At 60.8% G+C, this 57,105-nt stretch carries 52 protein-coding genes (1 of these 52 only partly in view); 11 read left to right on the top strand and 41 right to left on the bottom strand.

Features of this window, described 5'->3' with window-relative positions:
- The 27 genes from rfbD to DM872_RS19570 form a co-directional block, all read right to left on the bottom strand.
- On the bottom strand, positions 1–687 hold a 687-nt coding region (gene rfbD, locus DM872_RS19440; RefSeq protein WP_179058986.1), incomplete at its 3' end, for a dTDP-4-dehydrorhamnose reductase.
- A complete protein-coding gene (gene rfbC, locus DM872_RS19445) occupies positions 684–1,229 on the bottom strand; it encodes a dTDP-4-dehydrorhamnose 3,5-epimerase (protein WP_179058985.1) in 546 nt (181 codons plus the stop codon). The genes rfbD and rfbC, both read right to left, overlap by 4 nt.
- Positions 1,226–2,098, bottom strand: coding sequence for a glucose-1-phosphate thymidylyltransferase RfbA (rfbA, locus tag DM872_RS19450; RefSeq protein ID WP_179058984.1), 873 nt, complete (start codon positions 2,096–2,098; stop codon positions 1,226–1,228). Before rfbA ends, rfbC begins: the two co-directional genes overlap by 4 nt.
- Entirely contained in the window at positions 2,095–3,159 is a 1,065-nt protein-coding gene (gene rfbB, locus DM872_RS19455; RefSeq protein WP_179061011.1) for a dTDP-glucose 4,6-dehydratase, read from the bottom strand. Before rfbB ends, rfbA begins: the two co-directional genes overlap by 4 nt.
- 89 nt (positions 3,160–3,248) lie before the next feature.
- On the bottom strand, positions 3,249–3,614 hold the full coding sequence (locus DM872_RS19460) for a VanZ family protein (RefSeq protein ID WP_179061012.1): 366 nt from the start codon (positions 3,612–3,614) through the stop codon (positions 3,249–3,251).
- Entirely contained in the window at positions 3,611–5,713 is a 2,103-nt protein-coding gene (locus DM872_RS19465; RefSeq protein ID WP_179061013.1) for a YjbH domain-containing protein, read from the bottom strand. Before DM872_RS19465 ends, DM872_RS19460 begins: the two co-directional genes overlap by 4 nt.
- On the bottom strand, positions 5,710–6,483 hold the full coding sequence (locus tag DM872_RS19470; RefSeq protein WP_179061014.1) for a capsule biosynthesis GfcC family protein: 774 nt from the start codon (positions 6,481–6,483) through the stop codon (positions 5,710–5,712). Before DM872_RS19470 ends, DM872_RS19465 begins: the two co-directional genes overlap by 4 nt.
- A 105-nt stretch (positions 6,484–6,588) precedes the next feature.
- A complete protein-coding gene (locus tag DM872_RS19475; RefSeq protein ID WP_179061015.1) occupies positions 6,589–7,254 on the bottom strand; it encodes a YjbF family lipoprotein in 666 nt (221 codons plus the stop codon).
- 11 nt (positions 7,255–7,265) lie between these two features.
- Positions 7,266–8,375, bottom strand: a complete 1,110-nt coding sequence (locus tag DM872_RS19480) for a polysaccharide biosynthesis/export family protein (RefSeq protein WP_179061016.1) — start codon at positions 8,373–8,375, stop codon at positions 7,266–7,268.
- 239 nt (positions 8,376–8,614) lie between these two features.
- Positions 8,615–8,926, bottom strand: coding sequence for a hypothetical protein (locus DM872_RS19485; protein WP_179061017.1), 312 nt, complete (start codon positions 8,924–8,926; stop codon positions 8,615–8,617).
- A gap of 133 nt (positions 8,927–9,059) precedes the next feature.
- Positions 9,060–10,469, bottom strand: coding sequence for a mannose-1-phosphate guanylyltransferase/mannose-6-phosphate isomerase (locus tag DM872_RS19490; protein WP_179061018.1), 1,410 nt, complete (start codon positions 10,467–10,469; stop codon positions 9,060–9,062).
- A 51-nt stretch (positions 10,470–10,520) separates the two neighbouring features.
- Positions 10,521–11,627, bottom strand: coding sequence for a DUF1972 domain-containing protein (locus DM872_RS19495; RefSeq protein ID WP_179061019.1), 1,107 nt, complete (start codon positions 11,625–11,627; stop codon positions 10,521–10,523).
- Complete coding sequence (locus DM872_RS19500) at positions 11,620–12,714, bottom strand: glycosyltransferase family 4 protein (RefSeq protein ID WP_256873438.1); 1,095 nt, start codon at positions 12,712–12,714, stop codon at positions 11,620–11,622. Before DM872_RS19500 ends, DM872_RS19495 begins: the two co-directional genes overlap by 8 nt.
- Before the next feature lie 312 nt (positions 12,715–13,026).
- On the bottom strand, positions 13,027–14,124 hold the full coding sequence (locus DM872_RS19505; protein WP_179061021.1) for a glycoside hydrolase family 5 protein: 1,098 nt from the start codon (positions 14,122–14,124) through the stop codon (positions 13,027–13,029).
- Entirely contained in the window at positions 14,057–15,415 is a 1,359-nt protein-coding gene (locus DM872_RS19510) for an O-antigen ligase family protein (RefSeq protein ID WP_179061022.1), read from the bottom strand. The genes DM872_RS19505 and DM872_RS19510 overlap by 68 nt, the downstream gene beginning before the upstream one ends.
- A 70-nt stretch (positions 15,416–15,485) precedes the next feature.
- Entirely contained in the window at positions 15,486–16,574 is a 1,089-nt protein-coding gene (locus DM872_RS19515) for a polysaccharide pyruvyl transferase family protein (RefSeq protein ID WP_179061023.1), read from the bottom strand.
- Positions 16,571–17,761 carry an oligosaccharide flippase family protein gene (locus DM872_RS19520; RefSeq protein WP_179061024.1) on the bottom strand — a complete coding sequence of 397 codons (1,191 nt, stop codon included), beginning with the start codon at positions 17,759–17,761 and terminating at the stop codon, positions 16,571–16,573. The genes DM872_RS19515 and DM872_RS19520 overlap by 4 nt, the downstream gene beginning before the upstream one ends.
- 65 nt (positions 17,762–17,826) lie before the next feature.
- Positions 17,827–19,365: an MBL fold metallo-hydrolase gene (locus DM872_RS19525; protein ID WP_179061025.1), complete on the bottom strand. Its 1,539-nt coding sequence runs from the start codon at positions 19,363–19,365 to the stop codon at positions 17,827–17,829.
- Between the two features lie 304 nt (positions 19,366–19,669).
- On the bottom strand, positions 19,670–21,061 hold the full coding sequence (locus DM872_RS19530) for an undecaprenyl-phosphate glucose phosphotransferase (RefSeq protein ID WP_256873445.1): 1,392 nt from the start codon (positions 21,059–21,061) through the stop codon (positions 19,670–19,672).
- 779 nt (positions 21,062–21,840) lie between these two features.
- Entirely contained in the window at positions 21,841–22,347 is a 507-nt protein-coding gene (gene rfaH, locus DM872_RS19535) for a transcription/translation regulatory transformer protein RfaH (protein ID WP_179061026.1), read from the bottom strand.
- Between the two features lie 93 nt (positions 22,348–22,440).
- Positions 22,441–24,687 (bottom strand): polysaccharide biosynthesis tyrosine autokinase, encoded by a 2,247-nt coding sequence (locus DM872_RS19540; RefSeq protein WP_179061027.1) that lies wholly within the window; start codon positions 24,685–24,687, stop codon positions 22,441–22,443.
- A 24-nt stretch (positions 24,688–24,711) separates the two neighbouring features.
- On the bottom strand, positions 24,712–25,146 hold the full coding sequence (locus DM872_RS19545) for a low molecular weight protein-tyrosine-phosphatase (protein WP_179061028.1): 435 nt from the start codon (positions 25,144–25,146) through the stop codon (positions 24,712–24,714).
- Between the two features lie 225 nt (positions 25,147–25,371).
- Entirely contained in the window at positions 25,372–26,031 is a 660-nt protein-coding gene (locus DM872_RS19550) for a S1C family serine protease (protein ID WP_218649446.1), read from the bottom strand.
- Between the two features lie 358 nt (positions 26,032–26,389).
- Positions 26,390–26,917: an inorganic diphosphatase gene (ppa, locus tag DM872_RS19555; protein WP_016490694.1), complete on the bottom strand. Its 528-nt coding sequence runs from the start codon at positions 26,915–26,917 to the stop codon at positions 26,390–26,392.
- Between the two features lie 75 nt (positions 26,918–26,992).
- Positions 26,993–27,811 (bottom strand): M90 family metallopeptidase, encoded by an 819-nt coding sequence (locus DM872_RS19560; protein WP_179061029.1) that lies wholly within the window; start codon positions 27,809–27,811, stop codon positions 26,993–26,995.
- Positions 27,812–27,821: 10 nt separating this feature from the next.
- Positions 27,822–28,481 carry a DedA family protein gene (locus DM872_RS19565; RefSeq protein ID WP_179061030.1) on the bottom strand — a complete coding sequence of 220 codons (660 nt, stop codon included), beginning with the start codon at positions 28,479–28,481 and terminating at the stop codon, positions 27,822–27,824.
- Positions 28,482–28,731: 250 nt separating this feature from the next.
- Entirely contained in the window at positions 28,732–29,190 is a 459-nt protein-coding gene (locus DM872_RS19570) for a GNAT family N-acetyltransferase (RefSeq protein WP_077522183.1), read from the bottom strand.
- A 187-nt stretch (positions 29,191–29,377) separates the two neighbouring features.
- On the opposite strand from DM872_RS19570, the gene DM872_RS19575 reads away from it, so the two are divergent.
- Positions 29,378–31,501: an acetyl-CoA hydrolase/transferase family protein gene (locus tag DM872_RS19575; protein WP_179061031.1), complete on the top strand. Its 2,124-nt coding sequence runs from the start codon at positions 29,378–29,380 to the stop codon at positions 31,499–31,501.
- A 42-nt stretch (positions 31,502–31,543) separates the two neighbouring features.
- On the opposite strand, the gene eutC is transcribed toward DM872_RS19575, so the two are convergent.
- From eutC to eat, 3 genes are read right to left on the bottom strand one after another with little or no spacing between them, the layout of a single operon-like run.
- Positions 31,544–32,377, bottom strand: coding sequence for an ethanolamine ammonia-lyase subunit EutC (eutC, locus tag DM872_RS19580; RefSeq protein ID WP_179061032.1), 834 nt, complete (start codon positions 32,375–32,377; stop codon positions 31,544–31,546).
- Between the two features lie 16 nt (positions 32,378–32,393).
- Positions 32,394–33,788: an ethanolamine ammonia-lyase subunit EutB gene (locus tag DM872_RS19585; protein ID WP_179061033.1), complete on the bottom strand. Its 1,395-nt coding sequence runs from the start codon at positions 33,786–33,788 to the stop codon at positions 32,394–32,396.
- Between the two features lie 55 nt (positions 33,789–33,843).
- Complete coding sequence (gene eat, locus DM872_RS19590) at positions 33,844–35,214, bottom strand: ethanolamine permease (RefSeq protein WP_179061211.1); 1,371 nt, start codon at positions 35,212–35,214, stop codon at positions 33,844–33,846.
- Positions 35,215–35,507: 293 nt separating this feature from the next.
- Here eat and qhpR point away from each other — a divergent pair, with 293 nt between their 5' ends.
- Positions 35,508–36,560 (top strand): AraC-like transcriptional regulator QhpR, encoded by a 1,053-nt coding sequence (gene qhpR, locus DM872_RS19595; RefSeq protein WP_179061034.1) that lies wholly within the window; start codon positions 35,508–35,510, stop codon positions 36,558–36,560.
- Between the two features lie 190 nt (positions 36,561–36,750).
- Here qhpR and exaC read toward each other — a convergent pair whose 3' ends face one another.
- Positions 36,751–38,271: an acetaldehyde dehydrogenase ExaC gene (exaC, locus tag DM872_RS19600; protein WP_179061035.1), complete on the bottom strand. Its 1,521-nt coding sequence runs from the start codon at positions 38,269–38,271 to the stop codon at positions 36,751–36,753.
- A 315-nt stretch (positions 38,272–38,586) separates the two neighbouring features.
- Between exaC and DM872_RS19605 the strand changes: the two genes are divergently transcribed.
- Positions 38,587–40,488: a sigma-54-dependent Fis family transcriptional regulator gene (locus DM872_RS19605; RefSeq protein ID WP_179061036.1), complete on the top strand. Its 1,902-nt coding sequence runs from the start codon at positions 38,587–38,589 to the stop codon at positions 40,486–40,488.
- Positions 40,489–41,013: 525 nt separating this feature from the next.
- On the opposite strand, the gene phnX is transcribed toward DM872_RS19605, so the two are convergent.
- The 3 genes from phnX to DM872_RS19620 form a co-directional block, all read right to left on the bottom strand.
- A complete protein-coding gene (gene phnX / locus DM872_RS19610) occupies positions 41,014–41,841 on the bottom strand; it encodes a phosphonoacetaldehyde hydrolase (RefSeq protein ID WP_179061037.1) in 828 nt (275 codons plus the stop codon).
- Positions 41,842–41,881: 40 nt separating this feature from the next.
- Entirely contained in the window at positions 41,882–43,210 is a 1,329-nt protein-coding gene (locus DM872_RS19615) for an MFS transporter (RefSeq protein ID WP_179061038.1), read from the bottom strand.
- A gap of 439 nt (positions 43,211–43,649) precedes the next feature.
- Positions 43,650–44,807, bottom strand: coding sequence for a 2-aminoethylphosphonate--pyruvate transaminase (locus DM872_RS19620; RefSeq protein WP_179061039.1), 1,158 nt, complete (start codon positions 44,805–44,807; stop codon positions 43,650–43,652).
- Positions 44,808–44,937: 130 nt separating this feature from the next.
- On the opposite strand from DM872_RS19620, the gene DM872_RS19625 reads away from it, so the two are divergent.
- From DM872_RS19625 to DM872_RS19640, 4 genes are all read left to right on the top strand, one after another.
- Positions 44,938–45,810: a LysR substrate-binding domain-containing protein gene (locus tag DM872_RS19625; protein WP_179061040.1), complete on the top strand. Its 873-nt coding sequence runs from the start codon at positions 44,938–44,940 to the stop codon at positions 45,808–45,810.
- A gap of 201 nt (positions 45,811–46,011) precedes the next feature.
- Positions 46,012–47,364 (top strand): UDP-N-acetylmuramate:L-alanyl-gamma-D-glutamyl-meso-diaminopimelate ligase, encoded by a 1,353-nt coding sequence (gene mpl, locus DM872_RS19630; protein WP_179061041.1) that lies wholly within the window; start codon positions 46,012–46,014, stop codon positions 47,362–47,364.
- 4 nt (positions 47,365–47,368) lie between these two features.
- Positions 47,369–47,998, top strand: a complete 630-nt coding sequence (ubiX, locus tag DM872_RS19635) for a flavin prenyltransferase UbiX (protein WP_016490716.1) — start codon at positions 47,369–47,371, stop codon at positions 47,996–47,998.
- A complete protein-coding gene (locus tag DM872_RS19640; RefSeq protein WP_179061042.1) occupies positions 47,991–48,281 on the top strand; it encodes a YceK/YidQ family lipoprotein in 291 nt (96 codons plus the stop codon). Before ubiX ends, DM872_RS19640 begins: the two co-directional genes overlap by 8 nt.
- A gap of 359 nt (positions 48,282–48,640) precedes the next feature.
- Here DM872_RS19640 and DM872_RS19645 read toward each other — a convergent pair whose 3' ends face one another.
- From DM872_RS19645 to DM872_RS19665, 5 genes are all read right to left on the bottom strand, one after another.
- Positions 48,641–49,123, bottom strand: coding sequence for a YbaK/EbsC family protein (locus DM872_RS19645; protein WP_179061043.1), 483 nt, complete (start codon positions 49,121–49,123; stop codon positions 48,641–48,643).
- 52 nt (positions 49,124–49,175) lie between these two features.
- Positions 49,176–49,787: a class I SAM-dependent methyltransferase gene (locus DM872_RS19650; RefSeq protein ID WP_179061044.1), complete on the bottom strand. Its 612-nt coding sequence runs from the start codon at positions 49,785–49,787 to the stop codon at positions 49,176–49,178.
- A gap of 97 nt (positions 49,788–49,884) precedes the next feature.
- Positions 49,885–50,526 carry an oxidoreductase gene (locus DM872_RS19655; protein WP_179061045.1) on the bottom strand — a complete coding sequence of 214 codons (642 nt, stop codon included), beginning with the start codon at positions 50,524–50,526 and terminating at the stop codon, positions 49,885–49,887.
- Positions 50,527–50,554: 28 nt separating this feature from the next.
- Positions 50,555–52,282, bottom strand: a complete 1,728-nt coding sequence (locus DM872_RS19660) for a C13 family peptidase (RefSeq protein ID WP_179061046.1) — start codon at positions 52,280–52,282, stop codon at positions 50,555–50,557.
- Between the two features lie 87 nt (positions 52,283–52,369).
- Positions 52,370–52,825 (bottom strand): MaoC family dehydratase, encoded by a 456-nt coding sequence (locus tag DM872_RS19665; protein ID WP_077525225.1) that lies wholly within the window; start codon positions 52,823–52,825, stop codon positions 52,370–52,372.
- A gap of 215 nt (positions 52,826–53,040) precedes the next feature.
- Between DM872_RS19665 and DM872_RS19670 the strand changes: the two genes are divergently transcribed.
- Genes DM872_RS19670 through DM872_RS19680 form a run of 3 tightly spaced genes read left to right on the top strand, consistent with a single transcriptional unit; the run spans position 53,041 to position 54,722 of the window.
- On the top strand, positions 53,041–53,403 hold the full coding sequence (locus DM872_RS19670) for a CidA/LrgA family protein (RefSeq protein ID WP_179061047.1): 363 nt from the start codon (positions 53,041–53,043) through the stop codon (positions 53,401–53,403).
- Positions 53,400–54,116: an LrgB family protein gene (locus DM872_RS19675; RefSeq protein WP_179061048.1), complete on the top strand. Its 717-nt coding sequence runs from the start codon at positions 53,400–53,402 to the stop codon at positions 54,114–54,116. Before DM872_RS19670 ends, DM872_RS19675 begins: the two co-directional genes overlap by 4 nt.
- Before the next feature lie 9 nt (positions 54,117–54,125).
- Positions 54,126–54,722, top strand: coding sequence for an LON peptidase substrate-binding domain-containing protein (locus DM872_RS19680; RefSeq protein ID WP_179061049.1), 597 nt, complete (start codon positions 54,126–54,128; stop codon positions 54,720–54,722).
- A gap of 27 nt (positions 54,723–54,749) precedes the next feature.
- Here DM872_RS19680 and DM872_RS19685 read toward each other — a convergent pair whose 3' ends face one another.
- On the bottom strand, positions 54,750–56,066 hold the full coding sequence (locus tag DM872_RS19685; protein WP_179061050.1) for a bifunctional DedA family/phosphatase PAP2 family protein: 1,317 nt from the start codon (positions 56,064–56,066) through the stop codon (positions 54,750–54,752).
- Positions 56,063–56,773, bottom strand: coding sequence for a DNA-3-methyladenine glycosylase (locus DM872_RS19690; protein ID WP_179061051.1), 711 nt, complete (start codon positions 56,771–56,773; stop codon positions 56,063–56,065). Before DM872_RS19690 ends, DM872_RS19685 begins: the two co-directional genes overlap by 4 nt.
- Before the next feature lie 115 nt (positions 56,774–56,888).
- Between DM872_RS19690 and DM872_RS19695 the strand changes: the two genes are divergently transcribed.
- A protein-coding gene (locus DM872_RS19695) for a class I SAM-dependent methyltransferase (RefSeq protein ID WP_179061052.1) crosses the window boundary here: on the top strand, positions 56,889–57,105 show its 5' end (the start). Its footprint extends 629 nt past the window's final position; the window shows 217 of its 846 coding nt (coding positions 1–217); its start codon is at positions 56,889–56,891; its stop codon lies beyond the right edge, outside the window.

Here is a 57,105-nt window from a genome sequence, read left to right on the forward strand (position 1 = left end):
CTGGTCAGCGATGGCACTGGCAAAGCCGAACCAGGAGGTTTCGCCCCGGTTGGTCAGGTGATAGACGCCCCAATGGCGGTTGCCCGCCTGCCACTGATCGATCAACTGCGCCGTGGCCTGGGCGATGCTGCCCGCCCAGGTCGGCGCGCCTACCTGGTCATCCACCACGCGCAGCTCTTCGCGCTCCTGCAGCAGACGCTGCATGGTGAGCAGGAAGTTGCGCCCGTGCAGCGAATAAACCCAGCTGGTACGGAGGATCAGGTACTGCCCACCAACGGCCTGGATCGCCTGTTCGCCGGCCAGTTTGCTGGTGCCGTAGACGCCCAGCGGCTGGGTCGGGTCGTCCTCGACGTAGCGGCCGTGCTTGGCACCGTCAAAGACGTAGTCGGTGGAGTAGTGGAACAGCGGAATACCGAGGGCGGCGGCCTCTTCAGCGAGTACGCCGGGGGCCGTGGCATTGATCGCGACGGCGGCGTCCGCATCGGTCTCGGCCTGGTCCACCGCGGTGTAGGCGGCGGCGTTGATCAGCAGGTCGGGGGCCAGGGCACGGACCTGCTGGCGGATCTGCTCGGGATGGGCGAGATCGAGCCGGTCGCGCCCCAGGGACACGACCGCGGCCTTGCCGGCGAGGGCGAGCTGGAGTTCCCGCGCCACCTGGCCGCTATTGCCGGTGATGAGAATCTTCATGCGAACAGGTCCGCGTCCTTGAAGTTGACCCCGGCCTGGTCCTTGGCGGACAGCTGCGGCGCCTCGGCCAGCGGCCAGTCGATGGCGAGATCGGGATCGTCCCAGCGAATGCAGCGCTCATGCTCGGGGGCGTAGTAGTCGGTGGTCTTGTAGAGGAACTCGGCGTAATCGCTGAGGACCACGAAGCCGTGCGCGAAACCCTCGGGGACCCAGAGCTGGCGTTTGTTTTCGGCGGAGAGGTGTACGCCGACCCAGCGCCCGAAGGTGGGCGAGTTGCGGCGGAGGTCCACCGCGACGTCGAACACTTCGCCCGCGACGACCCGCACCAGTTTCCCCTGGGCTTGCTGCAGCTGGTAGTGAAGCCCGCGCAGGACGCCGCGCTGGGAGCGCGAGTGGTTGTCCTGGACGAAGTGGCGTTCGACGCCGGTCGCCTCGGCGAAGGTGCGGGCGTTGAAGCTTTCGTAGAAGAAGCCGCGCTCGTCGCCGAATACGCGAGGTTCGAGAATGAGGACGTCAGGGATAGCGGTTGGAATCGCGTTCACGCACCTTCTCCGGCGATGTCGAACAGGTATTGGCCATAACCGGTCTTGCCGAATGCCTTGGCCCGGGTCAGCAATTGCGTCTTGTCGATCCAGCCGTTCTGGTAGGCGATCTCCTCCAGGCAGGCCACTTTCAAGCCCTGACGGTGCTCGATGGTCTGCACATACTGGGAGGCATCCAGAAGGCTGTCGTGGGTGCCGGTGTCCAGCCAGGCGAAGCCGCGACCGAAGCGCTCGACGCGCAGATCACCGCGGCGCAGATAGGCGTTGTTGACGTCGGTGATTTCCAGCTCGCCACGCGGAGAAGGCGTCACCGCCTTGGCGATGCGGATCACATCGTTGTCGTAGAAGTACAGGCCGGTGACGGCATAGCTCGACTTCGGCTGAGCCGGCTTCTCCTCGATGGAAACGGCGCGACCCGCCTCATCGAATTCCACCACGCCAAAGCGCTCGGGATCTCTCACCCAATAGCCGAAGACGGTGGCGCCACTGGGCGATTGCGCGGCGCGCTTGAGCTTCTCGGTGAAGTGCTGGCCGTGGAAGATGTTGTCCCCCAGGATCAGGCATACCGGGTCGTTGCCGATGAACGCCTCGCCGATCAGGAACGCCTGGGCCAGGCCATCCGGCGACGGTTGTTCGGCATAGCTGAAGTGCACGCCGAACTGACTGCCATCGCCCAGCAGGTTGCGGTACTGCGGCAGGTCCTGGGGGGTGGAGATGATCAGGATTTCGCGGATGCCGGCGAGCATCAGCACCGAGATCGGGTAATAGATCATCGGCTTGTCATAGATCGGCAGGAGTTGCTTGGACACCCCCAGGGTGATGGGGTGGAGGCGGGTGCCGGAACCGCCCGCGAGGACTATCCCTTTCATACTGCTGCTCCCAGGCGTTCACGTTGATAGCTGCCGTCCTGCACGCGCTGGCACCACGGGAGGTTATCCAGGTACCACTGGACCGTCTTGCGCAGCCCGGTCTCGAAGGTTTCCTGCGGCACCCAGCCCAGTTCACGCTCGATCTTGCTGGCGTCGATGGCATAGCGCAGGTCGTGGCCCGGGCGGTCCTTGACGTAGGTGATCAGGTCTTCGAAGCGGGCCACGCCGGCGGGCTTGTGCGGCGCCAGCTCTTCCAGCAGGGCGCAGATGGCCCGAACCACATCGAGGTTCTTCTGCTCGTTATGCCCGCCGATGTTGTAGGTCTCGCCCACCGTGCCGCGGCTGACCACTTCCAGCAGCGCCCGGGCGTGGTCCTCGACGAACAGCCAGTCGCGCACCTGCTGGCCGTCGCCATACACCGGCAGGGGCTTGCCTTCCAGGGCGTTGAGGATCATCAGCGGGATGAGTTTCTCGGGGAAGTGATAAGGGCCGTAGTTGTTCGAGCAATTGGTCAGCAGCACGGGCAGACCGTAGGTGCGGTGCCAGGCGCGGACCAGATGGTCGGACGCCGCCTTGCTCGCCGAATACGGCGAACTGGGGGCATACGGCGTGGTTTCGGTGAACAGGTCGTCCGCCCCGTGCAGGTCGCCATACACCTCGTCGGTGGAAATGTGATGGAAGCGGAAGGCCGTCTTGCGTTCGGCGTCCAGCCCCAGCCAATAGGCGCGCACGCTTTCCAGCAGGCTGTAGGTACCGACGATGTTGGTCTGAATGAAGGCCGCGGGACCGTCGATGGACCGATCGACATGGGACTCGGCGGCCAGGTGCATCACCGCGTCGGGCTGGAAGCGCGCCAGCGCTGCGCCGACAACCTGGCTGTCGGCGATATCCGCCTGGAGGAACTGGTAGCGCGGATTGTCCGCGACCGCGGCCAGCGACTCGAGGTTGCCGGCGTAGGTCAGTTTGTCGAGGTTGAGCACCTCATGCTGGGTGTTTGTCAGCAAGTGGCGAACCAGGGCCGAACCGATGAAGCCGGCTCCGCCAGTGATCAATATTCGCATGTGCATTCCTAGCGTTGAAAAATGCCTATGTATAGGCGCTGTTCGCGGTAATGAAGGCCGTCAGACATTGGAGACTGCCGTGTCGAAACTCATTCGAGATGGGTGGGCATCCCTTTCTCACGTAGAAGCAGAGCGGCAAAGCTGCCGCTCAGCACGCCCAGCACGTTGGCGGCGATGTCGGCCCAGGAGGCTGTGCGCAGCGGCAGCAGCGCCTGCCCCAGTTCGATACCCATTGAGACCAGCAAGGTCCAAATGAACAGCCACACCAGCCGGGTGCTGGGAAAGGCAAGCGAGGCGCTCAGGGCCAGGCAAGCAAAGCCCGCCCAGTGGTGCAGCTTGTCCTGATTATCGAAGGCTTCGGGCACCGGTTCGCTGCTCAACCCAGCCACGAGGATCACCAGCAGCACAAGGCCGAAGGTAATCCGCGCCAGCCAGGTGATCCGTATGTCCGTCATTCCACCACCTTGTCGAAGTTGCTGTGGAACATGTCGATGTTGCGTCCCTCGGTCAAGGTATAGAGCGAGTAGCTGCGGCCCAGCGAAGCGCCACCGTCACGGGTCAGCGGCGACCACACCAGATTGGCCCGGCGCATGGTGGAGCTGGCCATCAGCTCGTCGAAGGGAATGGAGAAGTAAATGCCCTTGCCGAAACTACCTTCCCCGTACTCGTCCTTGGTGACGTTAGTGAAGGTCGCCCAGGCGCCAAAGCGCACCCCGTTGTGGAATTCACGGGACAGGTCGAAGGTCACGCCGTAGTCGCGGGCCAGGTAACGGCCAACGCTGACGGCGGCGAGAATGTCCTCGAAGGGCAGGCGGTAGTAACCCGTCACGTGGCCGGTGATCACGCTGTAGTCGCGCAGCCCGAAGTCCTGCTCGAAATCGCGCTGCTTGGCCCAGTTGAGATTGCCGCCGATGGCCCAGCGCTCGCCCATCGGGCGATAGAGCAACTCGCCGCCCACGCCCGCGAACATGGATTCCAGGTAGCCGCCGTAGGCCATGCCGTAGAGGTCTTCGTCCAGCTGACGCACCTTGTTCAGCTGGAAGGTGGGCATGGTCACGTCAGAGGTCGTCATGTACTCGCGCAGGTGAGTACGTACGCGCGGCAGGTTGCTCGGCGCGTCGTACTTGAACTTGTCGAAGTTGTTCACCAGGTTCGCGCTGAGCGTGCCGTTCCACCAAAGGTCACGCTGGAAGCGGTATTCGGCATTCAGGTCGGCCGTGAACTGATAGAGCAGGAAGCCGTCAGGTCCGCCAACGTTCTGCTTGTAGCCAAGGCCCAGGCCGTAGGTGAAGGGCGAAAGCTCCTGAGCAAACAGCTCCATTTCCTGGTGGGGCACGGGCGCGTTCTGTTCGGTGACCCGGCGCAGGTCTTCCACCGGTCGATCCTGTTGCGCCACTTCGCGGAATGTATCGCGGGGCAGGCTGATCTCCTGTACGGCCATGCCATTGCGGCTGTCGACCACAGTGAACCAGTCGATCTCGTCGTTCACGCTGTTGTCGAGAATGCGCGCGGCGCGGCCCACGGCCTTGGGAGAATGGAAGTAACGGGTCTGCTCGCCGTAGACGATCAGTTCGGAGTCGCGCTGAGTAATGCGCTCCACCCGATAGCCGGCGTTGTTGCGCAGGCGCTGGGCTACACCGGCCCACTTCACATCTTCCGGCGCTACCTTGGGCTTGCTGGCCTGGACCTTCTCGGCCGGCGGGTCAAAGCTTTTGGTCGGCGCCTTGCGGGTGGCGAAGTTGGTGTGCAGGGTGATGCCGAACATTGCGGTGTTGCCGCGTTCCCAGGCGGCGTGCAGATCCACCCAGTCGCTGGCCTTGAACACCAGGCCCAGGTTGATGGGGGAGTCCTGCACCTGGTTGTTGTTCTGCGGCTCGTTCTGGTAGTCGTTGCCTTCGTACTCCAGCTTGATCGAGAGCGGATCCCAGGGCGTCTGGTAGTTCACTCCGCCGAAGAAGGCTGGGCTGCCTCGGAAGTAACTATTGCCGTTGAATTCACCTGCATTCGACACGTTGCCATCTGGGGCCGGCCGGTCATCGAACTTATCGCCCAGGACTAGGCTGACGGGATTGTCGATATCACCGCGATTGCCGATGTAGCCCCATGCCAGACCCAGGCTCAGGTCGAAGTCGCCCAAGCGTTTGTTGCCCACAAAGTACTCACTGGAAAACAAGCCGGTACCGCCGATATCGCGCGCGCCGCCTGCGACTTCAGGTAGCCAGTGACTCTCTCGGAGCAAACGCACTTTGGCGTCGATGGCCTTGTCCTTGTAGCTCTGGTCGCCACTGAGTGATTCCGGGCCGTATTTCCGGTTGCTGATGGAGGTATAGCGGAAGCTGCCCTCCAGCCAATCAAAGGGCTGGAAGGACACGCTGTAGCGGCTGTAGGGATCGGTACGGTTAGCATTCACCGACAGTTCGCCCGCCTGGGCCATGCGTGCGGTGGGGGTTTGCAGCAGGCCTACGCCGCCAAAATCGCTCTGCGTATAGCGAGGTTCAGCCTGGGCGCAGGTCGCGCAGCCGAGCAGCAGGCACGGGAGCAAGTGGCGCTTCACGGGGCCACCTCCAGCGGCTGAGTGCCAATGAAGGTGGCGAGCTCGGCGTTCAGGTCTGGCGTCGGGTCACCCAGGCCGGCACCGCGTACAGGTACATAGATGCGTGCGCCAGGCGCAGGTGACGGTGGCGCATCAGTGCGGTTCCACAGCGCAATGCCCTGGCGCTGCACGCGGCCATCGGGCTGAGCCACAAAGAGTTCATCCAGGTCGGCTTCTGCATGCCGTGGGCAGGCTTCCAGGTAATCCCTGGCCGTTTGCATGGGCACAAAGGGCAGTTGGCACTCGGCCAGTACTGCGCCCTCAATCCGCACGTACTCGGGACGTGCCGGGTAGATCAGGCGATCGCCAGCGCTGAGTTCAAGGTTGTACTTGTGGTTGAGTTCCACTTTCACCGGGTCCAACTCCGCTACGCGGCGGCCGGTTACCGGCATCGCCTGGACCTTGGCCGTGAGGCTTCTGGCCAGTTCCGCCAGGGCCGGGCGGTTATCCAGCAGTGCATTGCGCTCAAGGGTTGCGAGGTCGAACAGCACGCCCAACTTCAGGCGCGTTTGCTCCTGGAGAAGGGGGCGATGCAGCCAGGCCGCGCCCAGCAGATAGGCATTGGGGCTGACCTGTGCGGGCAGCAGCACATCGTGCAGGCGAGTCATGGCCGCCACGGGAAATTGGCCGGGCGCCGCGGCATCACCCTCGACCGTCACAGTCGGGGCAGCATTTGCGGCGTAGGCGAAAAGTGCGCTGCATAACAGCAGCCAGGAAGGGCGCAAGCTCATCGTGAAATCGGTTCAATCATCTGTAGGAGCCAGCTTGCTGGCGAACAATCTTTCGCCGCCCGCACCGGGCCCACCCAAGGTTATGCATTAGAGGTCGAGCATCGCTCACTCGGCCCTGTGTTCCGGCCGCAATGGGCGCACCTGCAGGATTCGCAAGGGCAGCTCGGGGGTTACATGCTGGACACTGGCCAGGATGAAACCGTCAGCCGGGTCCACCCAGTACTGATTGCGGGCCGAGTAGTCGAGTTCGGGCATCTCGATGTGCTCATCAACGCGCAACAACTCCAGGTCGCGGTCGAGGATGCGCACCGTCTCCAGCCCTTTCTTCTCGAAATGGCTGATCAGCCGGGTGCCCATCTGGTAACGCCCGGCGAAATCCACCTGGCGCTCGGCACGCAGCCCATCCGCAATGCGATGCAGGCCGGTTCGGAAGGGCGACTCGCCGACAAAACGAGTGCCATCGAGATTGTCATTGAACCCCACGGAGCGGATGGCCAGGCCATCCTCCATCATCAGCACCTGCTGGGTAGAGGCTAGCCAGAACTGCACGCCCTCCTGCAGGCGCACCAGGGCCATCACGGCCTCCCCGGTGGGGGCGGCAATGGTGATCTGGTAGTAGGGAACGGCATCAACCTGCTCCCGGGTCAGGTCCAGGGGCTGCGGCCCCTGGGTGGCTGCCTTGAGCGTGTCCCAGCTCGCCCGCATCAGTGGGTTGCAGGCACTCAGTAGCATTACGGCAAGCGGCAACAAGGCCAGGCGTGCAATTTTCACGTCATGACCACTCAGTTGCTGTTGTTGTCGCCCATGTCATCCTGAATGGCGACGCCGGTGCGCAGCAGGTTGGCAGTGGGGAACACCTGGCTGATGAAGCGGTTCCAGCGGGTGACATCTGCCGGGCCTACATACACCACATCCTGCGGCTGCAACTTGAAGTGCTCGGCCACGATAAAGGCCGACGGGGACTTGAGGTTGAGCTGGTAGACCTTGGCAACGTCCCGTTGCAGGTCATCCACACCGCGGATCACATACACCTCCTTGCCGCTGGAGGTTTCCTGGCGCAGGCCGCCGACGGTGCCCAGGGCATCCGTCAGGTTCATGCTGCTGCCCTTGAAGAACAGGGCGCGGGCGCTGCTTACCTCACCCAGCAGATAGACCTTCTTGTTGTCGTTGTAGGGCAGATGGATCTGATCGCCGTCCCGCAGATAGATGCGGTGCAGGAGCGAGTCCTTGCGGTTCAGCGTATCGAGGTCGATCACGTACTCGCGGCCATCACGCTTCAGCACCAGGCCGGCAATATCGGCGGCGCCAGCTTGAACGCCGCCCTGGCCTACCGCGTCCAGCAGAGTGAGGGGGGTGTTGGTAACGGGTACGGGGCCGGTTTTGCCAAAGGCGCCGGAGAGGATGACCTTCTGGCTAGCAAAACGCAGCACGCTGACGTCCACCTGAGGCTCGGTCACCACGCTGGTGAGGCGCGAGGCGATCAGCGAGCGCAGTTCTTCAATGGTCTTGCCTGCGGCCTCGACATTGCCCACATACGGATAGAACAGCGTGCCATCCGGGCGCACCAGACGGCCGTTGGCCTCGATCTGCTGTTGCGGGCCGGAAGGCGCGGTGAGCTCTGGGTGGTCCCATACGGTGATGTAGATCAGGTCACCTGCGCCAATCCGGTACTCGCCGGGCTGAAAACTCAGCAACTCAGGGGCTACCTGGGTGCCATTCATGGCGGACTCGATGGCCACCAACTTCGGCGTGATGGGTACCAGCTCGATACGGCTGCTTTCAGGGGAGCCCTCGCGCACCAGATTGCCGGAATCCATGTGCTGGCCAGGGGAGAACATACAGCCTTGCAGGGTGAGGCCAAGCAGCATGGCCAGGGGGAGTGCGCGATTCATGTCGGGTGATCTTGTGCGTGGGGCCAAGCGATGCCAAAGCGGCAGGGCCTGACTCGGAATCCAGGGTGTGGGTTACGGCGTTGATGTCCGGGCCAACATAGGCATGTCGGCAGGCTGCATGCAGGTGCGCAAACAGTCGGGAGCTGTGACGATCAACCGGGGCCGCAAGTTACAGGGCCCAATGCGAAACCTCCCAGCGGTGCTGGGAGGTTTCAAGGTGCAGCAACCAAGCGTATTGCTTAGTTGGTGGTGCCGGTAGTGCCGGTGGTACCAGTAGTACCGGTGGTGCCGCCAGCGCCCGGAGTGCTGTCGTTACCGCCGCCGCCGCTGCTGTTGGAAGCAGCAACACCAGCTGCAATGGCCGCAGCACCAACAGCCAGGCCGGTACCCAGGGTCACGCCGCCCGCGATCGGGGTGGTCAGGGTCAGACCGGAAGTGGCGCCCGGAGTGCCAGCGGCAGGTTTGCCAGCACTGGCGGGAGAGGCGGTCTCAGCGGCCATCAGCGAAGTGCTGAAGGCGGCTGCAGTAACGAGAGTCAGAAGTTTTTTCACGTTCATGCTCCTTTTATGAGCGTGTATGTCCCTAAGGAACGGTTGGTGTCGGAGGTTATGTAGAAAACACTTGTATTGCAAGCTGAAACTGGCCCCTGATGGGGCTAAGCGCCTCATTTCAGAAGGCTTTTCCTTAGGCTCTGCCGTACCTGTCATCAAGGCGAACGATGTCGTCTTCGCCCAAGTAGGAGCCGGATTGCACTTCGATCAGCTCAAGCGGGATAACGCCTGGGTTTTCCAGTGCATGGACCTGCCCAATCGGTATGTAGGTGGATTGGTTCTCGGTCACCAGGTACGTCTTGTCTCCATTGGTGACTTTGGCTGTGCCGCTGACGACAATCCAATGTTCGGCCCGATGGTGATGCATTTGCACGGATAGCTTGGCGCCGGGCTGCACCGTAATGCGCTTTACCTGGTAGCGATGGCCATTATCGATGGAGTCGTACATGCCCCAGGGGCGGTACACCTCACGGTGGTTGATGTGCTCTTCGCGGGAACCGCTCTTGAGCTGGTCAACGACTTTTTTGACGTCCTGCACGTGATCTTTGTGCGCAACCAGCACGGCGTCCTTGGTTTCGACGATCACAATGTCTTCTACGCCGACCGTGGCAACCAAACGGCTATCCGCGTGTACATAAGTGTTTCGTGAACCTTGGTCCAACACGTCACCTTTAAAGACGTTGCCTTGCGCATCCTTTTCGCTTACGTCCCAAAGCGCAGACCAGGAGCCGATATCGCTCCAACCGGCATCCAGAGGCACCATCACGGCATCCTGAGTCTTTTCCATCACCGCATAGTCAATGGAATCCTCAGGGCAGGCAGTAAAGGCTGCGGTGTCGACTCGGGTGAAGTGCAAGTCCTGGGAGCCCCCAGCCAGAGCCGTGCGGCAGGCGGCCAGAATATCGGGACGGAATTGCTGCAACTCTTCCAGGTAGCGGCTAGCCTGGAACATGAACATTCCGCTATTCCAGTAGTAATTACCGGTGGCCAGGTAGTCCTGCGCGGTCGCAAGATTCGGCTTCTCGACAAAACGGCTGACCGCAAACCCAGTGTCACCGACTCTGCACCCGCGCTCGATATAGCCGTAGCCCGTTTCCGGATGGCTGGGCACGATGCCGAAGGTGACAAGCTTGCCGGCTTCAGCCAAAGGAAGAGCGTTTAGGATGCTGCTCTGGAAGGACGACACATTCTGAATCAGGTGGTCCGCTGCAAGCACCAGCAAAATTGGATCATCCGTCTCTTGGAATGCTTGCAGTGCCGCCAGCGCAATAGCCGGGGCGGTATTACGACCTACAGGCTCGAGCAGGATCTTGGCCTTATCCATACCGAGTAGCCTAAGTTGTTCTGCGGCCAGGAATCGATGCTGCTCATTACAGATGAGAAACGGAAGGCCGGTACCCAAACCCTCAAGACGCTTGATGGTGTCCTGCAGCATTGAAAGGTCAGAGTCTGCCAGCGGCAGAAACTGCTTTGGATGGAGCTGCCGAGATAGAGGCCAGAGCCTTGTGCCTGAACCGCCGGAAAGAATGACGGGTGTAATCATGATTTAATCAGGAACCTAACCTAAGATGAGAGTCTTTCGAAATTATGTCTGCTATTTTAGCCAGCCTGTAATTAGGCGCTCATAGTCCCCAAGAATCATTTCCCAAGTAAAGGAAGTCTTGTGCCGTGTTCGACTGGAACTTTTCATTCGTGCGATAAGTTCGTCGTCTTTGAGGAGTTCGTCGAGAGCTGAGGAGCAGTCAGATTGGCTGCTAAAATACTTTCCACCATTGTCAGTAACCCATCTATTGAAGTCGTTGTCATGAGCCAAGACGGCGCAGCCGGCACCTAAAGCTTCAACCAAGGAAGGGTTTGTACCGCCTACAGTGTGGCCATGTAGATAGACTCTGCAGTAGTACCTGAGAGCTGATACTACGTCAGGATTATAGATGGCTCCTGGGAATATAACTTCATCACTAGCGGCATCCATTACTTTTTTGTGATACACATTCTTTTGTGGCTGAAAATTTCCAAGGACGACGAGTTTGTGATTTCTCGTTCTGGAGCTGAATGCGCTCACCATTTCTAAGAACGAGTTCTCAGGTTCTGGTCTTGCGATAATAATAGAATAATTGCCTTTCTCGAGACCGAGATTTTCAATCGCGCTAATACTTGCAGTAGAGATTGATCCCGCCCCATATGGGATCATCGTAACCTTACTGCTGGAAACTCGAGTGGAAAGATGCTGCTTGATTTTGGGATGATCTGCGATTAAGTGGTGGCCTACCCAGCAGCCAATGCGCTCATTGAGCCAGAACCAAGCCTTGGCCGGAAGGCTCCATTTGTCTCTGCGCCACTCTATACCATCCATGTTAATTAACACCGTCTGTTGCTTCAGGCGCTGTAGTAAATTAAATATGGCTGTGTTGTAGCCGAGTAGTAAAAAAATCCCATCTTGAGAGAGGGCATGCATTGTTGCTTTCCAGTCAAAAAAGATTGTGCCTAAGGCCCCACTAGTTTGAATTGGAATGTTGATCTGTTTTACTCCATTCCAGACGCTCTCATAAGTGCTGCCACTACCGTCAATTTGGCAATAGACGCTTACATCCCAACCTTGTTCAACAAGGTGGAGGGAAAGTTTCTCAGCAAAAGTCTCAAAGCCACCATGCTGTGCAGGTATCCCTCTAATCCCTAGAATGAAAAGTCTCTTCTTAGACATGTCGCTTATATACCTGCATATGCATTTCTGCGATTATTTTCCAGTCGTGGTCTGATGTTACTTTGCTTAGCGCAGATTTTGAGATTCTGACTTGGTCATCGCTTTTGAGTGATTGAACAATTTTCTTTGCCAAGTCAACATGGTCGCCTGGCGAAAAAAGATAACCATTAACTGTATCAGTTATTATCTCCTCCATTGGGGGGAGACGCGGCGAAACTGTAATCGCTCCGTAAGACATTGCCATTAGTAGTACGCCACTTTGATATATTTTCTTGTATGGTAGAGCTATTACGTCAGCGGCAGAGTAGTAGTTGTCTACTTCGTCGTCTGGTATATACTCAATGCGGCTTAATATGGATTGGCTGAGGTTTAATTCTTCAATTAGCTCGCTATAGCTATCAAAGGAATCCTTCCATACTTTTCCAGCAATTAGAAGTTTAGCTTGCGGCTCTCTCTCGAGAATTAAGGGTAAGGATCTTATTAGAATATCCAGGCCCTTGACTTTTTTGATTTGACCAAAGAATAAGATTATTTTTGAGTCTGTGGGGAGCCCGAGTTTATTGCGGGAGTAGAGCTTGTCTTGAGGGTTGCAGAAATTAATGTAGTTGCCGTGGGGTATCGTGGCTATTTTGATATGTTTGTTTATGTCTTTTATTGAGTTCTCAAGTTCTTTTTTTGAGAAATCATTGTGAACGATTAGTTCATCTGCCAGTTTAAATATGGCAGTTTGAATGCATTTGCTACTGGATCCTGCGAAGGCCTCTACATCGTGGACTGTGGCGATTAGTTTTAGTCCGGATGCTTTTGAAAGTAGGCAGGTTAAAAACTCTAAAGGACCATATTGGAATAAATGTATGTGGCACAGCTTTGAGTTTCTTTTCCTGGTCGACGCCAGCGATTTCGCTAGGGCCGAGAAGTATCGGAGTAGTCTAGTTAGCTTTCTGTCTTTGCCGTAGACGCCGTTGAAGATTTTGTGAATATTGAAGCTTTCATAAGAGTGTTCTTTCGTCTCGGGGCATGTATACAGATCTACCTTGCAATTACTATCTGCTAGGCCTTTACCAAGACCGTAATTGTAGTAGTTCATGCCACCATGGCCGCCAACTGGCTCAATTATAGATATATGCATGGTTATAAATTTCAGCTGGTTGTGGGTGTTCGCTAAGCTTTATGCTATTTAAGCGACGCCGTTATAAAGTCGGGCTTATAGGTTGTTGCAGTTTAGGGGGCGGAGTGAGTATTCAGGAGAGAACTTGGCTTATTAGCTTTTTTTTGAAAATACATTTTGTGCCTATATGTAAAAGGAGCAGTTCCCTAACGTATAGACCGAGGGCGGAAAAGCCAGAGATAATCTTCGTGAGGAATATTCATGCCGATGAGTTATGCATTGATCGTCATGTCACGAAGTGGGCGATTTTTTTGTAATAGAAGAGCTTGTTTCTTCTTCAATTGCATCATGGCATGTGCCAGATTTTTTGTTTTTGGTCAGATATCTTCGTATGACTGACATTTTCTTTGCGTCATCATTATATACAAAGCCCCCATCTTTTAACTCCTTTTCTGGATCCCAGATAGAAGCTTCTCTAAAAGCGTGATAAAACCAGCTCCAGTTATTTTTTTCGAAATACTCTATTAGTCTTTCGGTATACAAAAGGCTGTCATTCGGCGCATAGTTAGATGTGCTGAACTCACCTATTATTAGATTTTCGAAATTGTTTAGCTTTCGTAGTTTTAACTCAAAGTAAGCATCTAGAGTGGCTTGGGTTCTCAGCCCAAACGGGAGTTTTGTGTTGGGTTTGAAATGGATAAGCCCCTGGTGGGTGTAGCTGCCAGGGTCATAAAAATGTATGGAGGGTCGTAGAGATTGATTAGAAAACCTTAGAAGTTCTTTCCAGTTTTCATGTTGTGCCGTGGGAATGCCTTCACTATTCATCCTGATTGTCGGTTGAATTATTAGGGTCTTACTTCCTGATACTTCTCTCAATTCAGAAACTATATTGGATATGAAGTTATAGTAGGTGGCCATGTTTTCTTTCTTTGGGGCGGCTTCGTTAACCAAGTCATATCCGATGATAGTGTCTTCGTGTTTGTATCTTTCAGCGATCTCCTTGTAACTGTTAGTTACTTTTGATCTTAGTTCCTCATCGGTCCATATTTTATCATTCGGTGTCCCGCTGAAAGTTTTTTTGTTCCCGGGATACGTATGGAAATCAAGAAGTATTTTTATATTTCTTTTCTTGGCCTCCCGGATGTAATTGTCAACTTTTATTATTGCAGCGTGATTTACCGCTCCGGCTTCGGTGAAAGCGGATTCTGTGGCTAGGGATACTCGGAGAGCATTTACATTTATATGGTATAAATAGTCGAAGTCACTGGAATTAAGCGTCAAGTCAACATTAAAACCTCTAAGAGTCTGAGGTTGGCATATATTATCGGCTGGAGTTGCTTGCAGCGGTGTCCCCATCAAGGTAACTACGGACAGCAAGATGGCTTTCACGATGGTGCCTTCGGGTTTTATCATGGATGCCTGCTATAAGGGAAATGCACATGATGGTGATTAGCTGAATGCTATCAGCTCTGAACGACCAGCCTTGCAGTCCAGTGATATGTAGGACTATAAGTGATATTGCTGCAGCTCTAATAATGTTCTGGTCTAGTTGATTGGGGCGTAGTCTAATGGTTTTCTTATACAAGCCATATGTTGATAGAAGTATAGAGAAGTAAGCGAGTAGTCCTATAATCCCTGTTTCAGATGCTATTAGTAGCACCATGTTATGCACGGGGTGCTGGAAATATCTGTACACGCCAAAATCATCATAGAAAGGCATGGCATAGATAAAGTTGTTCCATCCGACGCCAAGAATGTAATGCTCGCCTAGCATTTTTATGGCGATGTTGGCTAGAAGTAATCTAGTGGTGGTGCTGGACTCGGGGGCGTTGACAAATCTATCTTTAATGCTCTCAAACTCACTAATCCCGTAAAGCATTACTGCGCTAAATACCAGTGCTGCGCCGTATATTATTTTTTTGTTTAGTATGATTTTCTTCCCGGTCGGTGTTTTGAACCAAAAAAGACACATGGCAAGAGTCAGGAAGTAAAGGACAATCTGCGTTCTTGAGTAAGTTAAGGTAATGCAACCAAATGCGAGAACTATGGCGAACAAGTAGATTTTTTTGTTTTTATAATACACGGCCCCTATTACTGTAAAAGGAATAAGCAGCGTGATGCAGAGGGAAAGCAGCGCTGGGTGCCTTAGTGTTCCAGTGACGCGCGTTATACCATTTTCGATGAAAAGCTCTCGGACTTGGGTGGCGTCTTCTGTAGCCTCTGCTGAGCCTGTAGATAACTGGTATAAAGAGTATAGTGTTTCTAGAATAATAAAAAGCGCTGAAAACTTAATTAAATAATTTGCTTGTAAAGGGTTTTGAAATATTCTTCTTAGCAATATCAGAAGTATAAAGAATTTAAAGCATCTCAGAAGTTCGTAAAATGTGAATTCTGGTTTTTGTGAATTTATTATTGATAGGAATGAGAGGGTTATGAATGCAATAAATGAGATGATTAATGGGTCATGCTTTAGTTTTAGCGAGTATTGTTTTGTAGAGGCAATTGCCAGAGCAAGCAAGAGCGCTAGTGCAAAGTCGTAAGGTGATAAAGCCAGTTCAGCACCGCCGATGTGTATTTCTTGTCCGGGAAGTCGTAGCCTGAAGTTCAGGCTGGCGGTAATAATAAAGAATGGTATTGCGAGTTGGCTGATGGAATATCTAAAGGGATTGAGTTTTGACATGTTATCGGAGTGCACTAATTGGTTGCTTTGGTTTGTGTTGGGGGTGTGATTGAAAGGCTCTCTTCTTTGTTTAAAGTGGCGGGGGGGCTGCAGGATGTTTTCTGTTGTATGTCAGTATGGCGGCTCTTAAGTTTTTTAGTGCGTCATTCACCTCTATTTGCTTGCGATCTTTTACATCGTCTGTCACGGGAGTATATATGGGGTTGTAGTCGAGGATCGCTCTGTTTTCAATTAATCTGTCTAGGCAATCGTGCTCGGAAACCAGTTTTTTGTTTTTGTTAGAATAGTTGAATATTGCGAAAGGCGTTTTACGCTCAAGGGCTATAACTGCTGGGTGTAGTCTCACGGTAAGCAAGAATTTGCAGTAGTTTATTGCCTTGATAGATTCTCGAGTGCTACTTCCTGAGATTATTTCTACTTCAATGCCAGAGGCCTCAAAAACTTTGGCGCATTCAGTGACAATGCCACTGTCAATGGCTGGGTCGGCATTGAGAATGACTATTTTTTGTAGGTGGAGATGTTTAACTATTTTATGGGCTAGCGCTGTCAGTTCTAAATTTGTCTCGTGATAAATATTGGGATAACTATCTAAACTCCTTGGGCAATAGAGAAGATAGTCTGATGCAAGGGGAGTGTTCAGATTGTCGTCAGTGCTGGTGTAAGCGTGTGCGAGATCATGGGTAATATATATTCTTTCTTTGTTTTTTGGATTTGTTGCATGGAATGCTTTTTGGGAGTCTAAGTCTCGCGCATAAATTCTGCTGGAGATTTTTGATGCTAAATACATGCAGAGTTTTGTTTTAAACTTGCGGTAACGGTCTACTCCGATTCCGAAATAATATACTTGGCAGCCTAGAAGTTTAGCTAGCGCCATGTATTTGACACCGCCGGTTCCTCCTTCGTCCATGAAACATGTTCCACCGCCCCAGATTATCGCGGCACTTGATCGGAATGATCTTACGATCTTTGCGAGGTTCTTCTGTGAAGCCTGGATTACAGTTATATTTCGATCTTGAATAAAACTCTGTTCTTCTAGTTCTTCTTTGGCGCCATAGGTAAGGATGTCAATGGAGAATCCTTCAAATCTACTGATCAAGGCGTTGAGCATCAGAAGGTCGCCGAAATTACTTCCGTAATAACCAATAATGCAGATTTTCATTTTGCAAATGTCTTTCTGTAGATTTTTATATAAAGGGAGGCAGTAAGCAGTTCGCCGATTAGTATGCTGGCTCCAATCCCGTATGCGCCATATTTGTATAGGGAAACAATTAATGCTGCTTGGGCGAAAAGGCCGAAGGCAGATGCAGATATTTTCTTTTTTACCAGTTCTTCAGAAAGTATTGCTGCGCCGATTCCTGTAATAAAGAATCTTACAGGTATTGCAGGGCAAACGGCTCTTAATAGGTCGATTGCTTGCTGGTACTGCGCACCAAAGAGAAGGGTTACTATTGGGTCGCTTGCCATGTAAATCAATGCGGACGCGAGGAGGCCAGCGAAGAAGGACACAAGTGAGAGTGTAATTGGCTTTTTTTTCTCTGCGTTACTTAGGGTATGGAAGCGCTTTTGGAGATATGTGCCGAATATTGTGTTTGGTGCAATATATAATGCAGCAGTCAGGGTGTTGCATATTGCCATGTGGCCTGCTGCTTGTACTCCATGAATGCTACCAATTAGTGTTGTTGAAAGCTGGATCTGGGCCATATTTATAGAGCCGTTTACGGAGTACTTGAGTGATGACTTGATATACTCAAGCATCCCGCTGGGTGCTCTTTTTACGGACTCATTACTTATTGGCATCTTTCTTATGGAAAAGATGTAGAGAGCCATGCTTGCCAGATTTGCTGCGCCAATCAGAGCAGCGGCAACTGCTACTCCTGCTGGCGAGAACAACAGTGCAGAAGCTAGGGTTGCGCGCATACTAGGAAGGGTGGTTTGACTTATGGCAATCGTCTTTGCTGAGTTTTTTATCTGGCCTAGTGTCGTGAGAATCGATTGTGCTGATAAGGCGAATATGGCTGTAGATAAAATTACGGAGTAGGTGAGGGGTATCCCATAAAAGATCAGCGTTAGACTGCAAGTTAAGTACGAAATGCTGCTTATAAACAGTGTGCTTGCGATAGCTGTCTTTACTAGTTCGTAAGACTCTGCAGGTGAGATGCTTGCTCTTCTAAGGAGCAAACTTGAAATTCCGCTGCTCGAGAACGTACCTATGATTATGGTTATCGAGTTCGCTAGTGCAAGCAGGCCGAAATCTTGAGGTTCAAGGTTCCTGCTCAAAATTACTTGTAAAATAAAAGTCGCGAAAGCAGCGCCGAAAGATGCAATGAGGGTGAGTATTGCTTTCAATTTTTGAGAATTTCTAAGTTATCTGATATAGCCTTTTAGGCTCTGCTGCGTATCGTAATGAAAAGCTAACGTGACGACGAATTTAGTGCAGAATTGTTTATGAGGCGCCTGCCTTTCTTCGAATATTCCTGATCTATTGCTTTCCAAAGGACCAGTTTCCCTTTGGCCTCTCCATGAACCAACCGAATCTCGCTCGGCCAGTGGCGCATGCGGGTCACGAAGTTCACCAACCCTTTCTGGTCCGCGTGGGCAGAGTAGCCACCTACGGTATGAACACCGGCACGGATATCGAAGCGTTCGCCATCGAGGTCTACATATCCGCCTCTGAGGCCGTGCTTTTGAATCAGTTGGCCGGGTGTGCCGTTTGCCTGGTAACCGACGAACAACACGTTGTGACGTTTGTCGCCCAGCATGGCCTTCAGGTAGTTGACGATGCGGCCTCCGCTGCACATGCCGTTACCCGCAATCACGATGGCGGGGCGGGCGGTGCTAGCGAGGTGGCGCACCATGCGCAGGTGGGCGTCGTGGCTTTCAACCGTCAGCAGTTGTTCGAAGCCCAATGGTTTGCGCCCGACCTTGATGCGCTTTTGCGCTTCGGCGTCCCAGAAGTGCTGGAGGTCGCGGTAGGCGCGGGTGAAGCGGGTGGCCAGTGGGGAGTCGAGGATGATGGGGAGGGTGGGCCAGTGGGTGGTGACCGGGCCTATTCCGTCCTCCTCGTTGGAGTTGCTGCGCGCGTTGGTTTCCCTCTCCCCCGGCCCCTCTCCCGGAGGGAGAGGGGAGGAAGCTCTGGAGTGAGAGGGGAGTAAGTTTGCGTGGTGGATGATGTCTTCGAGTTCGTAGAGCAGTTCCTGGGTGCGGCCGATACTGAAGGCGGGGATCAGTACGGAGCCGTTGTCGGCCAGGGCTTGTTCGACGATGGCTTTCAGGCGCTGTTTGCGTGTGCGGCGGTCTTCATGGAGGCGGTCGCCGTAGGTGCTTTCAAGCACCAGAATGTCCGCCTTCCAGGGTGATCTTGGAGCGGGCAGCAGGGGTGTGTGGGTTGCTCCCAGGTCGCCAGAAAACACAACGCGCTTCTGTTCACCTCGCTTGGGGTAGCGCACATCGCATTCGATGTAGGCCGAACCCAGGATATGACCTGCCCGCTGCAGGCGGATACGCGCTTGCAGGTCAGGGGTGTCGATCAGGCTGTGCCAGGTGCGGAAGGGAAGCGGCATCACGCGTTGCTGTATCAGTTTGAGGTACTTCTGCAGTTGCTGCCGGTCGCGCCCGAAGGTGAACTGGAAGGCGTCCTCCAGTACCAGCGGAAGCAGCTGTGCGGACGGCTGGCTGCAGATAATCGGACCTTTGTAGCCGGCGGCGAGCAGGTAAGGTAGCCGGCCGACATGGTCCATGTGTACGTGGGTGAGCAGCAGCGCCCTGAGGGTGCTGATGTCGAAATCGATATCGAGGTTGTTTGCGCTTGCCCGGCCTTCGGCAGAGGTTTCGGCGCCCTGGAACAGGCCGCAGTCCACCAGCAGGCTGTGTTGTTCGTCCATTAGCAGTTGGTGGCACGAGCCGGTTACGCCGGTTACGGCACCGTGATGATGGATGTCTGGGAAGCGCATGGGCGTTAGTCCTTTAGGTCGAGCTGTAGCCGCTCCGTCCTGGAGCGGGTGGTGCTTGAGGCGATATAGGAAGAGCTTCGCGAGCGAGCTCGCTCCTACGGAGAGCCGGGCGTTGCGTGACGCGATCGAAAGAGCTTCGCGAGCGAGCTCGCTCCTACGGAGAACCGGGCGTTGCGTGACGCGATAGAAAGAGCTTCGCGAGCGAGCTCGCTCCTACGGAGAGCAGGGCGTTGCGTGGCGCGATGGAAAGAGCTTCGCGAGCAAGCTCGCTCCTACGAAAGCGGAGCGGGGGCGCCGGGCTGATTTAGTAGATGTCTTTGCCGAGCAGAGTGAACGGGGTTTTGATCAGGATCTTGATATCCAGCCAGATCGACCAGTTGTTGATGTAGGCCAGGTCGAGTTCCACGCGCCTTGCCATCTTGTCCAGTGTCTCGGTCTCGCCACGGCAGCCGCTGATTTGCGCCAGGCCGGTAATGCCGGGTTTGATGCGGTGGCGGGCCATGTAGGCGTCGATCTTGCCGGTGTAGTAGTCGTTGTGGGCAACGGCATGGGGGCGCGGGCCCACCAGGGACATGCGGCCTTGCAGGACGTTGAACAGCTGCGGCAGTTCGTCGATGGAGGTACGGCGAATGAAGCGGCCAACGCGGGTAATGCGCGGGTCTTCACGGGTGGCCTGCTTGACCTGGGTATCGGCGTGCACGCGCATGGAGCGGAACTTCCACACCTTGATTACCTTGCCGTTCCAGCCATGACGCTTCTGCTTGAACAGGGCGGGGCCCGGGGAAGAGAGCTTTACCGCCAGCGCCGTGCCCAGCAACAGCGGGCTGAGCAGCAGAATGGCCAGCAGGGCGGCACTGCGGTCCAGAGCGGCTTTGGTCAATGCGGCAGTGGGGTAGCTGGTGAGCGGGCTTTCATTGAGATTGATCGCCGCCAGGCCGTCGATATCGGACACCGAGTGATTGAGCAGCTTCAGGCTCTGCAGGTCCGGAATCCACACTACGTCGACGTTGGCATCGAGCAGGTCGATATAGAGACCTTCGATCTGCTCGGCGGCGGAGAGGGGCAGGGCGATATAGAGCCGGCGGATCCGGTGTTCGCAAATCAGCTCGCGCAGATGACTGAGGTTGCCGATGAGGGGGTACAGGCCATCGTCCGGATGGGGATGGTCGTCGGCGGCCACCAGGCCCACCAGGGGCTCGCTGCGCTTGCGCACCAGTTTGTCGGCCAGCTCCTGGGCAAGGTCGCCGGTGCCGATGATGAGTGAGGTGCGCGCGGTCTGGAGCTTGTTGTGATAGCGGCGGGAGAAGGCGTGCAGCGGCAGGAACAGGCAGGCCTGGATGACGTAGCCGGAGCAGGCCCAGATGATGATGACCTCTCGCGAGAAGAGCTCGCTGGTCTTGGTCAGGAAGGCCATGACCGTGAGGCCGGAAAGCAATACCAGCCAGCCGGCCAGCAGCCTGCCTGCACCCACCAGATAGCCATGATGCTTGTGGTACACCCGCAGCAGCGAATAGGCCGGCACGGAGCCCAGCAGGGTGAAGAGGGCAAGGATGCGGTACTGAGTTTCGAACTCCCCCGTCTTGCCCACGGCCAGCGCGCAGAGCAGCAAGCTCAGCATGCCCATTGCGGCGGCCCATTGGCCCCAGAACGTCAGGCCACGGCCTTCCGGTACGGGGTTTTCACGCTTGCCGATCAGGTTGATATGGCTGGTGCGTGCGCTGTTGGCGCCACGGCGAACCTTGGCGGCACGCTCGAATACGCCTGTGGTGGCGCGATGCGTGGCATGGCCCTTGGCCTTTGCAGGGGCTGCCTCAAAGTGATTAGGCACGAGTGAACCTGTCCTGATGATGATGCTACGGTCGGGAAGCTCGCCTGCGTTCCTGCGGCGGGCCCTGGGCTACTGTCCTGCGGATTCCGCTGTGTCTTCCTTGATGATCCAGAGGTTGTCTGGATTCCTCGGGGCTTGTGGCCCCTGCCCTGTTTACCGGGGGGTCGGTTTTGCCCGATCGTGCTTTTGGCACGCTACCGCCCCAGGGTTAATCGTTGATTCCCCGAGAACGATCGCTATAAGCGATGGCTGGCCTCGGGCAGGGCCCGAAGCGGCAGTAGTCTGGCGTGGTTGTAAGCGCGTATGCCGAGTCTGTGCTGGCTTGCGCTTTTACAGGAGGGGGTGTCGTCCCTGAGGGCTTGAACTGCTTATAAGCAATCTGCCTACTTCCTGAGTCGGAATATTTCCGACGCTGCATTTTACGTATTCACGCAGGATTGTGAAGCTCATCACCTTGGACCGCTCGTCGCAAAGTGAATTCTGACTTGCCTGTCGTTTCGAAATGTGTCCGAACAGCCTGATGACTCGGTAGGCGCAAGCCTGCTCTGGGCTGCGGATTCTGAGGCCATGCTTCAGATACTGGAAATTGCACGGAAATTCTGAAGAAGGGGAATGCTCGTGGCGGCTAATTCGACGGGCGGCAAGAACTAAAGCTTATCGATGCTGTTTCGCGGAACGCTGAGTGTGTGTTCGCGCTGCAGAAGTTGCAGGAGGATGAGTACGCGTTCTGTTCCATCCCTGGCCAGGAAGATGGCTTCCATCTCCTGCAAGCAGGCGCTTTTCAGGCGTATGCGGTCGCCAGGGCTCAGACATGGCTCTTGCGGTTGCGGTGATGCCAGGCGTTGCTGCAATTGCTCGATCAGCTCGTCGGCGATGGCAACCGGCTGGTCACCGAAGCACACCAGTTGGCTGACGCCACGAGTCGAGCGGATGGGGTGCCAGTTGTCGTTGACCTGGTCCAGCTGGATGAACAGGTAACCGGGGAACAGCGACTCGACGCTCTCCCGCTTTTGGCCGCCACGCAGGCGCGTGACGCATTGGGTGGGGCGATAGCACCGGAAGGCTTGGCGTACCAAGTGTTCTTCTGCCCTAGCGTCCTGCTTTGGCTTGCACTGGATCAGGTACCAGCGCGGTGGTGCAGGCTTACCTGCCATGCGGGGCACCTCAGTTGTCGGTCTGTGCCGGGCGACCGGACTTGCTCTCGACAAGCCCTCTCCCACGGGTGGGAAAGGGCGGTGTAGGGAGGCTTAAGCGTTGTCCGATTTGTACTCGTACTGATAGTAGGCGTAATTGCCGTAATAGCCGTAGGCCGATGCCTTGCGTTCCACGGCGTTGAAGATCGCGCCCTTGAGGCTGATGCCGTTCTGCTCGAAGCGGCGCTTGGTGAGCAGGATTTCCTTGGCGGCGTTCATGCCGAAGCGGGTCACGATCAGGCTGGTGCCGGCCTGGCGGCCCACCAGGGCGGCATCCGTTACCGCGAGGATGGGCGGGGTGTCGATGATGACCAGGTCGTAACGGCTGCTCGCCTGTTCCAGGAACTGGGTGAAGTTGGCATGCATCAGCAGTTCCGACGGGTTCGGCGGGATCTGGCCACGGGTGATCACGTGCAGGTTTTCCACTTCCGAGGCATAGGCGGCCTGGTCGAGGTTGATCCGTGCGGTCAGCAGCTCCGACAGGCCGTTTTCCGCTTCCTGCTGGAACATCTTGTGGATGTAGCCCTTGCGCATGTCGGCGTCGACCAGCAGGACCTTCTGCCCAGCCTGCGCGATGATGGCGGCCAGGTTGCTGGAGACGAAGGATTTACCTACCGAGGGGCTGGGGCCGGAGATCATCAGGATGTTGTTCTTCGCCTCCAGGGTGGCGAAGTGCAGGCTGGTACGCAGGCTGCGCAGGGATTCCACTGCGAGATCGGCCGGGTTGGTCACCGCCAGCAGCAGGGAGCCGGCGCTGGCATTGCCTTTGACCTTGCTCTTGAAGCTCAGCTCGTGGGTGGCTTGCTCCTTGCTGTGAGGGATGGAGGCGTAAACCGGCAAGCCCATCTGCTCGATCACATCCGGGTCTTCCACGCCACGGTTGAGCGCCTTGCGCACCAGCACATAGCTCACGGCGATCAGGCCGCCGAGCAGGGTGGCGATCAGGACGATCAGGGCTTTCTTAGGTTTCACCGGCTCTTCGAGATCGACATCCGCAGCATCAATGATGCGCACGTTGCCCACGGTACCCGCGCGGACGATGTCCAGTTCCTGGGTTTTATTCAGCAGTTGCGTATAGATCTCGGTGGTGACCTGCATGTCGCGGCTCAGACGCAAAAGCTCCTGCTGGGTTTCCGGCAGGTTTTCCACCTTTTTCTGCAGGTCGCGCTTCTGCTGTTCCAGTTGGCCCATCTGCGTGATCAGCGCCTGGTAGCTGGGGTGCTGTCGGGTGAAGCGGCGCTCCATTTCAGCGCGCTTGAGCTTCTGTTCGGAAATCAGGGTTTCCAGGGAAACGATCTGGTCCAGCACCGCCTTGGTCTCGATGGTGATGTCCACCGAGCGGGTGCTGGTCTGGTAGGCATTGAGCTGAGCTTCGGCCTTTTCCAGCTGCTTGCGCACTTCCGGCAATTGGCCCTGGAGGAACTCCAGGCTCTGGGCCGCTTCGGCGGAGTTGCGTTGTACGTTCTGCAGTACATACAGGCGGCTGACCTCATCCAGAACCTTGGCAGCTTGGACGGGGTCCTTGCTTTCCAGTGAGATGGAGATAATGCCGGATTCTTTGCCGCGCTCAGTGGCGGCTAGGTCTTCCTGGTACTCAAGGATGGTGGTCAGGCGGCGCTGCTTGGTGACGCTGAACTGAGTCCCCGCGTGGGCGTTAAGTTCTGCAATCTGCGCCTTGAAACCGTTCTGCTCGATCTGTTCGCCGACGGAGCCAGTCAGTACGGCTTCTTCGTCTTCATTCAGCAAGGTGAAGACACCGTTGCCGTCAGCGCGCAGGGTCAGTTCTTCGCCGAGGTAGGCGTCCGGAACCTCGAGTTGGAACACGTCCAGTGTCTCACCACCCCAAGCGAAGCTGCTAAGACCGAAGAAAGGCTCTGCCACTTCGTGCTCGCTCACCGGCTGGAAACGTCGTGCCAGGAACTGGCCGAACAACGGGAAATAGTGGGGCTCGACGATGATGTCGAGTTTGAGGTTATCCACTACCTGGCCCAGTACTGCGCGGGATTTCAGCAGTTCAATCTCGGTTATCGCGGTGGACGTCCCTCCTAGAAGCTCGCTCATATCGGCCATGCCGGTCAGCGCAGCCATGCCAGCTTTCTTCTCCTCCACTTGGATTAGTGCGTTGGCCTGATAGACCGGAGGTGCCAATACGGCATAGGCAACGCCCAGTACAGTGAAGAAGGCTGTGATGCCGACAATGATCCACTTACTGTCCAGCAGGGTGCCAAGCAGCCCGAGCAGGTCGATGTCGTCGTCGTCGTCGCGGGTGTCCTGCACGTGCAGGTTGTTCTGGGTCGTCATGGGGCGCGCTTCTTTAGAAGTTCTTTAGATTTTCTGCGACCAGCTTTCGACGCCTTGCGCCATCAGCTGATAGACATGTTCGAAGGCCGGCTTCTGCTGGCGATAGGGGTCCGGAATATCCTGGTTGCCCTGCCATTTGCCGAGGAGGAAGGTCTTGCCACGGGCTTCGGGGGCCATCTGCACGATGCGCTGGATATGGCCTTGCTCCATGGTCAGCACCAGGTCGTACTGGTGCAGCATTTCGCGGCTCAGCTGGCGCCCCTGGTGGTCGGGGTGATCGCCACCGTGCTCGCGCAGCACTTCGAGGGCGGTGCTGTCCATGGGTTTGCCGGCCAGGGCATGGATGCCCGCGGAAGCGACGTTGATACCGCGTGGGGCGAGCTTTGATTTGAGCAGGGCTTCGGCCGTCGGACTGCGGCAGATGTTGCCCACGCAAACGACCAGGATGTTCTTGAACATAGGATCAGCACAGGTTGCGAAATCGGTAGTAAGCCGCAGGTGTGCTGTGAAGACGGAAGGTGGATTCCATTCCAGCGTCCCGGTACGGCATCCCTGAAAGTTGCGCACTTCCAGGGGGGGATAGAAGGGGGTGCACTGTAGGGGGCAGGTGGGGCCGGGTCAATACTACTTGGTCGCTTTCTGCTCAGACGGGTTCTCGGTGAATGGCGACCGACCCCTGCCGGATCACTCGTTGATGGAAGCGCTTCGCCTATCTGTGGACGTCAGCTTCGCATGCAACAGCGTCCATTCCCGCAGGATGACCGAGTAGGGAACGAATACGCTGATGCGCTCTGCGCCTTTCACGCCGGGGTGGTCGCTGAGATCGTTCAGGGTGACCGAGTAAATCCCCATGTTGATACCCACGACGCTGCCGTCACCGGCGACCACCGGACCGCCCGACATGCCCTTGGCGATGGGCGCATCGTGGATGGCGTAGAGCTCTCCGCTGTCTTCGTCGGTGTTGATGAAGGGGGCGGGGTAGACCTTGCCCTGCCCGCTGGCGGCGACCAGGTAGGGGCTTGCACCGGTACTGGTGATGCTTTCGCCTGGTTGCGCGGCCCGCCAGGAAGGGATCCGGGTTTTGGCCTTGTGGCGGAAGAAGACCAGGTCGCAGCCCGTGCTACAGCGAAACTTCTCGTAGGGTATGAGTGGCGTGTGGGCCGTGGTGACGGCGTAATCCTCGTTCCACTGCACTGCGGACGCCATATAGAAGTAGGGCAGGGGGAAACCCGAGAAAACGGGAAAGTAGTTGCTGGTGGTGGAGCTGGCGAATTCCGGTTTCACCACGCCGTTGCATCCTGCACACAAGGCTCCTAGCAGCAGACAGGCCTTGATCATGCTCATTGTCGGTCACCGACATTCGTATGAATGGGTAGCCGACCCTGGCTGTACGACCTTTCCGCGTTGACCCGGAAGGGGTGTGGCGCGTTATTGAAAAGGGTAGTGGGTGGGCGAACTTCGGGAGCGGCGCTCGCGGCCTGGGGGCGCCAGTGGTAACAAAATCGGCGCGAGCGGATTGCAAACCCGCCTCAACCCTCGCGCGGCGCGAAGTAGGGCTATGGATCCGTAGGTTGGTGCAGAGCGAAGCGAAGCCCAACAAGCCCAAACTGGGCCAGCCCCTCTGCGCACGGATGCCAGCAGCGCTTTTCCAAAGGCAATAAAAAAGCCGGCTTGTGGCCGGCTTTTCATGAGAGGTCGGGGCTTACTTTTGGTAAGCCGCAACCGCTTTAGTGATTTCAGCACGGGCAGCGTCAGCGTTGCCCCAGCCTTCTACTTTCACCCACTTGCCTTTTTCGAGGTCCTTGTAGTTCTCGAAGAAGTGCTTGATCTGCTCCAGCAGCAGGGCCGGCAGGTCGGTGTATTCCTTCACGTCCTTGTAGAGAACGCTCAGTTTGTCGTGGGGAACGGCCAGCAGTTTGGCGTCGCCACCGGCTTCGTCGGTCATGTGCAGAACGCCGACCGGACGGGCGCGGATGACGGAACCCGGAGCAACCGGGTAGGGGGTGACGACCAGTACGTCCAGGGGATCGCCGTCGTCAGCCAGGGTGTTGGGGATGTAGCCGTAGTTGGCCGGGTAGAACATCGGGGTGGCCATGAAACGGTCGACGAACAGGCAGTCGCTGTCCTTGTCGATTTCGTATTTGATCGGCGCGTGGTTGGCCGGGATTTCGATGGCGACGTAGATGTCGTTCGGCAGGTCTTTGCCAGCCGGGATCTTGCTGTAGCTCATGGTCAACTCCCAGGGGGGCCAAAAAAGTGGGCGCGATTATAGGCATATTCCAGGGGCGATGCCACGCCGTTGTGCTCATCCATTGGTCGCGTGGCGATAGTCCGGGTGGATGTCCTGGAGGCGTTTGAGGCGCCCCAGCGGGTCCTGGCGGTAGAAGGCCTGGAGCTGGCGGTAGACGGCGGGGAAGGCCTGGTCCAGCAGGTCCGGTGCGGTGAAGAAGTACTCGCTGGCGACCGCGAAGAATTCTGCCGGGTCTTCGGCGGCGTACGGGTCGATGGGCGTTTCCGCGTCGGGGTCGCGGTCGAGCTGGGCATTCAGCGCGTCATAGGCGGTCTGCATGGCCAGGGCCCAGTCGGATTGGCGCATGTCGCGGTGCAGCGGGGGCAGGCCGTTCGGTGAGCCGTTGAGCATGTCGAGCTTGTGGGCCAGTTCGTGGATCACCAGGTTATAGCCGTCCCAGCCACCGCTCGATTTCACGCCCGGCCAGGCGAGGATGACAGGCCCGTATTGCCAGGCCTCGCCGCTGCGCTCGTCATCGTATTCGTGCTCCACGCCCGCTGCATCGCGATGGCGTTGGGGGCTGACGAAGTCGTCGGGATAGAGCACCAGCTCATGGAAGCCCCGATACCAGTCGAGGTCCGGCAGGTGCAGCAGGGGGAGTTGCGCCAGGGTGGCCAGGGTCAGGCGGTCATCGGGGGTGAGCTCGACGCCGGGCAGGGCGGTGATGCGCTTGTCATGCAGAAAGAGCACGCTGCGCTCACGCAGGCGCCGGTCTTCCGTTTCGTCCAGGCCGTCGAGTATCGGCAGGCGCTGGCGCACCCCCTCCCACTGCTGCGGGGATACCGGGTTGCGGGCGAGGATGCGCTGGCGGCGCCAGCGGCGATAGGACCACATGGCGCGTCGGTCAGCTCGAGTGCTCGGCGCCTTTGTTGGCGGGGCGAAAGTGGCTGCGGGCGAAGCCGATCATCATCGGCAGCAGCGAGATGCCGATGATGACGACGATCATCAGCGAGAGGTTCTGCTTGATGAAGGGCACGTTGCCGAAGAAGTAGCCGAGGGTCACCAGGCCGCCGACCCAGAGGATGGTGCCCAGCACGCTGAAGCCGAGGAAGCGCGGGTAGGGCATGCGGCCTACGCCGGCAACGAAGGGGGCGAAGGTCCGTACGATGGGCAGGAAACGCGCCAGGGTCACGGTCTTGCCGCCATGGCGGTCGTAGAAGTCATGGGTGCGCTGCAGGTAGTCGCGGCGGAAGATCTTCGAATTCGGATTACTGAAAAGGCGTTCGCCCGCCGTGCGTCCGACCAGGTAATTGAGGCTGTCGCCACTGATGGCTGCGACCATCAACAGGCCACCTAGCAGCCATGGGTCCATTGCGCCACCGGCACTGACCGCGCCAGCGATGAACAGCAGGGAATCGCCTGGCAGGAAGGGCGTTACCACCAGGCCCGTCTCGCAGAAGATGACCAGGAACAGAATGGCGTAGATCCAGGTGCCGTAGTTGCTGACCAGCAGATTGAGGTATTGGTCCAGGTGGAGGATGAGGTCGATCGGGTTGAAATCCATGAGGCGCCTTGTGGATAACCGAGGCCGGCGAGCGGGGTATTGGGCGCATTATAGGGACAAGAGCCATGACAGCGGCGAGTCCGTTGCCGAATGGTGAGCAGCATGCACGCTGCAACTGTTTCCATTGTTTTCCCGGCGCAGGAATGCGGATAGCGCCTGCGCACCAAACCGGTGCAAGGCTGGAGTGCCGGGAGTTCGGGCTGGGGGACGCAGAAGGGCCCGGCGCACTGGCCGGGCCCAGGCAGCGGGTTCAGTCGCTGTTGATTGGCAGGATGTAGTTCTTGAACTCGGTGTCCTCACGGAAACCGATGGACTCGTACACCTTGTGCGCCACTTCGTTGTCGACGCTGCTGGAAACGCGCATGCGCACGGCGTTGGTTTCCCGCGCCATCTTCTTCGCGGTCTGCAACAGGCGGTCGGCGACCAGTTGGCGGCGGGCGTCCTCGGCGACGTAGATGTCGTTGAGAATCCAGACGCGCTTCAGGGACAGCGAGGAGAAGCTCGGATAGAGCTGACAGAAGCCCATCAGGCGTGTGTCATCGTCATCCGGAAAGGCCAGGTAGATCACCGATTCCTTGCGACTCAGGCGTTTCTCCAGAAACTTCTTCGAGGACTCCGGGAATGGCAGTTCACCGTAGAACTCACGGTACTTCACGAACAGCGGCGTAAGCAGGTCCAGGTGCTCCAGGGTGGCTTGGACGATGCGCATGATGGGCCTCGGTATCTGTGAATGGGCATTTTTGGCGATGCAGATGCTGTGCCAGCCAACGTCGCTGATGCTGCACCAGAAATTGTGGAAAACGCAATCCAAGCAAGCGTTTGAATGGTTGGTTGGCGTGAGCAATACCGGCGCTGGCAGGGTCCAACGTTCATCGCTGTATGCCAAGGAGGACGCCATGCTCCGTTGCGCGCTGGATCAGGCCGTCGAGCAGGTACTTGAACGCATCGACGGCCCCATTCGGTTGGGACTGCCGCTCGGGCTCGGCAAGCCCAACCGGTTCGTCAATGCGCTTTACCAGCGGATCAAGGCCCTGCCGGAGCGGCAGCTGATCATCTACACCGCCTTGTCCCTGGCCAAACCGCAGCCCGCCAGCGAACTGGAGCAGCGCTTCAGCGGCCCCTTCCTGCGCCGGGTCTTCGCCGATTACGTCGAACTCGACTACCTCAGCGACCTGCGTTGCGGCGAGTTGCCGCCCAATGTGCAGATCGAGGAGTTCTACCTGCAGCCCGGCAGCCAGCTGGACAATCCGCAGGCCCAGCAGAATTACATCAGCCTCAATTACAGCCAGGTGGTTGCCGACCTGCAGCGCAAGGGCATCAACCTGATCGCCCAGATGGTGGCCTCCAGGACGCAAAGCCCCGGCCGCTTCAGCCTAAGCTGCAATCCCGATGTCACGCTCGACCTGCTTCCCGGCCTCCGCGAGCGCCGGGCAAGGGGCGAGGCCATCGTCATGGTCGCCCAGGAACATGCCGAGCTGCCCTACATGACGGGGCCGGCGGAAGTGGACGCGGACTGCTTCGACCTGGTGCTGGAACGGGTGGAGCGCAGCCGACTGTTCTCCACGCCGAACATGCCGGTCAGCACTCAGGACCACGCCATTGGCCTGCACGCCAGCACCCTGGTGCGCGACGGCGGCACCCTGCAGACGGGAATCGGCGCGATGGCCGACGCGCTGACCGCCGCGTTGCTCGCGCGCCATACCGACAATGCCGGCTACCAGGCGCTGCTGGGGGCCATGGATGTGCCGGGTCGATGGGGTGAGCTGATCAAACGTGAAGGCGGGCTTGCGCCCCTCACCCGGGGCCTTTACGCCAACAGCGAAATGTTCCTGTTCGGCCTGCTGGTGCTGATGGAGGCAGGCATCCTGCGCCGCCCCGTGTACGCGGATATCGAGCTGCAGCGCCTGGCCGACGCCGGGGTGCTGGACGCTAACGGTGTGATAGTCGATTTCGATGCCCTGGCCGAGCGATTGCCCCGCGGGCTGGATGCCGAAGGACTGGCCTGGTTGCAGCAACATGGGCTGCTCGACGAAGGCATCCGCTTCGAGGAAGGCCGGCTGCGCCTGCCGGATTGCCGCAGCAGTGCCTGCGATATCCACAACCCCGACTTGATGCCCTATTGGGGCAAGGCCAGCGGGGGGATTCTTGTGCACGGCGGTTTCTTCCTGGGGCCCCAGGTCTTTTACCAGCGCCTTCGCGAAATGGGCGAAGCTCGGCGTGCGCGCATTTCCATGGGGCCCATCAGCCAGATCAACCGACTTTACGGCGATGAGCCGCTCAAACGCCTGCAACGACGCGATGCGCGCTTCATCAACAGCTGTTTCATCGTCACCCTGCTCGGTGCCAGCGCTTCCGATCAGTTGGCGGATGGCCGGGTGATCAGCGGCGTCGGCGGCCAGTACGATTTCGTCGCCCAGGCCCATGAACTCGAAGGCGCCCGCTCCATCCTGATGCTGCGCAGCTGGCGTGAGTCGGGCGGCGTGGTCAGTTCCAACATCGTCTGGGAATACGGTCACGCTACGATTCCCCGGCACCTGCGGGACCTGGTGGTTACCGAGTACGGCATCGCCGACCTGCGCGGCAAGAACGACGCCGAGGTGATTGCAGCCCTGCTGCGCATCGCCGACTCGCGATTCCAGGGCGGGCTGATCGCCGACGCGCAACTGGCCGGCAAGCTGCCCGAGGATTTTGTCCTGGAGCCGGTCTGGCGGCAGAACACGCCCGAGCGGCTGGAGGCGTTGCGCGCGGAATTCCCCCAGCTGTTTCCCGAGTACCCCCTCGGCTGCGATTTCACCCCGGTGGAGCAGGACCTGCTGCGCGCCCTGCGCTGGCTCAAGCGCAAGCTGAATCTCGGGGAGATCATCGACCTTGGCCGGGCGGCACTGTTCGACCTGCCCGATCCGAACAGCTTTGCCGGACATCTTGAGCGAATGGGGCTGCTCACGCCGACAGGCCTGCGCGAGCAGCTGTATCAGAAGCTGGTGCTGACCGGTCTCAAGGCGACAGCCAAGGGCGATTGAACGGGCGCGGCAGTGCCACGGCGGCGTGTCTGCGCCGCAGGTTCAGTGGTGGTCGCTGGCCAGCAGGAAATTGCCGGCCAGGGCGCGATCCGGCTCCCCGGACAGGCTCGGTACTTCGGCCTCGTCCTTCAGGTTCACCCCGGACAGCTGACGACGGCAGGCTTCGCGCATCAGGTAGAGCAGGCGGTGGGCGGCCATGCCGTAGCTGAGACCTTCCAGGCGCACGTTGGAAATGCAGTTGCGATAGGCATCGGTGAGCCCCACTTTCGGCGCCCAGGTGAAGTACAGGCCGAGGCTGTCGGGTGAGCTGAGGCCGGGACGTTCGCCGATCAGGATCACCACCATCTTCGCGCCAAGCAGTTCGCCGATTTCATCGGCCACCGCCACGCGTCCTTGTTGCACCAGCACCACGGGCGAGAGCGACCAGCCTTCGGCCGTCGCCTGTTCTTCCATGCGTTCCAGGAAGGGCAGGCTGTGGCGTTGTACGGCGAGGGCGGAGAGACCGTCAGCCACCACCACCGCGAGGTCGTAACCGTTGGGGTTGGCTCGGGCATGTTCCTGCAGTTTTTCCCGTGAGGCTGCATCGAGGCGCCGGCCGAGGTCCGGGCGTTGCAGGTAGGTGTCGCGGTCCGCTGCGGCGCTGTGCAGCAGCAGGGTGTCACGGCCGCGTTCGGCCAATGAGGCACTGAGGCCCGCATGGTCGAACGGCAGGTGGACCGCGTCCCGTGCCTGGGCGTGGGCGTACTGGAAATTCAGCTGCGCGTGGGTGGGAAGGCTGATGCCGGCGCGACCCAGGGCGATGCGCGCCGGGGTGAGGCGGCGCAGCTCTTCCCAGGGGTTGGCGGTGTGGCCGGAGGTGGGGCGTGGAGTTTTCATACATCTCTCCTCGGGGTCAGGCCAGTCGTGCAATGGCCTGACGGAAGGCGGGCGGCAACTGGTCGCCGAGCATGACCCGGCCATCGCTCTGCACCAGGATTCCCATGCGTTCCAGCCAGGCCTCGAACTCCGGAGCCGGCTTCAGGCCCAGGCTCTGGCGGGCGTAGAGGGCGTCATGGAAGGAGGTGGTCTGGTAGTTGAGCATCACGTCGTCGGAACCGGGGATGCCCATGATGAAGTTGATACCGGCCACACCGAGCAGGGTAAGCAAGGTATCCATGTCGTCCTGATCGGCTTCGGCGTGGTTGGTGTAGCAGATATCGCAGCCCATGGGCACGCCGAGCAGCTTGGCGCAGAAGTGGTCTTCCAGGCCGGCGCGGATGATCTGCTTGCCGTTGTAGAGGTACTCCGGGCCGATGAAGCCGACCACGGTGTTCACCAGGAACGGGTTGAAGTGTCGGGCAACCGCATAGGCGCGCGTTTCGCAGGTCTGCTGGTCGACGCCGTGGTGGGCGTTGGCCGACAGCGCGCTGCCCTGGCCGGTTTCGAAGTACATCAGGTTGTTGCCGAGGGTGCCGCGCTTCTGCGACAGGCCGGCTTCGTAGCCTTCCTGGAGAATCTTCAGGCTGATGCCGAAGCTGGCGTTGGCTGCCTCGGTGCCGGCGATGGACTGGAACACCAGGTCCAGCGGCACCCCGCGCTCGATGGCGGCGATGGAGGTGGTGACGTGGGTCAGCACGCAGGCCTGGGTGGGAATCTCGTAGCGCTGGATGATCGCATCGAGCATTTCCAGCATCGCGCAGATGGAGGAAATGCTGTCGGTGGCCGGGTTGATGCCGAGCATGGCGTCGCCGTTGCCGTAGAGCAGGCCGTCGAGAATGCTTGCAGCGATGCCGGCAGGTTCGTCCGTGGGGTGGTTGGGCTGCAGGCGGGTGGAGAGCCGGCCGCGCAGGCCCATGGTGTTGCGGAAGCGGGTGATCACGCGGATTTTCTGCGCCACCAGCACCAGGTCCTGCACGCGCATGATCTTCGACACGGCGGCGGCCATTTCGGGCGTCAGGCCCTTGGCCAGGGCGCGTAGGCTGGCTTCGTCTGCGTGCTCGCTGAGCAGCCAGTCGCGGAAACCGCCGACGGTTAAGTGGCTGACCGGGTCGAAGGCGGCGCGGTCGTGGCTGTCGATGATCAGCCGCGTGACTTCGTCTTCCTCGTAGGGAATCAGCGCCTCGTCGAGGAAGTGCTTCAGGGGAATGTCGGCCAGGGCCATCTGCGCGGCGACCCGCTCGCCGTCGCTGGTGGCGGCTACACCGGCAAGGTAGTCGCCGGAGCGCGCCGGGCTGGCCTTGGCCATGACTTCCTTGAGGCTGTCGAAACGCCAGGTTTCACCGCCGACGCTGTGGGAAAAACTGCTCACTCGAAGCTCTCCTTGGTGAGGCGCCCCAGCCTTCTTGCGCTGGGGCGCGAGAGGGTCAGGCGCGGTTCAGCAGCGCATCGGCCGGGGCATCGGCGCGATGGTGGGCGGTGAACTGGAAGTAGATATACCCCGCCGCCATGAAGCCAAGGAAGATGAATCCGATCAAGGTGTTGAACCAGGCCATCGCCAGCAGGCAGACCACGGCCAGAACCAGGGCGATGGCGGGAACCACCGGATAGCCCGGCGCGCGGAAGGTGCGCTCCAGGTTCGGTTCGCTGGCGCGCAGCTTGAACAGGCTGAGCATGCTGATGATGTACATCACGATGGCGCCGAACACACTCATGGTGATCATCGCGGCGGTCAGGGTCATGCCCTGCAGGTTAACCAGGCCGTCGCTGTAGATGGCGGCGATGCCCACCACGCCGCCGGCGATGATGGCGCGGTGCGGGGTCTGGAAGCGCGACAGCTTGGCCAGGCCACGAGGCAGGTAGCCAGCGCGGGCCAGGGCGAAGAACTGACGCGAGTAGCCGAGGATGATGCCGTGGAAGCTGGCGACCAGGCCGAACAGGCCGATCCACACCAGCATGTGCATCCAGGTGGAGTCATTGCCGACCACGGCTTTCATGGCCTGGGGCAGCGGGTCGTTGATGTTCGACAGTTGGCGCCAGTCGCCCACGCCACCGGCCATGATCATCACGCCGATGGCCAGGAATACCAGGGTGAGGATGCCGGCGATGTAGGCACGCGGGATGGTGCGTTTCGGGTCCTTGGCTTCCTCGGCCGCCATGGCCGCGCCCTCGATGGCGAGGAAGAACCAGATGGCAAAGGGAATGGCGGCGAAGATGCCGGAGAGAGCCTCGCCGCTGAACTCATTGGAGCCAGCCCAGCCGTTGAGGACGAAGTTGGAGAAGCTGAAGCCCGGCGCCACCACGCCCATGAACACCAGCAGCTCGGCCACGGCCAGCACGGTCACAACCAGCTCGAAGGTGGCGGCGATGCTGACGCCGAGGATGTTCAGGGTCATGAACACGATGTAGGCGCCCACCGCTGCGTGCTTCGGGTCCAGCTCCGGGTACTGCACGTTGAGGTAGGCACCGATGGCCATGGCGATGGCCGGCGGGGCGAAAACGAACTCGATCAGCGTGGCGATCCCGGCGATCAGCCCGCCCTTCTCGCCAAAGGCGCGGCGGCTGTAGGCGAAGGGCCCGCCCGCGTGGGGAATGGCGGTGGTCAGTTCGGTGAAGCTGAAGATGAAACAGGTGTACATGGTGGCTACCAGCAGTGCGGTAACCAGGAAACCGAGGGTGCCGGCGGTGCCCCAGCCGTAGCTCCAGCCGAAGTACTCACCGGAGATCACCAGGCCGACGGCGATGCCCCAGAGGTGCAAGGTGCCGAGCGTTGGTTTTAGTTGTGTTGTGCTCATCAGGACTCCTCGCCCTTGGGGGCGTCGTTGGTGGATGACCAGTCTCGATCTTATCCAGCGACTCTCCGCAGGACTTGACCGTGGAACGCCATGTGCGGCCTGTGCGGTCAAGTTGTGTCCCTTTGTTACCCATCGCCCCACCAGCCCTGCTCCGGCGTGGGGCGAGCCTTTGGAAAATGCCCCGAAAAGGCCCGCAGATGCCGTCCTGAAAGGCCTGTGGAGGCCCTGGCTGAAGAGCGGGGCGAGGGCATGGGTTTTGCTTGTTTGTCCGTTCAAAAAAGAATCGGTGGACCGTGATGAATCCGTCCCTGTTTTCCAGCGCCAGTCTGCAGGCATCCGCCGCGAGCAACGTCGGTGTGCTTTCGGCTGCCGCCAGTGGTCTCGATCGTTTCATCACCGGACACGGCGGTGACCTGGACCGCATCTTCGGCCGCTCCGGGATCAATCCGGAACAACTGCGGCACCCGACCCTGAGCCTGGCCCTGACCAACTACTGCCAGGTGCTGGAAGAGGCTGCGCGACAATCCGGCTGCGACAATTTCGGCCTGCGCTATGGCCAGCAATTCCAACCCCGCGACCTCGGCTTGCTGGGCTATGTCGGGCTGTTCTCGAACACCCTGGAAGAGGCACTGAAGAACTTTGCCGCGGCCTTCCCCTATCACCAGCACAGCACCCTGATCCGCCTGGTGGATTGCGGCGAGTGCTATCGCTTCGATTACCAGGTCCGTCACGGCGCGATCCTCGATCGCCGCCAGGATGCCGAGCTGACCATGGGCATGGCGCTCAACCTGGTCCGCCATGCGTTGGGCCGTGACTGGGCCCCGCGTGCGGTGGCCTTCGAACACGAACGGCCCGAGGGCTGGCAGGAACATAGCCAGGCATTCGGTGCGCCGGTGCAGTTCGGCCGGCCCTGCAATTTCCTGCTGGTGCCCAAGGGTGATGTGCAGGGCAGGCTGATGCCCGAGCGTGATCCCAATCTGCTGTTCCTGTTCCAGGACGTGATTCGCCGGCTGGGCGAGCAGGGCGCGGGGCCGAACCTGCTGGAGGAAGCCAGCACGCAGATTCGCCTGGCCCTGGCGTTGGGCGAGCCCTGCCTGGAGCAGATCGCCGAGCGCCTGGAACTGACCCCGGCGGCCCTGCAGCGCCGCTTGCGCGAAGAGGGCTTGAGCTTCAGCCAACTGGTGGAACAGACCCGCCGCGACCTGGCGCTGCATTACCTGCGTCAACGCCAGCGGCCAATCTCCGAGCTGGCTCCATTGCTCGGCTACTCCGAAACCAGCGCCTTCTCCCGCGCATTCCGCCGCTGGTTCGGCGTGAGCCCGCGGCAGTGGCGCGGGGATGAGCGCTGAGGCCTGAAATCTCCCGTGGGATTGGGGAGGAAGGTAGGTTGGGCAGAGCGCAGCGAAGCCCAACAATTGGGGTTTGAACCCTGGCACGTTGGGCTTCGCTGCGCTCTGCCACAACCTACGGGAAGAGGTTCGTGCTCCATGAAATAAAAAAACGCGGCCGAGGCCGCGTTTTTTATTCAGGTGCCGGGGATCAGAAGAAGCCCAGCGGGTTGATGTCGTAGCTCACCAGCAGGTTCTTGGTCTGCTGGTAGTGGTCGAGCATCATCTTGTGGGTTTCACGGCCGACGCCGGACTTCTTGTAGCCACCGAAGGCGGCGTGCGCCGGGTACAGGTGGTAGCAGTTGGTCCACACGCGGCCCGCCTTGATGCCACGGCCCATGCGGTAGGCGCGGTTGATATCGCGGGTCCACAAACCGGCACCCAGGCCGAACTCGGTGTCGTTGGCGATCGCCAGGGCTTCGGCTTCGTCCTTGAAGGTGGTAACACCCACCACCGGGCCGAAGATTTCTTCCTGGAACACGCGCATCTTGTTGTGGCCCTTCAGCAGGGTCGGCTGGATGTAGTAACCGGTGGACAGGTTGCCTTCCAGTTTTTCCACCGATCCGCCGGTGAGCACTTCCGCGCCTTCCTGCTGGGCGATGTCGAGGTAGGAGAGGATCTTCTCGAACTGCTGCTGCGACGCCTGGGCCCCGACCATGGTCTCGGTGTCCAGCGGGTCGCCACGCTTGATCGCTTTGACCTTCTTCATCACCTCGGCCATGAACGCCGGGTAGATGGATTCCTGCACCAGGGCACGGGACGGGCAGGTGCAGACTTCACCTTGGTTGAAGAAGGCCAGCACCAGGCCTTCGGCAGCCTTTTCGATGAAGGCCGGCTCGGCCTGCATGATGTCTTCGAAGTAGATGTTCGGGCTCTTGCCACCCAGCTCCACGGTGGAGGGGATGATGTTCTCGGCGGCGCACTTGAGGATGTGCGAACCCACTGGGGTGGAGCCGGTGAAGGCGATCTTGGCGATGCGCTTGCTGGTGGCCAGGGCTTCGCCCGCTTCCTTGCCGAAGCCTTGCACCACGTTGAGCACGCCGGCCGGCAGCAGGTCGCCGATGAGTTCCATCAGCACGGCGATACCCAGCGGAGTCTGCTCGGCAGGCTTGAGCACCACACAGTTGCCGGCGGCCAGGGCCGGGGCCAGCTTCCACGCGGCCATCAGCAGCGGGAAGTTCCACGGGATGATCTGGCCGACCACGCCCAGCGGTTCGTGGATGTGGTAGGCGACGGTGTTCTCGTTGATTTCGGCAGCGCCGCCTTCCTGGGCGCGGATGCAACCGGCGAAGTAGCGGAAGTGGTCGGCTGCGAGCGGGATGTCGGCGTTCAGGGTTTCGCGTACGGCCTTGCCGTTGTCCCAGGTTTCGGTGACGGCCAGGACTTCCAGATTCTGTTCGATGCGGTCGGCGATCTTCAGCAGGATGTTCGAGCGATCCTGCACCGAGGTGCGGCCCCAGGCATCGGCCGCAGCATGGGCGGCGTCCAGGGCTTTCTCGACGTCTTCGGCAGTGGAGCGGGGGAATTCGGCGATCGGCTGGCCATTCACCGGAGAGGTATTGGTGAAGTACTGACCCTTGACCGGGGCGACGAACTCGCCACCGATGTAGTTGCCGTAGCGGGACTTGAAGGAAACGACAGCGCCGGGGGTACCGGGTTGGGCGTAACGCATGGTGTTTCTCCTGTCTCTTGTTTTGTTGGAGATAACGCAGGGTGGCGTATGTCTTCCACAGAGCAAGGGTTGGGCCATGGCGTGGAAAGCACCGTTCCAGAGCGGTTCTTGCGCCACGCACTTGAGGTGCTGGCGGGCGCATGTGGCATGCCTGCCACAGTTGAGGGTGACACTTTGTCACGTATCTGGCACAGCAGGTGACCAGCGGGTCAGGGGGCCATTGCAAAGGCCCCTTTGCTGGAGGATGCTGCGTCGACGCGAATGCCGTTCCACGGCCCGGGCTGCCTCCCGGAAGCGCGCAGGAGAAGAACAACAATGCAGAATCCTCTCAGTCGTCACGCCCAACAGGTGATGACCCTGGCACAGGGGAAGGCGCAGGCCAGCGGGCCGGCAGCCGACCCTTCGATTGCTCGCTCCTGGCTGCGTTGCCTGGAGGACTATCACCTCGATCCCGCCCAGCCAGTGGCGCCCACGGTGCTGGAGCACGGCCGCATGCTCGAATGCCGCGAGCGCATGCAGCAGGTGCTGGAAGTGGCCAACGGCGAGATGAACAACCTCTACCGGCAACTTTCCGGGGCCGGCCACGCGGTGCTGCTGACTGACGCCCGCGGGGTGATCCTCAACTGTGTCACCGCCCATGCCGAAAGACCCGCCTTCGAACGCGCCGGGCTCTGGCTGGGCGCCGACTGGAGCGAGTCCAGCGAGGGCACCAACGGCATTGGCACCTGCGTGGTGGAGCGCCAGGCGCTGACCATCCACCAGGACGAACATTTCCGCAGTCGTCATACCGGCCTCACCTGCTCCGCCAGCCCGGTGTTCGACCCGCAGGGCGAGCTGATGGCGGTGCTGGATGTGTCCTCCGCACGGCACGATGTTTCGCGCCAGAGCCAGTTCCACACCATGGCGCTGGTCAACCTCTCGGCGAAGATGATCGAGAGCTGCTATTTCCTGCGTCGTTTCGAAGGCAACTGGCTGCTGCGTTTCCACCTTCAGGCCGAGTACATCGGCCTGTTCAGCGAAGGGCTGCTGGCGTTCGATGGCGAAGGGCGCGTCAGTGCGGTGAACCAGAGCGCGATCAACCTGCTGGGCGTGCCTCGTGAGCGCCTGATCGGCCAGTCCGTGGAAGCCTTCTTCGATTGCCGCCTCGACGATCTGCTCGGCCGCGCTACTCCGCAGCCCGTGACGAGCTGGCCGCTGCGCACGCACAATGGCCGGTCCCTGTTCGCTGCTCTGCGCGGCGAATCACGCAGCGTTGCGCAGCCCGTACCGCTGGAGCCGCCGAAGCCCACGCGGCCGGGTATCTGCCTCGGCGATGCGGCGCTGCAGAACGACTTCCGCCGGGCGTTGCGCGTGTACGAACGCGATGTGCCGCTGCTGATCAACGGCGAAACCGGCTCCGGCAAGGAAGCCTTCGCCCGTGCGCTGCACCAGGCCAGCTCCCGTGCCGAGCAGCCCTTCGTGGCGCTGAACTGTGCGGCGATTCCGGAAACCCTGATCGAGAGCGAGCTGTTCGGCTATCGAGGCGGCAGCTTCACCGGCGCCCGCAAGGAAGGCATGCGCGGCAAGCTGCAGCAGGCCGACGGCGGCACCCTGTTCCTCGACGAGATCGGCGATATGCCGCTGGCGCTGCAGACCCGCCTTCTGCGCGTGCTGGAGGAGCGCCAGGTAGTCCCCATCGGCGGCGAGCCGCTGTCGGTCGATGTGCGCATCATCAGCGCCACCCACCGCGAGCTGGAGGAGCGTGTGCGCAGCGGTGGCTTCCGTGAGGACCTCTTCTATCGCCTGAACGGCCTGGTCCTCGATCTGCCGCCCCTGCGCGATCGCAGCGACAAGCCGGAACTGCTGCACTACCTGCTGGCGGAAGAGGCACGCGGGATGCGTGTCGTCCTCACCGAAGAGGCTCGCCAGGCCCTGCTCGACTATCACTGGCCGGGCAACGTGCGGCAGATGCGTAACGTGCTGCGGACCCTGGCGGCGCTGTGCGAGGACGGCATCATTCGTATGACGGACCTGCCTCGCGAGGTGGTACGAGCGGCGCCCTCGGTCGTCGTACCGGAGCCGGTGGCGAGCCCCTTGGGCGATGCCGAGCGCACCGCCTTGCTCAATGCGCTGGACAGCCAACGCTGGCACATGACCCGCACCGCCGAGCAGCTCGGCATCAGCCGCAATACCCTGTACCGGAAGCTGCGCAAGCACGCCATCGCTACGCGGGGGTAATGATGTGGGAGCGCCAGGGGCGGGCGTGGCACGGACAACCCCCTCTCCCTTCGGGAGAGGGCTGGGGTGAGGGGGGATCAGTCCATCCTTCGAACTTAGCAAGGAGATGCTGCGCATCCCTTCGCGAATGAATTCGCCCCCACAGGGTTCGAGTCTCACTGGAGGCTGCGGGCTGCTGCTTGTTTGTGGGGGCGATTTCAATCGCTGACCGGACCGCAGGGCCGGCCTTCGGGATTTCAGGGGGATGCTTCGCTTCCCTTCGCGAATGAATTCGCCCCCACAGGGTTCGAGTCCCGCCGGAAGCCGGGAGTTGCTGCTTATTTTGTGGGGGCGATTTCAATCGCTGACCGGACCGAAGGGCCGGCCTTCGGAATTGCAGGGGAACGCTGCGCATCCCTTCGCGAATAAATTCGCCCCCACAGAAATAGAAAAGCCCGGCCCCTTTTCAGGGGCCGGGCTTTTTCATGAGAGGTGCGGGCATCCTTGCCCGCCGGGGGAGGGGCCGACGGCTGACCCCGCTTCCAATCAGCTGGACTGGGGCATCTCGCCACGGGCCAGGCGCTTGTTGATGTCATCGATCACCGCCGGCATCTCGGCGATGGTGTCGATCAGGTAGTGCGGGCGGGAGCCTTCGAACATCTGGCCGATGCGTGCACGTTCCTGGTCCAGCTTGTCTTTCGGCAGCGCCTTGAACTGTTCGTACGTCAGGCCGAGGGCGTTACCCGAGCAGGTCAGGGCCACGGTCCACATGCCGGCGCTGCGGCCTTCGAGGATGCCCGGCCAGGTGTCGTCCACCTTCACGCAGGCGGCCACGTCGTTGATGCCGAGGGCGATCACGTTGGCCAGGGACTGCGCCGGGTGCGGGCGGCCGTTGGGCACTTCGTCGGTGGCCACCACGTGGTCCGGCGTGTAGCCGTTCTCGCGGGCCAGTTCCACCACCTTGGCCATCACCACGGCTGGGTAGCCGGAGCAGGTGCCGATCTTCAGGCCCTTGTCGCGCAGGGTGGCGATGGTGTCGAGGGCGCCGGGGATCAGCGCCGAGTGCAGGCCGATCTTCTCGATCTGCAGCGGCATGAAGCGCTCGTAGATGGCGGTGACGTCATCGTCGGTGGGCAGTCGGCCGAAGGCGGCGCGGTAGCGTTCGGCGATGGCCGGGATGTCGCAGAGCGTGCGGATGTGGTCCCACTTGCCCATGCCCATCGGGCCGCGCGCTTCTTCCAGGGAGACGGCGACGCCGAACTCACCGAAGGCCTCGACGAAGATCTGGGTCGGTGCGAAAGAACCGAAGTCGACGACGGTGCCGGCCCAATCGAGGATGACGGCTTGCAGTTGGGTGGGTTGCTTGTAATGCATGGTGATGACTCCAGCGGATTGCAGGTTGGGCTAAGGGAATTCAGGACTTGGCCCCGGCCAGGGCCGGTTGACCGGTTGCCGGGAAGCTTTCCGGCGCTTTCAAGGGTTGCGGGCGGCTGTTCCAGAAGGGCACCAGCATCAGGCTGGCCAGCAGCGCCGCTGCGGTGAACACCACGAATACAGTGTTGGTGTCGAAGTAGCCCGGCAGCAGGCCGCCGAGGATGGCGCCGACCGAGCCGCAGCCGTTGACGAAGCCCGCGGCGGTGCCGGCGGCTTCCTGGGTGCCGAAGTCGATGGCGGCGGAGCTGCTGATCATCGAATCCGGTCCGTAGAGGGTCATCCCCATCATGAACAGCAGGCCGACCACCAGGTACAGGCTGCCGCTCTGCATGGCCGGGACGAACAGCGCCAGGCACACGGTGAGGGCGATCAGGCTGAACACGCAGGCCGGCATGCGGCGGGCACCGAAGAGCTTGTCGGAAGCCAGGCCGATCAGGATCGGACCGACCAGGCCGGCCAGTTCGAAAGCGGTGGGGACAATGGCCGAGGCGACCTTGCCGATGGCGGGCATGCGTTCGTAGACGATGACCGGACCCCACAGCAGGATTGCGTAGCGCGCGGGTTTCAACAGGAAGTAGGCGAGGCCGAGGATCAGCACGGTGCGGTTTTTCAGCACTTTGCGCAGGGCGTTCCAGTGGCCTTCACGCGGTCCGTTGGTGCTGGTTTCCACTTCGACCGGCGCATGGCCGACGTCTTCTGGCTTGTTGCGTTGCAGGAAATAGAACAGCACCGCGACCACGCCCACCACCAGTGCACTGGAGATGAACGCCATGCGCCAGTCATGGAACACCTCGTAGGCCCACCAGCCGGCGAAAGGGGTGGCGACCAGGCCGCCGAAGGCGTAGCAGGTGCTCCAGTAGCCCAGGACGCGGCCGCGCTCGCTGGTGGCGAAGAAGCTGCCGATGTTCTTGCACAGGCCCGACCAGCCGGTGGACTGCGCCAGACCCTGGACCACCATGCAGGTGGCGAAGATCGGCAGGGTGGCGAAGGTACCCATGACAACGGCTACCAGGGCCGAAATCACCAGGCCGCCGAGTACCACCACGCGTGGACCGAAACGGTCGGCGAAGATGCCCCAGGTGAACTGACCCACGGCGTAGGCGGCCAGGTAGAGGGCGTCGAGGTTGGCCATCGCGGCCTTGTCGAGTTCGAAGCTTGGGTCTTCGCCAATGCCGAGCTTGGCGACGGAGAAGGCTTTACGCGTGAAGTAGAAGGCGGCGTAGGCCAGCCAGGTGATGAGGAAAATCTGGACACGCCAGCGCTGGAGGGACTTCCAGCCGCTGTGCAAGGCGCCTGCGTTGTTGTTCATGGTTTTCTGACCCCGTGTGGGTATGCCGGACAGTGCAAATAGGGAGGTTGTTGTTGTTTTGCTGCTGGGCTGTCTAAACGCACGACCTTGGTCAGATGGCAGCGGTCGTGGCGTCAGGCTGGTGAATGAGATTCGGCGTTGGTCTTGGCTCCTGCCCGGCGTGGCCGAGCGGTCGGTTTACTACGGAAATGTTTCAGAAAAAGGTCACCGCACCACGGCCCCGCTACCCGCAGCGGGAACCGTCTCAGGACGGTGGGTGACCTGGAATGGGCTACCTCTCGACTCAGGCAGCCGCACCAGGGCCTGTGATAGCTGCTGCACTCGCTCATGCTGCGTTGAAAACGCCCTCAAATTGCTCATTTACAGCTCGTAAACTGCGCATTCTCGGCCGCTTTCGCCTTGCCTGAGCTTCGCTCGCGACGCTCTCACAGGCCCCGGATTACTCGATCTCCACGCCCATCGCTTCCAGGGAGTCGGCGATGGCGCGCAGCAGTTGGCGGACGATGTGTTCGTCGATCTGGCCGATGCAGCCGATGCGGAAGCTCTCGGCGACGGTCAGCTTGCCGGGGTAGATGACGAAGCTGCGGGCCTTCAGCTCCTCGTAGAAGCGCTTGAACTCGAAGTTCGGGTGCTCCGGGCTGAAGAACGTGGTGATGATCGGCGACAGCCACTGGTCTTCCAGCAGGGTCTTGAAGCCGATTTCGCGCATGCCGGCGACCAGCACGTCGCGGTTGCGGCTGTAGCGCGCCAGGCGGCCCGGAACGCCACCTTCGGCAGCGTGTTGTTCCAGCGCCGCGCGGAAGGCCACCACGCTGTGGGTCGGCGGGGTGAAGCGCCACTGGCCGGTGCGCTCCATGTAGAGCCACTGCTCGTAGATATCCAGGGCGAGGGAGTGGGCGCGGCCCTTGGCGGCTTCCAACACCGAGCGACGGATGATCACGAAGCCGAAGCCGGGGATGCCCTCGATGCATTTGTTGGCCGAGGACACCAGCACGTCGAAGGCGATTTCATTCACGGTCAGCGGTACGGCGCCGAAGGAGCTCATGGCGTCGACGATCAGGCTCTTGCCGTGGGCCTTCACCACATCGGCGATTGCGCGCAGCGGGTTGAGGATGCCGGAGCTGGTTTCGCAGTGGACCAGGAAGACGTTGGTGACGTCCGGGTTGGCCTTCAGCAGGGCGGCGACTTCATCCGGTTGCGGCGGCAGGTAGTCGCCCTTGTCCAGGGTGATGTAGGCGCGGCCGAGGTAGTCCAGGGTCTTGGCGGCGCGCTGGCCGTAGGCACCGTTCATCAGGATCAGGCATTTGCCGTCGCGTGGGATGGCGGTGGCCAGGGCGGCTTCCACGGAGAAGCTGCCGCTGCCTTGCAGAGGGACGCAGGCGAAGCTGTCGTCCTGCACGCCGGCCATGGAGAGCAGTTCCTGGCGCACTTCGGCAGTCACCAGGTTGAAGGCGCCGTCCCATGAGCCCCAGTCACGCAGCATGGCTTCCTTGGTGGCCTTGGAGGTGGTCAGCGGGCCGGGCGTCAGCAGGTAGGGCTCGCCGAGGGCAGGGGCTGCCAGCGGTTGGGTGTTAGTGGGGAATTCGGCTTTGGTCATGGTCGTCTCCAGCGTTGTTCTGGTGAGGGCGCGTTGCGATGGAGAGATAAAACCAATTCCCTAGAAATAAAAAAAATCGATTTATAGTATTTCAAAAATAAGTTGAGCTTATTTATCGAGGAGCAGGCGAATGGCGGTTTCCCAGGCCCAGCTGAAGGCCTTCCACGCCGTGGCGGTGCACGGCAATTTCACCCGTGCGGCCGAGGCGCTTTTCCTCAGCCAGCCGGCGGTTTCCGACCAGGTGCGCAAGCTGGAGGAGCGCTTCGGCATCCTGCTGTTCCACCGCAACAAGCGCTCGGTGCAACTGACCGACCTGGGCGAGCGCCTCCTGACCATCACTCAGCGGCTGTTCGCCGCCGAGGCCGAAGCACAGGAGCTGCTGTCCACTTCGCGTGCACTGGAGACCGGTAGCCTGACCCTGGCGGTGGATTCGCCGGTGCACCTGCTGGGGCACATCGCGCGCTTTTGCGAACGCTATCCGGGGATCCGCGTCAGCCTGGTCACCGGCAACAGCGACGAATGCCTGCGTCGCTTGCAGGAGTACAAGGCGGACTTCGCCCTGCTGGGCCGCGTGGTGGAAGACGACAGCCTGATCACCCACGTGCTCAGCGCCGATCCGCTGGTGGCCTTCGTGGCCCACTCGCACCCCTGGGCGGCGCGTAAGTCGATCGTCCTCGCCGATCTGGAAGACATGCCAATGGTGTTGCGGGAGCGCGGCTCCATGACCCGGCAGATACTCGAGGAAGAGATGCGCCGCGCCGGTATCGCCATCCGCCCGGCCATTGAGGTAGAGGGCCGCGAGGCGACTTTCGAGATGGTCGCGGCGGGCCTGGGCGTGGGGCTGGTTTCGGCGGCCGAGGTGGGTGCCAGCGCCAACGTGCATGTGCTGCCGATCCGCGACTGCCTGCAGCGCATGACGGAGACGCTGGTGTGCCTGCGGGAGCAGGGTTCGCGGCGCATCATCGAGACCTTTTTCGACATCGTGCGGTCGAACGGCGGCTAGCTGGTTCGCTCTTTCCTTGTAGGGGCGAATTCATTCGCCAAGGACCGCATAGCGGTCCCTAGGGCGGGCGTGGCAGTCCTTCGGCCTGCTTGGCGAATGAATTCGCCCCTACACCAGTCTCCTGGGGCTCCCAGAGGGGCCGCTGTGCTAACCTGCGACAAGTTTTTTCCGGGCCGGGGCGGCCCGTTTCAGAGGTCATCCATGCATATCCACATCCTCGGCATCTGCGGCACCTTCATGGGTTCGCTGGCGGTGCTGGCCAAGGAACTTGGCCACCGTGTCACCGGCTCCGACGCCAACGTCTACCCGCCCATGAGCACCCAGCTGGAAGCCCAGGGGATCGAGCTGATGCAGGGGTACGAGCCCGCCCATCTGGAGCCCGCTCCAGACCTGGTGGTCGTCGGTAATGCCTTGTCCCGTGGCAACCCCGCCGTCGAGTACGTACTGAACAAGGGCCTGCCCTACGTCTCCGGCCCGCAGTGGCTGGCCGATCATGTGCTGCAAGGCCGTTGGGTGCTGGCAGTGGCCGGCACCCATGGCAAGACCACCACCACCAGCATGCTGGCCTGGGTGCTGGAACATGCCGGCATGAGCCCGGGCTTCCTGATCGGCGGCGTACCGCAGAACTTCGGTGTGTCGGCCCGACTGGGCGGCACGCCTTTCTTTGTGGTGGAGGCAGACGAGTACGACAGCGCCTTCTTCGACAAGCGCTCCAAGTTCGTCCACTACCGCCCGCGCACCGCCATCCTCAATAACCTCGAGTTCGATCACGCGGACATCTTCCCCGACCTCGCTGCCATCGAGCGTCAATTCCATCATCTGGTACGGACCATTCCCGGCGAGGGTCTGGTCATCCATCCGACGTCCGAAACCGCGCTCAAGCGCGTGCTGGACATGGGTTGCTGGACCCCGGTGCAGGCCACCGGTGAAGGCGGTCAATGGCAGGCTCGGTTGCTGGCCGAAGACGGCTCGCGTTTCGACGTGCTGTTCGAAGGTCAGGTCGCCGGCACCGTGGACTGGGAACTGACTGGCCAGCACAACGTCGCCAATGCCCTCGCCACCCTGGCTGCGGCCCGCCATGTTGGCGTGGTTCCGGAGCTGGGTGTCGCTGCGCTGTCGGTCTTCAAGAGCGTCAAGCGGCGCATGGAGAAGGTGGCCGAGGTGAAGGGCGTGACCATCTACGACGATTTCGCCCACCACCCGACTGCCATCGCCACCACCCTCGACGGCCTGCGCAAGCGCGTGGGCGACGCCCCGGTGATCGCGGTGATCGAGCCGCGCTCCAACTCCATGAAGCTCGGCGCCCACCGCGATGGTCTGCCGGATTCGGTGAAGCTGGCCGATCAGGTGTTCTGGTACGCGCCGCCGAATCTCGGCTGGGATCTGGCGGCCACAGTCGCCGGCTCCACTGTGCCGACCCAGGTGTGCGAATCCCTGGAGTCCATCATCGAGGGGGTGAAGGCCATCGCCGCGCCCGGCACCCAGGTGGTGATCATGAGCAACGGCGGTTTCGGCGGCCTGCACGGCAAGCTGGCTTCGGCCCTGGCGGAGTGAGGCGATGAACGGACCGTCCCGCATCACCCTGGCAATGACGGGCGCCTCCGGCGCCCAGTACGGCCTGCGTCTGCTGGATTGCCTGATCCAGGAAGACCGCGAGGTGCACTTCCTGATCTCGAAGGCCGCGCAGTTGGTGATGGCCACCGAAACCGATGTCACCCTGCCGGCCAAGCCCCAGGCCATGCAGGCCTTCCTCAGCGAGTACACCGGTGCCGCACCGGGCCAGATTCGCTGCTATGGCAAGGAAGACTGGATGTCTCCAGTGGCTTCCGGCTCTGGCGCGCCGGCGGCGATGGTGGTGGTGCCCTGTTCCACCGGAACCCTCTCGGCCATTGCCACCGGTGCCTGCAACAACCTGATCGAGCGCGCCGCTGATGTGACCCTGAAGGAGCGTCGCCAGCTGATCCTGGTGCCGCGCGAGGCGCCGTACTCCAGCATTCACCTGGAGAACATGCTCAAGCTGTCCAACCTCGGCGCGGTGATTGTGCCGGCCTCGCCGGGCTTCTATCACCAGCCGCAGACCATCGATGACCTGGTCGACTTCGTGGTGGCGCGAATCCTCAACCTGCTGGATATCCCCCAGGACATGCTGCCGCGTTGGGGCGAACACCATCAGGGCGTCGATGACTAAACCCTTCGCCGTTATCGCGTTGGCGCTGAGCCTCCTGCAAGGCTGCGCCAGTGTCTGGACGCTCAATGCCGCCAAGCCGGGCGCGCCGATCATCTATTCCGGCACCCGTCTGGACTGGTATTCGCTCAATGGTGGCTGCTGCCCCACGGACCGCTTCGGCGTCGAGCCGCCGGCCTATCCGGCATTGGACCTGCCCGCCAGTGCATTGCTGGACACGCTGCTGCTGCCCTTCGCAGTGGCGGCGGAGTTGGGTGTGAGTCTGGGGGTAACGGGCGGGTATTGAATCGCCTTGTAGGAGCCAGCTTGCTGGCGAAGAGGGGGCATTCGCTGGCAAGCCAGCTCCTACAGGGCGCATGTGCATTTGCTCATGGCGCGATGAATTTCTGTAGGAGCCAGCTTGCTGGCGAAGAGGGGTCATTCGCTGGCAAGCCAGCTCCTACAGGGTGCATGTGCATTGCCTTATGGAGCGATGAATTCCTGTAGGAGCCAGCTTGCTGGCGAAGAGGGGGCATTCGCTGGCAAGCCAGCTCCTACGGGGTGCATGTGCATTGCCATATGGATCGATGAATTCCTGTAGGAGCCAGCTTGCTGGCGAAGAGGGGTCATTCGCTGGCAAGCCAGCTCCTACAGGGCGTATCCCAATCAGCCGTGCATTTCCTCTGCCGGCTCCTGGCACACATCCACCCATTTCGCTTCCACCAGCTCGGCCATGTAGGCCGGGGTGATGCGCACTGCGCTGTGGACGGCACCTGCCGCTGGCACCACTTCATCGAAGGCTTGCAGGGATCGGTCGCAGTAAACCGGAAGTGGGGTGGCCAGGCCGAATGGACAAACCCCGCCCACTGGATGACTGGTCAGGGCTTCCACCGTTTCGGCATCCAGCATCTTGGCTTTGGCGCCGAAGGTTTCCTTGAACTTGCGGTTGTCGATGCGGGCGTCGCCACGCGCCACCACCAGCACGGCATCTTCGCCTACGCGAAAGGCCAGGGTCTTGGCGATGCGGCCCGGCTCGACGCCATGGGCTTCAGCCGCCAGGGCGACGGTGGCGGTGCTGGTCTGCAATTCGATGATGTCTATTTCCGGCGCCTTCCCGGCGAAGAAGGCTCGGACCGATTCGAGGCTCATGGGGCGATCCCTGTGGATAAAGGACGAATCCTTGTTCAGCCGCAAGCCGGCGTCAATCCGCCCAGCCGCGGTAGACGAAGGTCATGGGTTTCGGGCCGGGCAGGTAGCTGCTGTGCAGCTCGCCAATGTTGAAGCCGCCGGTTTCGATCAGGCGCGGGATGTCGCGATCGAGGTGACAGCCGCCGGCCAGCGGTTTCCACAACGGGGTGAGCCGGTGCTGCCAGCGCACCACGGACAGGTCTGGCGCCAGGCCGTGTTCGGCGAAATGCAGGCGTCCGCCGGGCTTGAGTACGCGACGCATTTCACGCAGGGCGGCGATGGCGTCCGGAATGGTGCAGAGGGTGAAGGTGCAGACGATGCTGTCGAAGCTGGCGTCGGCAGCCTGGATCTCGCCGAGCTCCAGCGCAATGGTGTCCACGGGGATCGCGATGGCTTCGGCGCGTCGGCGCGCCAGGGCCTGCATCTGTGCAGCGGGGTCGACACCGGTGACGCGGCTGACACGGGAAGAATCGTAGAACGCAAGGTTGAGCCCGGTGCCGATGCCGATTTCCAGCACCTGGCCTTCAGCCTGGGGCACGACCAGGGAACGGGTCTTCATCACATGCCCCATGCCGCAGGCGAAGTCGATCAGGTGGGGCAGGATGTGGCGATCATAGAAGCCCATGCTGGCTGTCTCCGGCGAAGGACGCCGTCCACCTTAGCAGGGGCGAATCGCAAGGGCGCGGGGATTTCGGCCATTGGCGGGCGTGCTCCCGCCGTTGTCAGCGCCCAAGGCGGCGCAGGTCGTCCGACTCGATAATGCGAACGCCGTCTTCCTCCTCCAGCGCCAGGCGCCAGAGTGCGCGGGCCAGGGTGCAGACGTCGATGCCGCGGAACTTGCCCGGCAGCCAGCGCATGAAAGCGGCGGCCAGGCGTTCGCCGAAGCGGAACTCGCTGCGTGGCCCGATCAGCAGCGACGGGCGGGCAATGGTCAGTTGCGGCCAGTCCATCGCCTTGAGGGCTTCCTCCATCTCGCCCTTGACCTTGTTGTAGAAGATCGAGGATGCGCGGTTGGCACCCAGTGCGCTGATCACGATGAAGTGCCGGGCGCCCAGTTCGCGGGCGCGTTGGGCGAACGCCAGGACCAGGTCCAGGTCCACTGCGCGGAAGGCCTCCTGGGAGCCGGCCTGGCGGATGGTGCTGCCCAGGCAGCAGAAGGCGACGTCGACCTGTCCCTGCAGTTGCGGCAGCAATTCGGGCAGCGGACCGACGGGGTTCAGCAGGTGTGGATGTTCGGCCAGCGGGCGCCGGGTCGGGGCCAGGACACGGGCTACCGTGGGTTCGTTGAGCAGGCGGTCGAGCAGGTGCTCGCCGGTCAATCCAGTGGCGCCGGCGAGCAGTATGTGCTGGGGCGTCAGATGCATGCTGTTTCTCCGCTGATACACGCTGAGCTTAGTGGCTAAGCGCGGTTTTGTCGGGGTCCTCGGCGCTCTGTGCGGTCAGGGCCTGTTCCGCCTGGTGTTCGCGGAGTGCCCGCCAGCGCGTGGTGACACCCTTGGGCGCCCAGATCTGCGGTTCCGAGGCCTCGAAGTCGTCGGCCTTCTCGCGTTCGGCGACTTTCTCCCGGGCGATGCCGAATGCGCGTTCCAGATCGTCGGTTTCGCTGAAGGCGTCAGCGAACAGCGCTCGGCCGAAGTAGGTGAAGTCATTCTCCTCGGAGCAGCCGAAGGAGACGCGATCGGTACGCGCAGCCGTCATGATCAGCGTTCTGTCGTCCTTGAGCGGTGGAATGAATCCGCCGGAGTAGCAGGCGGAGATCACCAGCACCTTGTACCTGTCCTTGAGAGGAGTGAGCAGGTCCGCAAGTTCCTGTGCCGGCAGGTGACCCAACTGAAGGCCGGGTTGCTCCAGGGCCAGTTCGTGGGTCGGTGAGCCGTGGCTGGTGAGGTAGATGAACACCAGGTCTTCCGGGCCGCTGCGCCTGGCGACGGCCTTGATGGCACGGGACAGGCTTTCGCGGGTGGCCAGCGGACGGTCGGCCATGTGTTCACGGTGGTTGACCAGGGTGAGCTGACCGTGGGCGCCGAAGCGTTCGGCCAGGAGTCTGGAGACGTAATCCGCTTCACGCAGGAATACGCTCTGGCGGCCGTCGCCGGCGACAGTTATGGAGTAAAGTTCCACCTCGTGGGTGGAGACCGGCAGGGCATCGATGGCCTGCTCGAGCAGGTGACCCTGGGCCAGCAGGCCGATTTCCAGTGGGTCGGGCAGGGCCTTGCCCTTTTCGTCGCGGATGCGGACCCCGTCCTGCCAGGTGCCGGTTTCCTGCTTGCCATCCGATCGCGTCAGGCTGCCAGTGCCGCTGTAGAGCCCGTCGCTGAAGTTCCCCTGGTAACGGCTGCCGTCGGCCAGCGAAAGGATGCCTTCGCCCTGGTAGCGCCAGTGCCGGAAGTGCCCCACGTAGTGGCTGCCGTCGGCGCCTGTGAATTCGCCCTGGCCAATCAGGTTGCCTTCCTTGAAGGTCCCACTCCAGACATCGTCGTCACCACTAGTGAAGCGCCCCTTGCCGTCGAAAAGGCTGTTGCGGAACTCACCGATATAACTGGAGCCGTCCTGCCCCTGATAGGCCCCTTGGCCCACCAGCTGGCCGCGTTTGAAACGTCCGCTGAAACGGTTGCCGGCTTCATCGGTGCGGACGCCTTCGCCCTCTGGCTGGCCGGCCTTGAAGAGCCCCTGGTAATTGCTGCCGTCGGTCCATTCGAGGATGCCGAAGCCCTGGTATTTGTCGTTGTGGAACTGGCCGCGATAGGTGACCTCGCCTTGGCGCAGGGTGCCTTCGCCGTGGAACTGGTTCTGGGCGAAGCCGCCTTCGTAGGTCGTGCCGTTTCCGTATGCGAGGCGGCCCTGGCCATGGAACAGGCCCGCCTTGAATTCGCCGATGTAGACCAGGCCGCTGGGGCCATGCCATTCACCCTGGCCCTCCGGCTGGCCATCCTTGAACTGACCTTCGAACCAGGTGCCATTGTTGTAGTCGAGACGGCCCGGTCCCTGCAGCAGGCCATCGACCAGTTCGCCGCGGTAGCGGGAACCATCCGGCAGGCGGGCGTCCGGCGGTGTCAGGGGTTCGCCCTCACCGCAGGCTGCGAGCAGGATGGCGAGGGTCAGGGGCAGAAACGGCTTCATCGGCGTGCTTGTCCTAATCGGCATCTGCCTTTCAGTGTGGCGCAAAAAAGCCCGCTATTGCGGGCTTTTTTGGCGGCGAGGAGCGGCTCAGACGAAGCAGAGGCTGAGGGACTCGGCGATGTACGCGGGCTTCTGCTGGCCTTCGATCTCCAGGGTGCAAAGGGCCTTGATCAGCCACTGGCCGGGGTTCTTCTCGTTGACGTCGATGACCTTCACGGCCAGGCGCACACGGGAGTCGACCTTGACCGGCTGGATGAAACGCACGCTGTCGAGACCGTAGTTGACCACCATCTTCGCGCCTTCGGGCAGGACCAGCAGGCCGTCGATCAGCTTCGGAATCAGCGACAGGCTGAGGAAGCCATGGGCGATGGTGGAGCCGAAGGGCGTCTGCTTGGCGCGCTCCGGGTCGACATGGATGAACTGGTGGTCTTCGGTGCATTCGGCGAACTGGTTGATACGGTTCTGGTCGATGCTTATCCAGTCCGAGTGGCCGAGTTCCTTGCCAACGTAGTTCTTCAGTTCCGCTACTGGTACGAACGCCATTACGTCATCCTCCGTGGATGCAGTGTTGTAATTCTTATTGATTCGGGGGTGAGCCCGGTCTTGCATGCAGCGCTTAGATCATCATGCCGGACCCGTCGGGTCAAGACGCCATGCCCCCTGCGAATGGCGGGTTATAGCGAGGCGTCGGGCGAGCCTATAATGCCCCCGTCCCGGCCGAGGCCCTGCCTGGCCGGACCTGACCCGTGGAGAATTTCATGCTGTTGCGCGGACTGACCTGGCTGGTGCTGTTCCAGCTGATCGGTAGCGGGCTCAATGCCCTGTTCCTGTCCATGCTGCCCGGGCCCATCATCGGCCTGGTGCTGCTCTTCCTCTATCTGCTGGCGCGTGGCGAAGTAAGCGAGCCGCTGAGCCTGGCCGCCAGCAGCCTGCTGCGCTACCTGCCACTGCTGCTGGTGCCTCCGGCAGTGGGCGTGATGGTTTATGCGCAGGCCATCTGGGCGGACTTCTGGGCCATCGTCGGCGCGCTGGTGCTGTCCCTGTTGGCGACCTTCCTCTTCTCTGGCTGGCTGATGCAGAAGCTCATCGATCGACAGGCGAATCGCCGGGAGGACACATGAGCCTCGACTGGCAAGCCGCGATACAAGCGATCGTGCATCACCCGCTGTTCGGCTTCGGCATGACCCTGGCGGCCTATCAATTGGCCTTGGCGGCCTACGAGAAGACCCGCTGGGTATTCCTCCAGCCGGTGCTGCTGTCCATGCTGCTGCTGATCGGCGTGTTGCTGGCCTTCGGTATCACCTACCAGGAGTACCGCCAGAGCACGCAATTGCTGACGGTCTTCCTCGGTCCGGCCACTGTCGCGCTGGCCGTACCGCTCTTCCTCAACCTGCGGCGAATTCGCCAGCTGTTCTGGCCGACCCTGCTGACACTGGTGTTCGGTGGGCTCTTCGCTACGCTGTCGGTAGCTGTACTGGGCTGGTGGTTCGGCACCGAGCGCATGGTCCTGATGACGTTGTTGCCGAAGTCGGTGACCTCGCCCATCGCCATGCTGGTGGCCGAGCAGCTTGGCGGCGTGGCAGCCCTGGCGGCGGTGTTCGTGCTGATCACCGGCGTGCTCGGCGCCATTCTCGGTCCGGAGCTGCTGCGCCGCTGCGGTGTCCGTCACCCGGCGGCACAGGGCATGGCCCTGGGACTCACCGCTCACGCCGTGGGCACCGCGCGGGCTTTGCAGGAAGGCGAGGAGTGCGGTGCGTTCGCCGCCCTGGCGATGAGCCTCATGGGTGTCGCCACAGCGGTGCTGCTGCCGCTCGCCGTTGCCATGATTGCTTGAGGTCGATGCATGAAGTTGCCGCTGTTTCCGCTCAACACCGTGCTGTTTCCGGGTTGCACGCTGGACTTGCAGATATTCGAGGCGCGCTACCTGGACATGCTGGGGCGCTGCATGAAGCAGGGCGAAGGCTTCGGCGTGGTCTGCATTCTCGAGGGCCAGGAAGTGGGCGAGGCGGCCAGTCGCTTCGCCGCCATCGGTTGCGAGGCGCTGATCCGCGACTGGCAGCAGCGTCCCAACGGTTTGCTGGGCATCCGCGTGGAAGGTGGGCGGCGCTTCCATGTGAGCAAGGCGGAAGTGCTGCGCGACCAACTGACCCTCGCTGAAGTCGAATGGCTGGCCGATGAGCCTGAGCGCCCCCTGCGCGGGGAGCATGCTGATCTGGCCGCATTGCTCAACGCCCTGGCCGAGCACCCCATGGTCCAGGGGCTGGGCATGGGCGGCGTGGTGGAGGGGCAGCAGGCGCTGGCGAATCAGCTGTCCTACCTGCTGCCGTTCCACATCAAGGAAAAGATCCACCTGCTGACCTTGAGCGATCCTGACGAACGTCTGGATTTCCTCCAGGGCCTGCTCGATCAGCTGCAGGGCGAGGGCGAATCCATCGCCTGATATTTCCTGTCGGGCCTGATGCAGCAGCTAGTAGCTGTAACGCGCCAGCGCTTCCGGCAGGGCCCAGGTGGCGACGCCGCCGAGCAGGGCCAGGCAGGCCGGCAGGATCAGCACCCACACCCTCGCACTCATCGCAGTCAGTGGCGCCGCACGCTGCATCAGCGCGAGGCCGGCCGCCGAGATGCCGCCCGCCAGCAAGGCGCCAGCGAGGATGTCGGTGGGCCAGTGCACGCCGAGGTAGACCCGCGACAGGGCAATGGCCAGGGCCGGCAAGCAGGCCAGCAGCAACCATGTCAGGCGCAGGCGCCCCGGTTGGCCGCGCCCGGCAAGAATCCCCAGTACCAGGAAGAACGCGAAGGCCGCGGAGCTGTGGCCGCTGGGGAAACTGAACGTGGTCAGCGGCTCGACCAGAACCTCGGGACGTGCGCGTGCGTAGAGGTGCTTGAGGCCGGTATTGGCCAGCCCCGTGATCAGCAGCGTGCCGATGGCAAAGCAGGTGGGGCGCCACTGGCGCAGTAGCAGCAACAGGGCGCCGAGCAGCGCGCCGGCGAGCAACTGGGTCTCGAAGTCGCCGACACGAGTGACCAGCACCATCCAATGATCGAAGCCGTCCCGGCGCTGCTCCTGAACCAGCGCCATCAGTCCCTGGTCCAGGGCCTGCAAGTGGGGCCAGCCGATCAACAGCGCCCCCAGGGCTGCCAGGCACAGTCCGGCCGCCAATGGGTTGGCCGAGCGTTTCTCACGGAGCGTGCTGTGGATGATCAGGCCCAGTATGGCGACGACCACGACTATCACGACCCCGGCTTCGCTCCAGAAGCCATCCGGCAGCGGCAGGCGCAGTGCCGCGCCGGTGGCCCAGCCGGGAACCAGGTAGGCCACGGCCCAGCCGGCGGCTGCCAGCATGCTGACGGCGACGAAGCGCGGGAAGGGCATGTCGAGCATGCCCGCCACCATCGGCAGCATGGGGCGCAGCGGGCCGATGTAGCGACCCACCAGCAGGCTGGCGATGCCATAGCGCTGGAAGTAGTTTTCAGCGCCGGTGATCCATTCGGGGTGGTCGCGCAGCAAGGGCAGGCGGCGGATGTTCTGGTGGAAGCGTCGCCCCAGTCCGTAGGAGATCATGTCGCCCACCAGCCCGCCGCAGTAGGCCAGGAGCAAGGTCTGCCAGAGTTCCAGTGCGCCGCTGCCGGCCATCACGCCGACGGCGAACAGCAGCGCCACGCCCGGTACAACGATGCCGGCGATGGCCAGGCATTCGATGCAGGCGATCAGGAAGATGGCCAGGCCCAACCATTCCGGGTTGGCGCCAAGCCAGGCGGTGACCTGGTCGAACCATTGACTCATGCGGGTGTGTCCTCGATCAGCGTGTAGTCGAATCCTTCGACCTGCCCGCGGCGCAGCGGGTTGCGTGTGCAATGGCGAGCATAGGCGGCATCGACGAAGCGGTAAGGCAGGTGTTCATCGCGGCCGTGGGGGATGCCCAGGCGCGCGGTCTGGATGATGCAGGCGGGACGTTCGTCGACGTCTTCGACGAACAGGCGCTGCCAGTCGAAGCGCTGGCCGTCCCAGTCAGGCACTTTCAGGCCAAGGGATTTGCACAGCAGCGTCTGGCCGGCGCAGAGCCGTTCGGTGGGGCGGGGCTGGCCCTGGGCGTCGGGGTTGTTGCGTTGCATGGCTGTCAGGGCGTCGGCGGAAGAGATGGCGTCCACCCAGGGATGCCCGGACTTGATCAGTACCGCGTTGCCGGCGCCGTGGGCGCTGAAGTTCAGCGAGTCACCGCCACGGGAGTAGTACATATAGATGTGCCCGCCATCGAGAAACAGCGCGCGGCGCTTGTGCGTGTAGCCGAGGGACGCGTGGCTGCCCTTGTCCACCAGGTAATAGGCCTCAGTCTCGATGATGCGGGCAGATAGCCAGCGGTCGCCTGCCCGGTGGCGGATCACCTTGCCCAGCAGCTCGCGGGCCACCAGTTGGGCGTCGCGGTCGAAAAAGGCATCGGTCAGCGGGCGGGCACCCGGCCAGGGCAAACTAAGGATGGGATCGCAGGACATGGGGCTGTCGCAGGGTTACGGGTCGGAATAGGCTCGCGATTATACGGAAGCATGCTGAGCCGAAGCTGAACGCCGGCGTCGGAATCGTCACGCAAAATAACAAGAGCCCGTTGCCATGTCCCGAGCTGCCCGTCTCGACAGTGCCCACATCACCCCCAGTGCGCACTACACCGGTTACGTCTGGTATCGCCACCAGCTTGCCGAAGCCCCCTTCGTTACGCCCTTCGGACGCTTCGCCCACGGCGTGCTGGCGCCAGTGAGCTGGGGCGCGCGGGTGGCCTTCGGGCTGGATGTCGAGCGCTTCCTGTTGCAGCGCCATCTGTTGATCGATG

The organism is Pseudomonas taiwanensis (assembly GCF_013393345.1).
Taxonomy (GTDB): domain Bacteria; phylum Pseudomonadota; class Gammaproteobacteria; order Pseudomonadales; family Pseudomonadaceae; genus Metapseudomonas; species Metapseudomonas resinovorans_C.

Excerpts from the sequence above, each read along its gene's own strand:
- DM872_RS19550 (WP_218649446.1), bottom strand. The coding sequence starts at position 26,031 with ATGAGCATGATCAAGGCCTGTCTGCTGCTAGGAGCCTTGTGTGCAGGA.
- DM872_RS19660 (WP_179061046.1), bottom strand. The coding sequence starts at position 52,282 with ATGAAGCCGTTTCTGCCCCTGACCCTCGCCATCCTGCTCGCAGCCTGC.
- DM872_RS19650 (WP_179061044.1), bottom strand. The coding sequence starts at position 49,787 with ATGGGCTTCTATGATCGCCACATCCTGCCCCACCTGATCGACTTCGCC.
- DM872_RS19540 (WP_179061027.1), bottom strand. The coding sequence starts at position 24,687 with ATGACGACCCAGAACAACCTGCACGTGCAGGACACCCGCGACGACGAC.
- mpl (WP_179061041.1), top strand. The coding sequence starts at position 46,012 with ATGCATATCCACATCCTCGGCATCTGCGGCACCTTCATGGGTTCGCTG.
- qhpR (WP_179061034.1), top strand. The coding sequence starts at position 35,508 with ATGAATCCGTCCCTGTTTTCCAGCGCCAGTCTGCAGGCATCCGCCGCG.
- phnX (WP_179061037.1), bottom strand. The coding sequence starts at position 41,841 with ATGCATTACAAGCAACCCACCCAACTGCAAGCCGTCATCCTCGATTGG.
- rfaH (WP_179061026.1), bottom strand. The coding sequence starts at position 22,347 with ATGGCAGGTAAGCCTGCACCACCGCGCTGGTACCTGATCCAGTGCAAG.
- DM872_RS19495 (WP_179061019.1), bottom strand. The coding sequence starts at position 11,627 with ATGTCTAAGAAGAGACTTTTCATTCTAGGGATTAGAGGGATACCTGCA.
- DM872_RS19620 (WP_179061039.1), bottom strand. The coding sequence starts at position 44,807 with ATGACCAAAGCCGAATTCCCCACTAACACCCAACCGCTGGCAGCCCCT.
- DM872_RS19675 (WP_179061048.1), top strand. The coding sequence starts at position 53,400 with ATGAGCCTCGACTGGCAAGCCGCGATACAAGCGATCGTGCATCACCCG.
- rfbA (WP_179058984.1), bottom strand. The coding sequence starts at position 2,098 with ATGAAAGGGATAGTCCTCGCGGGCGGTTCCGGCACCCGCCTCCACCCC.
- DM872_RS19500 (WP_256873438.1), bottom strand. The coding sequence starts at position 12,714 with ATGAACTACTACAATTACGGTCTTGGTAAAGGCCTAGCAGATAGTAAT.
- DM872_RS19625 (WP_179061040.1), top strand. The coding sequence starts at position 44,938 with ATGGCGGTTTCCCAGGCCCAGCTGAAGGCCTTCCACGCCGTGGCGGTG.
- eutC (WP_179061032.1), bottom strand. The coding sequence starts at position 32,377 with ATGAAAACTCCACGCCCCACCTCCGGCCACACCGCCAACCCCTGGGAA.
- DM872_RS19680 (WP_179061049.1), top strand. The coding sequence starts at position 54,126 with ATGAAGTTGCCGCTGTTTCCGCTCAACACCGTGCTGTTTCCGGGTTGC.
- DM872_RS19490 (WP_179061018.1), bottom strand. The coding sequence starts at position 10,469 with ATGATTACACCCGTCATTCTTTCCGGCGGTTCAGGCACAAGGCTCTGG.
- rfbB (WP_179061011.1), bottom strand. The coding sequence starts at position 3,159 with ATGCGAATATTGATCACTGGCGGAGCCGGCTTCATCGGTTCGGCCCTG.
- DM872_RS19565 (WP_179061030.1), bottom strand. The coding sequence starts at position 28,481 with ATGGATTTCAACCCGATCGACCTCATCCTCCACCTGGACCAATACCTC.
- DM872_RS19615 (WP_179061038.1), bottom strand. The coding sequence starts at position 43,210 with ATGAACAACAACGCAGGCGCCTTGCACAGCGGCTGGAAGTCCCTCCAG.
- DM872_RS19525 (WP_179061025.1), bottom strand. The coding sequence starts at position 19,365 with ATGCGCTTCCCAGACATCCATCATCACGGTGCCGTAACCGGCGTAACC.
- DM872_RS19470 (WP_179061014.1), bottom strand. The coding sequence starts at position 6,483 with ATGAGCTTGCGCCCTTCCTGGCTGCTGTTATGCAGCGCACTTTTCGCC.
- ppa (WP_016490694.1), bottom strand. The coding sequence starts at position 26,917 with ATGAGCTACAGCAAGATCCCGGCTGGCAAAGACCTGCCGAACGACATC.
- DM872_RS19655 (WP_179061045.1), bottom strand. The coding sequence starts at position 50,526 with ATGCATCTGACGCCCCAGCACATACTGCTCGCCGGCGCCACTGGATTG.
- DM872_RS19690 (WP_179061051.1), bottom strand. The coding sequence starts at position 56,773 with ATGTCCTGCGATCCCATCCTTAGTTTGCCCTGGCCGGGTGCCCGCCCG.
- DM872_RS19570 (WP_077522183.1), bottom strand. The coding sequence starts at position 29,190 with ATGCGCATCGTCCAAGCCACCCTGGAGCACCTGGACCTGCTTACGCCG.
- DM872_RS19545 (WP_179061028.1), bottom strand. The coding sequence starts at position 25,146 with ATGTTCAAGAACATCCTGGTCGTTTGCGTGGGCAACATCTGCCGCAGT.
- ubiX (WP_016490716.1), top strand. The coding sequence starts at position 47,369 with ATGAACGGACCGTCCCGCATCACCCTGGCAATGACGGGCGCCTCCGGC.
- exaC (WP_179061035.1), bottom strand. The coding sequence starts at position 38,271 with ATGCGTTACGCCCAACCCGGTACCCCCGGCGCTGTCGTTTCCTTCAAG.
- DM872_RS19460 (WP_179061012.1), bottom strand. The coding sequence starts at position 3,614 with ATGACGGACATACGGATCACCTGGCTGGCGCGGATTACCTTCGGCCTT.
- DM872_RS19670 (WP_179061047.1), top strand. The coding sequence starts at position 53,041 with ATGCTGTTGCGCGGACTGACCTGGCTGGTGCTGTTCCAGCTGATCGGT.
- DM872_RS19645 (WP_179061043.1), bottom strand. The coding sequence starts at position 49,123 with ATGAGCCTCGAATCGGTCCGAGCCTTCTTCGCCGGGAAGGCGCCGGAA.
- DM872_RS19515 (WP_179061023.1), bottom strand. The coding sequence starts at position 16,574 with ATGAAAATCTGCATTATTGGTTATTACGGAAGTAATTTCGGCGACCTT.
- DM872_RS19510 (WP_179061022.1), bottom strand. The coding sequence starts at position 15,415 with ATGTCAAAACTCAATCCCTTTAGATATTCCATCAGCCAACTCGCAATA.
- DM872_RS19560 (WP_179061029.1), bottom strand. The coding sequence starts at position 27,811 with ATGTGGTCCTATCGCCGCTGGCGCCGCCAGCGCATCCTCGCCCGCAAC.
- DM872_RS19685 (WP_179061050.1), bottom strand. The coding sequence starts at position 56,066 with ATGAGTCAATGGTTCGACCAGGTCACCGCCTGGCTTGGCGCCAACCCG.
- DM872_RS19575 (WP_179061031.1), top strand. The coding sequence starts at position 29,378 with ATGCTCCGTTGCGCGCTGGATCAGGCCGTCGAGCAGGTACTTGAACGC.
- DM872_RS19480 (WP_179061016.1), bottom strand. The coding sequence starts at position 8,375 with ATGAATCGCGCACTCCCCCTGGCCATGCTGCTTGGCCTCACCCTGCAA.
- DM872_RS19640 (WP_179061042.1), top strand. The coding sequence starts at position 47,991 with ATGACTAAACCCTTCGCCGTTATCGCGTTGGCGCTGAGCCTCCTGCAA.
- DM872_RS19665 (WP_077525225.1), bottom strand. The coding sequence starts at position 52,825 with ATGGCGTTCGTACCAGTAGCGGAACTGAAGAACTACGTTGGCAAGGAA.
- DM872_RS19605 (WP_179061036.1), top strand. The coding sequence starts at position 38,587 with ATGCAGAATCCTCTCAGTCGTCACGCCCAACAGGTGATGACCCTGGCA.